This is a genomic window from Hymenobacter rubripertinctus, from assembly GCF_003583925.1.
GTDB classification, from domain to species: Bacteria; Bacteroidota; Bacteroidia; order Cytophagales; family Hymenobacteraceae; genus Hymenobacter; species Hymenobacter rubripertinctus.
In genome coordinates, this window is record NZ_QYCN01000004.1 from 1 (window position 1) to 56,761 (window position 56,761).

Genomic DNA, 56,761 nt, shown 5'->3' on the forward strand with positions numbered 1-56,761 from the left:
TTGCGCCAAAAGTGCGGCGTGTTGGTGCGCAAGTCCTGCTCGTTTAGCCGGTGCGAGAAAATGCACCATACGCGCATCCAACTCGTCATCGACGAGCACAACCGTCGGTTAACGCCAACCTGAATCACCTCGCATTATACCACCGCCAACGTTCCTTTGTTTCTTTCCCGCTTTCCCATTTCCGCTTCCACTCTTATCCTACACCATGCCCCACGCCTACCGCTTCCTGCTGCTGTTCATCATGCTGCTGCCTTTGGTAGCGCCGGCCCAGCAGCTACCGAAAGTGCTGTTTGATGCCGCCCACGCCCAGATGGCGGGCAATGCGGATTGGGTAATTGATGCCGACGTGTACGATTTGCGCGTGGGTACGGGTGGTGCAATGGTGCCGGGCGGCTCGGAGTCGAACCCGCAGCGGTTCCCCACGCCCGACCAAAGCGGTATCACGGCCACTACGCCCGAAACGTACTGGAGCGGGGGCATCTCGGCCTGGGGCGTGGAGCTGGTGAAGCGCGGCTTTCAGGTGGAAACCCTGCCCAACAACGGCCGCCTCACCTACGGCGACGCCACCAACGACCAGGATTTGCGCAACTACGCGGTGTATGTTGTGAATGAGCCCAACATCCGCTTTACTGCGGCCGAGAAAACGGCTTTGCTGACTTTTGTGCGCGATGGAGGCGGCCTGTTTATGGTATCCGACCACGTGGTATCGGACCGCAACAACAGCGGCTGGGATTCGCCCCGAATCTGGAACGACCTGCTCACAACTGCCCCCGGTGGCAACCCGTTCGGCTTTACCTTCAACCTCGATAACCTGGTAGTGAAAACCGCCAACGTGCCGGTGCTGCCCACCGATTCGTTGCTGCACGGCCCTGCGGGCGACGTGCGGAAGATGGAGTTCTACAACGGGGCCAGCCTCACGCTGCTGCCAACAGCCAACCCCACGGTGCGCGGCGTCATCTACCACCCCACTGCCGACGCTACCGGCACCCAGCAGGCCCTCATGGCCTATGCCCGCTACGGCCGCGGCAAAGTAGTGGCCCTGGGCGACTCCTCCCCGCCCGACGACGGAACCGGCGACCCGGGCGACAAACTTTACAATGGCTGGAGTGCCGAAGCCGACGGCGACCATGCCCGCGTCATCACCAACGCCACCATCTGGCTGGCCGCCCGGCCCGGCACTCCGCTGGCCGCTACGGCCGCTGCCGGGTTGGCCTTGCGCCTCTTCCCCAACCCCACCACCGGCACGGTCCGGCTTGTTTCCGAAGCCCGGCCTACCCGCGTGATCTGGTACACCCTGCTGGGTGAGGAGCTTGCGGTTCCCCCGGCGGGGCTGGCCACGGACGCGTATGACTTACGCCTGCTGCCTGCCGGGCTGTATCTGGTGCGCGTGCAGCTGCCCGATGGCCGGGTGCTCACGCGCCGGGTGGTGCGGCAGTAGTTCGCCTGCTACTCCAATCGGCGGCGCTGGTAGAAGGTGGTGCCATCGTAGCCAGGCTGGTTGTAAAAATCCGGTTCGGCGGCGGCGGGCAGCGGCAGCTTCAACGCCCGCAGCATGGCCTGCTCGTACTCGCGGGTTATCTGAATTTCGGCGTAGGATGGATACTCTGTTACCGACTGGTACGTGAGCGAAGGCACGAACACGTTATCCGCGTCTTCATCCAGGGCTGCCACCCCGATGGGCAGCAGGATGTGCCGGTCCCGCTCGCTGAGGCCCAGAGACGCGTCCAGCTCCACATCCAGGTAGCGAACCTTGAGGGCGTCCACGTCCACGATCAGCTCAACTACCTGCCCGAACTGGCGGCCGTCGGCCCCGCGCACGGCCCAGCCGCGGATGTCGGGGTTGTCGTCGGCCACTTCGAACTCGGTGAGGTCGCGCAGGCGGCGCAGGTGCAGGCCCTGGCCGGTAGGAAGGGGGTCGGGAGTAGGTTGCATAGGGAAACGGAGCGTTCCGGAGGAGGACTCCGGCTAAGTAAAAAACAAGTAATAAAACCAGGCTTACTGGGCCACGGAGGGCGACTCGAAGGCGCGCAACAGCTCGGCAGCCTGCTGAAAATAGGTACGTAGCGCCTGCTGCTCCGTTGCCGTAGTGGCCCGTCCGCTCAGGCCGGCGGCCTGGGCGCTCAGCTGGCGGGCCGCCGTTTGCAGCTCCGGATAGCCTTGCTGCTGAATGGCCTGAACTAGGGCCGCCGCTGCCACACACCCGGGCCGCAGGCTGGCGGCCGGCTCCTCCAGGCGGCTGGTAGCGCTGGTCAGGTCGTCGCGGCGGGTGCCGATGAAGGGCGTACGCAGGTCGTCCCGGTCCGTCAGGCTGACCAATGCCGAGGTCAGCAGGCGCAGGCCTTCCCGACCATAATCAGGCCGGGTGGCCTCGGTAGCGGCAAAAGCGGCCAGCACGCCGGCCGTTACGGGGGCCGTTTCGGCGGCCATATCGTTTAGTGCGTCTTCGGCGGGGCGGGGGCCGGTTTCAGCCCCGCTAAGGCTATCAACGGCCCTCCTGGCCGGCGGCGGCGGGGTTGGGGGCAGGGTCGGCGGCGCATTGACTTCGGCCCGGAACAGGAAATAGGCTCCCAGGCCCACCACGGCCAGCACCACCAGCAGAAACAGCCAGGGGCTGGGCGTATTTTTTTTGCGCTGAATGTTAATATCGGCCATATGGAAGCAGAAGGTAGGACAAAGAAGCAGTACGCGCTAGCCTTACGCGGCCCGGCCAGATTATGATTCGATTCTGCCATATTCCTCGCGCCGGATAGTGCAGCCCGACAGTGCCCGAGAGTTGGTATGTTTAGCTCCTGAACCTATTGTCTGCTGCTCCGGTCTATGCGCGTATCCTCCTTTATTGCCGAGCTCCGGTTCTGCGGCCTGCTCCTGCCCGAACAGGCCGCTGCCATCGAAGCGCATGAACGCACCCGCCCGTTCTCGCTGCACTACGAAATCCGTACCCTGCTCTACCTGGGCATCACCCTGCTCAGCGGCGGACTGGGCGTGTTGCTCTATGAGCACCTCGACCACCTCGGGCACGGCGTGGTAGTGGCCCTTATGGCCCTGCTGACGGCCGCCTGCTTCGCCTACGCGGCCCGCCACCGCCGCCCCTTCAGCTGGGCACAGGTGCCCAGCGCCGGCCTGCTCCCCGACTATCTGCTGCTGCTCGGCTGCCTGCTGTTTCTGGCCCTCGAAGGCTACCTGCAAGCCCAGTACACGCTTTTCGGCACCCGCTACGGCCTGGCCCTGGTGGTGCCGGCGGTTCTGTTCTTCTACCTGGCTTACCGCCTCGACCACCGGGGCGTACTGTCGATGGGCATTACGGCCCTGGCCGCCTGGGCCGGCTTAAGCGTGCAGCCGCTGTCAGTGTTCGAGAATCAGTTGCTGACCGGAGCCGTGAGTCGGGCGGCCATCGGGCTGGGGGCGGCCTTGCTGGTGTTGGGCTGGCTGAGCGAAACCCGCCGCCGCAAGGCCCACTTCGCCTATACCTACCTGCTGCTGGGCGGCAACCTGCTGCTGGCCGCCGCCACGGCGGCCATGTTCGGGGAAGTGCTCCGGCCCGCCGGCCTGCTGATCCTACTGATTCTGGCCGTCAGCGCCGGCCTGTTTTGGTACGGGCAGAAAACGCACTCCCACTTATTTCTGCTATTGGGGACGGCCTACGGCTACGTGGCCTTCACCTTCGGACTGTTTTTGGGTCTTCGTTTTCTGGGGGGCGAAGACGTAGTTTTTGGCCTTGCGCTCTACTACTTCGTGGCCTCCACGGCCGCTGCCATCTGGTTTCTCACCCACCTCAAACGGTTAGCCGGCACTGCTGCTCATGTTTAAAGCCTATAACTCAGCCTGGCCCCGCCACGAGGCACTTCGCGAGGCTGCCCGGGGCTGGTACCGCGCCGGTCTGTTGCCCTTGCCACAGTTGGAAGCCATCCGCGCAGCTTATCCGCCCGACTTCTACCGGCCCAACATCTACCTGCGCATCCTGCTGTTTTTGCTGATGACGCTGGGCTACTTCGCGGCGGCCGGTATGCTGGCCCTGCTGCTATATTCCGTCGCCAACGACCTGAGCGGGGGGCAGATTCGGGAGCAGGCGACTATTGGCGTTGTCTGCCTGCTGAGCGCCTTGGGCGGGCAGCTACTGTTGAGGCAGCTCATTCGGACCGGCCGCACCTACCGCGCCGGCTCCGACCAGGCCCTGCTCTACATCAGCCTCGGCTTTGCCGCCGCCGCCATGTATTGCTTCGCTGATCTGCTGACGCCCAACAGCCTGGACCTGCTGGCGCTCAACGGAATCGTGCTGGTTCTGCTGCCGGTACTGCTGCTGCTGGTACTGGCCCTGATTGCCTACGCAGATGCGCTGGTGGCCATTGCTGCCTATGCAGTGGCCCTGGCCCTGGTAACCGACCTGTTGCTGCGCACTACTTTCGGCATTTTGTTCGTGCCCTTTGCCGTGATTGGGCTGGCCGTAGGGCTGTACACTCTGGTGCGCTACCTCGTACCGCATACCGACTTCTGGTATTACCAGACCTGTTTCATAGCCCTCAAAGTAGTCGCCCTGCTTACTTTCTACCTCGGTGGCAACTACTTGGTCGTGCGCGAGGCCAGTGCTGCCATCCGCAACGAAAGCACTTCCCACCAGATTTCTTTTGCCCTCTTTTTTTACCTGTTCACGGCCCTCATTCCACTGCTCTACATCTACCAAGGCCTGCGCCGCCCCGACCGGGTCTGGCTCCTGACGGGCCTTGTAACCCTGGCCTTCTCGGGCTACACGGTGCGGTTTTACCACTCAGTGCTGCCCCCCACCGTGGCTAGTGCCCTGCTCGGCGCCTTGCTGATCGTGCTCATGGCCCTGGCCCTGCGCTACCTGCGCACCCCCCGTCACGGCCTCACCGCCGCCCCCAACGATGCGTCCACTGCCGAACGCCCGGGCCTCAACCTGGAAGCCCTCATCGTCGCCCAGACGGCCCACGCCCCCCAGGTCCCGGAGCCCGGCTTCCAGTTCGGCGGCGGCCAGTCGGGCGGCGGCGGCGCGGAGGGGCAGTGGTGAAGGAGGAACAGGTATTCCGCGCATTCGAGGGCGTTCATCCAGCCTTTTAAGGCGGACCATCATTTTTCCGGCAAAAAGCCCCTGACGTCTGCTGACGTTAGGGGCTTGCTATTTACCCGGGTTTCTTGGCTGCATGAAAACCGGATTAACTACGCTGTCCTACGGGTACTTTGGCTCTGCCTCACATAACCAAACGGCACCTGCCCCCGCATTCATCACTTCTCTTATTCCCTACTTACGCGGGCACCTTGCGGTACATTTTGGCCAGCTGCTCCACGGCGTAGTCCACTTCTTCTGCCGTGTTGTACTTGCTCATCGAGAAGCGGATGGTACCCCGGGTAGGGTCGCAGCCCAGGGCTGTAAGCACGTGGGAGCCGGCGTTGGCCCCGCTGGTACAAGCCGAGCCGCCCGACACGGATATGTGGTTGATGTCGAGGTTGAAGAGCAGCATTTCGTTCATATCGGAGGAGGGCAGGCTTACGCTCAGCACCGTGTAGAGGCTCTGGTCGGCCTCGGCGGAAGTGCCATTGAAGTCCACCCCGTCGATTTCGGCGCGCAGCTTCTCCATAAACCGGTTTTTGAGGGCCTGGATGTGGTGCTGATGATCAGCCATGTCGCGGTAAGCAATTTCGAGGGCCTTCGCCAGGCCCACGATGCCGTACACGTTTTCGGTGCCGGCTCGCTGGTTGCGCTCCTGGGAGCCGCCGTGGAGCAGCGCGTCCACCATCTGGCCCGAGCGACGGTACAGGAACCCGATTCCTTTCGGACCGTGGAATTTATGCGCCGAACCCACCAGAAAATCAACCGGCACCTGCTGCACGTCATGGCGGTAGTGGCCCATGGTCTGCACCGTATCGGTATGGAACACGGCTTTGTGACGGGCGCATATTTGCCCGATGGCGGCAATGTCGTTGAGGTTGCCAATCTCGTTGTTGGCGTGCATCAGGCTCACAAAAGTGCGCGGGTGCGTAGCCAGCAGCTCGTCGAGGTGAGCCAGATCCAGGCGGCCGCGCGCATCATGACGCAGGTAGCTGAGCTGCATGCCCTGCTTTTCTAGCGCCTGCATGGTGTGCAGCACGGCATGGTGCTCAAGTGGCGAAGTGATGCCGTGTTGCAGCCCCAGGGGGCGCACGCTTCCAAAGGCAGCATAGTTATCGGCCTCCGTCCCGCAGGAGGTAAACACGATTTCGGCGGGGGCCGCATTGATGAGGTGGGCAATGGTTTTACGGGCATTCTCGAGGGCGGCGCGCACCTGCCGGCCGTGGCCATGAATGCTACTGGGGTTGCCGAAGTGATTTTGCAGGAACGGCAGCATGGCGTCCAGCACTTCAGGGTCCAGGGGCGTGGTGGCGGCGTTATCGAAATACACGTTCATAAGTTGCGCGGAAAGGCAGTAACAACCGGCTCGCAAACCGGCCCGAATGATTTCGCCACAAAAATAGCGGTTTCCCGGTGGCGTAACGGCAGGATAATGAAATGGTGAGTTGCCATTCAGCTGGCCCTCCCAGTGCTACGTGCACCAACAGGGCTGTCCGAACGGCAACTCACCATTTCACTAACGCACCATTTCGCCGCTACTGGCTGATGATTTCCTTGATGTCACCAATGATTTTGTTGGCCAGGTGGTCGGCCGTGGCGTTGGAATCCGACTCGGCGTAAATGCGGATAATGGGCTCGGTATTCGATTTGCGCAGGTGCACCCACTCCTTGTCGAAGTCGATTTTCACGCCGTCAATGGTATTCACCTGCTGCTTGGCGTAGCGCTTCTCCATTTCCACCAGCACCAGGTCGGTGTCGATTTCGGGCGTCAATTCAATCTTATTCTTCGAGATGAAGTAACTTGGGTACGAGGCCCGCAGGCGCGTCATGGTGAGGCCCGTTTTGGCCAGATGGCTCAGAAACAAGGCAATGCCCACCAGCGAGTCGCGGCCATAATGCAGCTCGGGATAAATGATACCGCCGTTGCCTTCGCCGCCAATTACGGCGTTGGTTTCCTTCATCTTGTTCACCACATTCACCTCGCCCACGGCGGAAGCGGCGTACTGACCACCGTGCTTTTCGGTCACGTCGCGCAAAGCCCGCGTGCTGCTCAGGTTGCTCACGGTGTTGCCGCCGCCCAGTTGCTGAAGCACATAATCGGCCACGGCTACCAGGGTGTACTCCTCCCCGAACATGCTGCCGTCTTCGTTCACCAGGGCCAGGCGGTCCACGTCAGGATCCACTACAATGCCCAGGTCGAAGGAGCCTTTCTCGAGTACCCGGGCAATTTCGCGCAGGTTTTCGGGTAGCGGCTCGGGGTTGTGGGCGAAGTCCCCGGTTGGGTCGCAGAACAGTTTTTCAATCACCTCCACGCCCAACTGCTCCAGTAGCATCGGCACGGCAAAACCGCCGCAGGAGTTCACTGCATCTACCACTACCCGGAAGTTTTTGGCCTGAATAGCAGCTTTGTCGACCAGCGGCAGGGCCAGAATAGCATCGATGTGCTCTTGCAGGAAGGTGTCGTCGGTGGTGTAGCTGCCCAGCTTGGTCACGGGCGCAAAGTCAAACGACTCGGAGTCGCCCAAAGCCAGCACCTGCTTGCCATCCTCATCCGAGATGAACTCGCCCTGGTGGTTGAGCAGTTTCAGCGCGTTCCACTGCTTGGGGTTGTGCGAGGCCGTGAGAATAATGCCGCCGCCGGCTTTTTTGGCCGGCACCGCCATTTCCACGGTCGGCGTGGTGCTCAGGCCCAGATCAATCACATCAATGCCCAGCCCTTGCAAGGTGGCCGTTACCAGCCGGTTCACCATGTCGCCCGAAAGGCGGGCATCGCGGCCAATGATGATGGTTTTATTCTGCGTTTTTTCCAGTACCCAGGTACCAAAGGCAGCGGCGTATTTCACTATGTCAATGGGCGTTAAACCGTCGCCGGCCGCGCCGCCGATAGTGCCTCGGATTCCCGAAATGGATTTAATCAGTGCCACGTGTGTGCTGCTAAATGGTAGGTGGGCGAATATCGCCCGTGAGAGGCCGCAAAAGTAGCCAACTGGCTTAGCTTTCCCTACGAAAGAACCTGCGGCTCCGGATGAGGCAGCCCATAATCCTACTCATGTAGGCACAAGGAATGCCGTAAGCCCTTGTATATTTGGCCTGATGGAAAACATTGCTACCACCCGCCGGCAAGAGCAGCTCGGGGCCTTTGGCCGGCTGCTGGACGTGCTCGACCGCCTGCGGGCCGAGTGCCCCTGGGACCGGAAACAGACCCTGGAAAGCCTGCGTCACCTCACTATCGAGGAAACCTACGAGCTCAGTGACGCCATCATTCGCCACGACCTGCCGGACCTCCAGAAAGAGCTGGGCGACGTGCTGTTACACCTGGTTTTCTATGCCAAAATTGCCAGTGAGCAAGGAGCCTTCGACATTGCCGATGTGCTCAATACCCAGTGCGAAAAGCTGATTTTCCGCCACCCCCACATCTACGGCGACGTGAAAGCAGAAACCGAGGAGGAGGTCAAGAAGAACTGGGAACAGCTGAAATTGCGGGAGAAAGGCAACACCTCCGTGCTAGGCGGCGTACCTACCTCACTGCCAGCGCTGGTAAAAGCGATGCGCATTCAGGAAAAGGCGCGGGGCGCGGGCTTCGATTGGGAAAAGCCCACGCAGGTATGGGAAAAGGTGCAGGAAGAGCTGGCGGAGTTTGAAGCAGAATTTGCCGACGTTGCTTCTCCCACTTTCAGCCCCGAGCGTATTGCGGCCGAATTCGGAGACGTTTTATTCTCCCTGATCAACTTTGCCCGGCACGCGGGCATCAACCCGGAAGAAGCCTTGGAGCGGACCAACCGTAAATTCATCCATCGTTTTCAGTACCTTGAAACCCAGGCCGCCCACGATGGCCACCAACTGCACGACCTGAGCCTGGCCCAAATGGACGCCTATTGGGAACGAGCTAAACAGATTCCGCTGACCGCCGCGAAATAAAGTTGATGGAGAAATAGCCTTTTTTTAAGGCGCGCATAGTTTTAAAGCGTTTAAACGCATTTTTCATTTGGCGGCACTCATGTTTTTTAAGTAGGTTTGCCAAGGATAGGCTGGTCTGCACGACAAGTCCTGTACACGAGCAGACCCATGCTTTGCTGACGGACACTCCGGAAGTGTGCGGGTGAACAGGAAACATCGTGCCGGAAAGATTAGCCAGCCCATTTTTCATTTTTTTTTTTACAACACGCTCAACCTTTCACCAACAACCCACTAATTCTCCGGAACAATGGAACAAAAGAATGCCATGAATAAGCCCGCGGCCCGGCCTGCCGCTGCTGCAGCGCCGAAAGGCGACTCTAGAGGCAGCGGTTCGTCCGCATTTGCCATTATCGCCATTATCGCGGCGTTCATTGTAAGCGTACTGATTTTCATCTTCGTACTGGGCGACGGTAGTCACTTCCAGGGCGGTAACAACGAAAACAACCCGCTTTCGGGCGACTATTTCGGGGTGGTGTACAAAGGGGGTCCGGTAGTACCGGTGCTGATGACCATGTTCCTGCTCGTAGTTATCTTCTCGATTGAGCGTGCACTGACCCTGAGCCGCGCAAAAGGCTCCAAGAGCATCGAATCCTTCGTGCGTAACATCCGTCAGAAGCTGAACGTGAACGACATCACGGGTGCCATTGCCGCCTGCGACCAGCAGAAAGGCTCGGTAGCCAACGTAGTACGCGCCGGCCTGATGAAGTACCAGGAAATGGCACGTGAGCGCCACATGGAGAAAGAGCAGAAAGTACTGGCTATCCAGAAGGAAATCGAGGAATCGACGGCATTGGAGCTGCCCATGCTGGAGAAAAACCTCGTGATTATTTCCACGCTGGCTTCCATCGCTACGCTGGTCGGTCTGATCGGTACGGTACTGGGTATGATCAAGGCCTTCTCGGCACTGGCCCAGGGTGGTGCTCCCGACGCAGTTGGTCTGGCCAACGGTATTTCGGAAGCCCTCATCAACACGGCCCTCGGTATCACGGGCTCGGCCCTGGCCATCGTGTCGTACAACTTCTTCACCAGCAAGATCGACGAACTGACTTACAGCATTGACGAAGCCGGTTTCAGCATCATTCAGACCTTCTCGGCCCAGCACGGTGCCACGGACCACTCCAATACTACCGTATAATTTTAGTGCTTACACGCACTAAAGTGTGGAGTTGTTCGTTTCTGAATCACGCGTTTAATTACACCAGCAATGCCTAAAGTAAAGCCTCACAGAACATCCCCGTCGTTGGATATGACTCCGATGGTGGATCTGGCCTTTCTGCTGGTGACTTTCTTCATGCTCACCACCAAATTCGCCCCGGAAGAGGCGGTGGTAGTGGACACGCCTTCTTCTACCTCCGAAATTCGTTTGCCTGAATCGCACGTGCTCACCGTAGCCATTGACAAGGACAAGCGTATTTTCTTCGGAGTTGGCGACGACGAGATCAAATCTGAGTTGTTACGCACGGTGGGAGCCAAGTACGGTGTTAGCTTTACGGCCGCGCAGGTACAGGCATTCCGGGGCGTAGGGGCCAGCTTTGGTACTCCCATCGAAAAACTGCCCGCTCTCCTGAATTTGGACAGCGAGCAGCGGAAGTTGGTTAAGCAGGACGGCATTCCCGCCGACTCGCTCAACAACCAGTTCATCGAATGGGTAGTAGCGGCGCAGTCGCTCAGCCGGAAGCAGTTCAGCACTCCCGCCTACATTGCCATCAAAGGCGATGGGCAGGCGGATGTACCGACTGTAAAGAAAGTCATCAAACTGATGCAGGAGAAGAACATTAACCGGTTCAACCTGATTACCGACCTCGAAACTAAACCGGTGGCCGGTAACTAATCTCGCACAGACGACATGGCAGAAATACAACAAAATAGCGGCGGCGGCGGGAAAGGCGGAAAAAAACGGGCGAAGAAAATGTCGACCAAAATCGACATGACCCCGATGGTAGACTTGGCCTTCCTGCTGCTGACCTTCTTCATGCTCACGACCACCTTCAGCAAACCTACCGTGATGCAGGTCACGATGCCGGTGAAGCCGAAGGACGAAACCGAAAAGTCGGAAATTAAGGCGTCCAACGCTTTTACCGTCCTACTCGGGGAGAACAACAAGATCTATTACTACGATGGTCTGTTGTCGACGGACACCAAGCCGGAATTGAAGTTGTCGGGCTACGATGCCAACGGTATCCGCAAGGAGTTGCTGGCGCGCAAGAGCAACCCCAATCTGGTGGTCCTGATCAAGCCGGACGATAAGTCCAACTACAAAAACATGGTCGACATCCTCGACGAAATGAACATCACCGACCAGAAGAAATACGCGCTGGTGGACATTTCGAATGCGGATGTGGAACTCATTAAATCTTCTGGATTATGATGGACAACGCACAGTTGGCCAGCGCATCTCTCGATGACATAGTCTTCGAGGGGCGCAATAAGGCCTACGGGGCTTACATAATCCGGCGAGTGTACGGCAAGCACGTTACCCGCGCAGTTCTTATTTCCATCGCCCTGTTTGCTCTCCTGATTGCCTTCCCTTTGGTGGCACGCATGATGAAGAAAGACGACGTGGTGGTGGAGGATAAGATGCTCAAGGTGAACGAGCTGATGGAAGCCCCGCCGCTGGACAAGGTAGCTCCCCCACCCCCGCCGCCCCCGCCGCCGGAGGCCCCACCACCGCCCCCACCAAAGCTCACGACCATCAAGTTCACTCCCCCCGTCGTTAAGAAAGACGAAGAGGTGAAGAAGGAAGAAATTCCGGACGTGAAAGAATTGGAGAAGGCAACCGTGGCAGCCGTCAGCGTTAAGGGCAACACTGACAATCCGGCTGACCTTGCTGGTCTGGAGCCCGGTGAGGGCACTAAGGCAGTAGAAGAAGTCGTCACGAACAAGCCATACACCTACGTGGAGCAGATGCCGGTATTCCCCGGCGGACAGGAAGCGTTGCTCCAGTACATTGCCAAGAACATCAAGTACCCGGCAATGGCACTGCGTAACCAGGTGGAAGGCCGTGTCTTCATCAAGTTCGTAGTTGGTCCTGATGGAACCGTTACGAACGTGGAGGTGCAGAAAGGTATTGGTGCCGGTTGCGACGAAGAGTCGATGCGGGTTATCAAAAGCCTGCCGCGCTTCACGCCTGGTAAGCAGAACGGCCGCGCCGTTTCCGTGTACTACACGGTACCCGTAACCTTTGCTATCAAGTAAGCTTCCCGGTTACCAACTCATTGGTGCCAGATAAAACCCCGAATCGGACAGCTGTCCGGTTCGGGGTTTTGCGTTTTGAGAATTTTCTAAAAAAAAAACTCATCTACATACTACCCGGGTTATGTTGAGCGTTGAGTAGTTAAGAGCCAGGGGAAGCATTCGTGGGGTTGGCAGTTTGAAAGGCTTGAGTAGCTGAATTCTTTCATTTTTCACTTAACGCTCTATTCGCCATGGCCACAGCCGCGCACATCTCCGCCCCCTCCCTCGATGACATGGTTTTCGAGGGCCGCAACAAAGCTTACGGTGCCTACGTCCTGCGCCAGGTTTACGGCCGTCACGTAACCAAAGCAGTAGCCTTGGGCATCACACTCTCCGCCTTGCTAATTGCTTTGCCGGTTATCGTGCAGCAGGTATGGCCGGCGGCGGCAGTAGTTGTGCCGGCCGTCGTGGATGACACGCTAACGCTCACCCATTTCACGGAGGTGGAGCCGCAGCCCAAGCAACCCAGCATGAGCAGTGCCACGGCCACGATACGGACCCACACGGCCGAGACGCCGACCAAAGTGGTGCGCGACGAGGACGTGAAAAAGCCCGACCAACCCGAGATTGAAGCACCAGTAGCAAATGGCCCTTTAGTGCTTGGCGACATCAACCAGGATGGCAACAACGGCAACAGCATGGTGCCGGCGGCGGGTGGCGGCAATGATACGGCCGCTAATCCGGCCGCTCCGGCCGTTATAAAGCCGTTCGTGCATGTGGAGCAAATGCCCGAGTTTGTGGGTGGCAACGGGGCACTGATGAGCTATCTGCAACGCCAGATGAAGTACCCGCCACAGGCCTTGCGGGCGGGTGTGGAGGGAAAGGTGTTCATTTCCTTTACCGTCAATACCGACGGCACGATTGACGACGTGGAAGTTCTGAAGGGCCTGGGCTACGGGACCGACGAAGAAGCCAGCCGCGTTATCAGCAAAATGCCCGCCTGGAAGCCGGGTTACCAGAATCATCATGCAGTGCCCGTGCGCTATACTTTGCCCATCACCTTTAAGTATGAGTAACCGAATCCGTCGGCTACCTTGCTGACTGCTTGAGGCTTATGATGACAAAAAACGGCTGGTAGCACAAACCAGCCGTTTTTTGCCGTTTTTTACGGTTGCATCCCCCCGTTACTTGTGCTGACGCATCGGGCTGGCGAACAAAAAGCCGGCAATCTGGCATTCAAAAGAACATCCTGCCTCTTCATTTTTCTACTCATGTCTGACCGCCCTACTACCGACGACCAGCTGGGCCACCACAGCCAGCCCGGCCTGGTGCGCTACTTCACCCTCATTATGTCGGTGCTGTATATGGTGCTGGGAATTTATTTGTGGTTCGTACCGGCCGGCACTATCCGCCTCGCCGAAACGCCCCGCCAACTGCTGGCCGCCATCTTCGTATTTTACGGAATCATTAGATTTGTCAGGACGTACCAGTTACACTTCAGAAAAAACCGGGATGATGCACGCTAATTTCAAGGTGATGGCCAGCCTGCTGCTGATGGCCTTGGGGCTTCTGGGCTGCAACAGCGGCGACAATAACGGACGCGGGCAGGCCATTGATACCCCCACCAGCGGGACCGTACGCATTGGCGTGGATGAAACGTTCGAGCCCATCCTCAAATCGCAGGTGGATACGTTTCAGAAGCTGTACCCGGCCGCTCACCTGCAAACGGTTTTCCAGCCGGAGCGCGACATTATTCAGGCCCTGCTAACCGACAGCATCCGGTTAGCGGTAGTTTCCCGCCCGCTAACAACGCAGGAGCAAAATCATTTCAAGCGGCTGAAGATTGAGCCCAAAGCCATTCGCATCGGCGTCGATGGCGTGGCCATTATCCTGCACCCCAGCAACCCTGACTCATTGCTGACTACCGCGCAACTGCGCGCTATTTTCACGGGGCAGCTCACTCAATGGGGCCAACTTAGCCCGAAGAATACGCTGGGCGAGATTACTGCCGTATTCGACAACAATAATTCCAGCACGGCCCGCTTCGTGCAGGACTCCATCACCCGCGGCACAGCCCTGGCCAAGGGTATCTTCGCCTCCAAGTCGAACCCTGCCCTGCTGGATTACGTTGCTACCCATCCGAATGCTATTGGGGTAATCGGCGTCAACTGGATCAGTGACCGGGACGACGCGGCGGTGCAGAAGTTCCTCAAGCGGGTCCGGATAGCTGGCATCAGCAGCAAAACCAGCGGCGCTACGGCCGACGACTACTTCCAGCCGTATCAGGCCTATCTCGCGCAGAAAACGTACCCGCTCCGTCGGGAGCTCTATGTTGTCAGTCGGGAGGCCCGGGCCGGTCTTGGCACCGGTTTTGCATCCTTCGTAGCAGGCAACAAGGGCCAGCTGATTATGCTCAAGTCCGGTTTGATGCCTGCCACCGGCCAAGTTCGCCTTATTGAGGTGAAGCCTGACTAAGTGTACTGCCTTTCCCTTTCCACGTACTTTCACTAACCTTTTTGCACATGAACCTTAAGCCCTGGAAGCTCACGCTCCTCGCTGCTTTGTCTGTTTCCGGCTCGGCCGCCCTGGCCCAGACTACGGGGGTCCAGAAAGCCCTCGAACTGGAACGCTATAATGAAGCCCGCGCCACTCTGCTCAGTCAGGGTCAGTCCAACGAAACCTCGTTTCAGCTCGGACGCCTTTACCAGATGCGCGAAATGCCGGATTCGGCCGCGTATTATTTCAACCGGATTGCCTTCGATAAGAAGGAGCCTATGACCATGATTGCCGCCGGCCGCGCTGCGCTGGCGCAAGGCAAGAATGCCGACGCCCAGATTCAGTTTGACAATGCCGTGAAAACGTCGAAGGGCAAAGACCTCGACGTGTATACCATGATTGCCCAGGCTTACGCCGAATCCAATATCAAGGACATTGCGAAAGCTCTGGAATATGTGAAGGAAGGGGAAGCCCTGGCGGCCAAGAAAGGCAAAGACGATCCGGCTCTGATGATTGCCCGCGGCGACATCTATCAGAAATCCGAATCGGGAGGTGGCGAAGCCATGAACAGCTACGAGCGTGCCACGATGGCCGACCCGAACAACGTGCAGGCCTTCGTGCGCAAAGGCCAGCTGAACCTGCGGGCCAGGACCTACAACCAGGCCAAGGAGAACTTCGACAAGGCCATCAGCATCGATCCGAACTACGCTCCTGCCTACAACTCGCTGGCGGAAACCTACTACTTCGCGGGTCGTTACGACGATGCGCTGGCGCAGTTCCAGAAGTACAGCTCCCTAGCCGAAAAGTCGTCGGATACGATGGCTAAAAACGCTTCTTTCCTGTACCTGACCAAGAAGTACCCGGAGGCGATGGTGGAGATTGACAAAGTACTGGCGCAGGATGCCAGCAACCTGACCATGAATCGGCTGAAAGCCTACTCGCTCTACGAGATGGGGCAGAACGATGCCGCTATGGCCGCCATGCAAACCTACATGCAGGTGGCGAAGGCCCAGGATAAGATGATTACCGAAGACAATGTGTACTACGGTAAGATGCTCATCAAGGGCGGCAAGACGACTGAGGGGGCTACGATGATCGAAGCCGCCATCAAGGCTGATCCGAAGAAAGCCGCTGATTTGCAGAACGAGTTGGCGCAGGCTTACCTGGCAGCCAAGAACTATCCCAAAGCCATTTCCACGTATCGGTCCCGCATGAAGGCTACCGATGGCGGTGAACTGACCGACAAGATATACCTGGCCCGCGCCTACGAGTTGAACGAGCAGTATATGCCCGCCGACAGCCTCTACGGCATCATCACGAAGGAGCGCCCCGAGTATATTCCGGGCTACCAGATGCGGGCCCGGGCGAATGCCAACATGGACAAAGACTCCAAGAAAGGCCTCGCCAAGCCATACTACGAAGAGTACATCAAGGTGGCCAACGCTTCTGAGTCGCCCGACAAGTACAAGTCGGGGCTGGTGGAAGCCAACAAGTACCTGGGTTACTACTACTACCAGCTGGGCGATAAAGCAGCGTCTTTGCCTTACTGGCAGCAGGCGCTGGCCCTGAAGCCCGATGATGAGCAGGCGAAGACGGCAGTTGATGCCATTACGCAGCCCGTTAAGAAGGCCCCGGCGGCGCGCCGTAAGTAACCACTTGCCGCACGTCAGTCAGTTAACAGAGAAGCCCGCTACCAAGGTAGCGGGCTTCTCTGTTTTCTAACGGTCTGGTGCAAGCCTAAAGCAGGTTGGCGGCATACTGCTCCCACAAAGCCAGTACGGCCTCAAAATCGGCCGGTAATTCGACTTCGAACTGCATGTGCTCCCGGGTAACAGGGTGCTCGAAGCCAAGAGACTTGGCGTGCAGCGCCTGCCGGGGCAGCTGAAGCAGTGCTTTTTCGGCGAAAGTCTTGTAGGCACCCGTGCGCTGACCGTACACGATTCGGTCGCCGCCGTAAGTAGTATCTCCGAACAGGGGGTGACCGATGTGCTTCATGTGTACCCGAATCTGGTGGGTGCGGCCGGTTTCCAGATTGCACTGCACCAGCGTAACCTTGCCGAAGGAACGCAGCACTTTATAGTGCGTTACGGCGTGCTTGCCCTGCTCCTCGCCTTCGGGATATACCGTCTGAATCTTACGGTCCTTGATGCTGCGGCCGATGTTGGTGCTGATGGTACCTTGCATTTCCTTCGGTACACCCCACACCAAGGCCAGGTAGGTGCGCTCAATGGTATGATGAAAGAACTGATTCGAGAGGTGGGTCATGGCATATTCCGTTTTGCCAATTACCAACAAGCCTGAGGTATCCTTATCGATGCGGTGCACGAGGCCGGGGCGCACCTCGCCATTGCGGCCCGTCGGCATGTCTTTCAGATGATGAGTGAGGCCATTGACCAGCGTGCCTTCCCAATGGCCGAATGCCGGGTGCACTACTAGGCCAGCCGGCTTGTTCACCAGCAGCAGCTCCGGGTCTTCGTAGCGGATATCCAGATCCATCGGCTCGGGCATCACCTTGAACTCGCGGGGTGGCTCGGGCAGCGTGACGGTAATCACGTCGAGGGGTTTAACGCGGTAGTTGGACTTCACCGGCCGGTTGTTCACCTGCACGGCTTCGGCCTTGATGGCGTTCTGAATGCGCGTCCGGGATGTGTGTTGCAGGCGGTTGAGCAGAAACTTATCCAGCCGCAACAACTCTTGCTTGCGGTTGGCCTGAATGCGGTGGTGCTCGTACAATTCGTCGCCCCCGTCCTCGTCGTCCAGATCCGCCTGCTCGGGGTCGGGCGCGAGGTTCGCAGACGGCAGGGATTGAGGAGAATGGGTGCGGGATTCTTCCAGCTCGGCCATATAGATCAGAAGTTCACAACGCCGGTAGCCCGGAACCGGCAGAAAAGGGCAAATAGCAACAGCCGGGGCAAAAGCCCCGGCTGCGCAGGTAATTCACAAAGGGAAAAACCGGGAAGGTTATTTCTTCGACTTGGTTTTCGTTTTGGTAGCCGTTGGCACGGCCGAAGGAGCCGGCGTAGCTGGGGTGGTTACTTTCGGAGCGGTAGCGGCGCCGGGCGTAATGCCCATCTTCTTCAAAATCAGGTCCGACACGTCCCCTTCCTTCGGGCCGTGCAGCAGCACCGGGCTGGCTCCGTCCGAATTCAAAATATAGGTGTAGCCGTTCTCTTCAGCTACGGCATCGATGTTCTGCTGAAGTTTATCGAGGGCGGGCTTGAGCAAGGTCTGCTGCTTCTGCTGCAACGACGTTTCGGCGTTCTGCTGGAACTCCTGGATGGACTGTTGCAGGTTCTGCAACTCCTTTTGCTTATCGGCCCGTACCGGGTCGGGCATGGTAGCGGCTCCTTTCTGGAACGCTTCGCCTTTTGCCTGATACTCGTTGTATTTGGTATCGAGCTGATTTTTGAGCTGAGTGCTGTAATCTTTCAGCTGCGACTCAATCTGCTTGCTCTCGGGCATCTGGCTCAGCACGTATTCCACGCTGGTGTAGCCGATTTTCAGCGGTGCGGTTTGGGCCAGCGAGGCAGTAGCCGTAGTGAAAGTAAGAGCGGCAGCAGCCAGGGCAACGCGGAATTTGTTCATGGTGGTCATCAAAAAGGGAAATGTCAGAGAGTTAGATACACAAAGTTACTTTTTTCGGCTTGCCGGGCGCGCAGCCGGCTTCGCAGGCTGGCGGCCGGGCACCGGCTCATCATCGGCCGTAACATCACCAGCGGGAGTTGCCGGCGTAGCTACGGTCTTCACCGCCCCCTTCTGGCCCGGCTGATTGCGCTCCTCCGAGGCCAGGCCCAGCTCTTCCAGCACGAATTCCGTGTAGTCGTGTACGGGGTTGGTGTAGAGCATTGTCAGGTCGCCGGCCTTGTCGAATACGATGGCCAGCTGCTTCTTCTTGGCAACCTTCTCAATGGCCTCAAATACAAGGTCCTGCACCGGCTTGGTGAGTTCTTGGCGTTTTTTGAACAGTTGGCCTTCGTAACCGAAGATTTTGTTGGAGTAGGCCTTGATTTCCTGCTCCTTAGTCAGGATTTCGTCCTGCCGCTTTTTCTTCATGGTTTCGGTCAGAACGACTTCCTCGGCCTGATAATTCCGATAAAGCTTATCGAGGTCCTTCTTCTGGCCCTCAATGTCCTGTTGCCAGTTCGTGGAGAGGGTGTTGAGTTCCTGCTGGGCCTGGGTATAGGCCGGCATCTTGCCCATGATAAACTCTGAGTCAACGTAGCCGAACTTTTGGGCGGCCGCACTCCGTACGCCCATCACGCCCACAAAAAGCACCAGGGCCGCAGCTATTCGCAAAAAAACGTGGTTCATACCGTAGAAGGAAGTGGCGTGGCGACCTGCTGCGCCGCCGGGCTTAGCGGAGCTGCTGACCAATGATAAAGTGGAACATACTCTTCTCCTGCTTCTGCCCGGGCGACACAATCGGAATCTGGTCGAAACCCCAGCCGTAATCGAAGCCTAGCAAACCGAATGCCGACATGAAAATCCGGGCGCCGATGCCCGCCGAGCGGTAGAGCTTGTAGGGGTTGTAATTAGTGTATTGCTCGAAGGCATTGCCGGCCTCCGCGAAGCCCAGCACGTACACCGTCGCCGCCGGGTTCAGGCTGACCGGATAACGCATTTCCATCACAAATTTATTGTACACGACTCCGCCCGCCGAAGCTGTCCGCGAAGCAGGCAGTGATTTCGGGTCGTTCGGGTCGGCGTAACCGCGCAGGCCCACGAACTCAGTGCCCGCGAGAAAGTTTGAGGAACCGCCGTAGCCCAGTCCCGAGCCGCCCAGCTTAAACCGCTCAAACGGACCGATGGGCCGACTGCTGTTGTAGCTGCCAATGAAACCAAAGTGAGCCCGTGTATTAAGCACCAGCTTGCCCACAAGGGGCGAGAACCAAGAGGCGTCAAACATCCACTTGTGGAACTCTACCCATTCTGTCACGTTCGGGTGAGCGCCTGGGAAAACCGAGTACGGCGGCGTCAGGTTCACGCTCAGCGCCAGTGAAGAGCCCCGCCGCGTGAAGGTGGGGTTATCGATGCTGTTGCGCGAGAGGGTGGTGTTGAACGTGATGTTGGTGGCGTTACCCGTACCGTTTTCGAAGAACGATGTTCCTAATCCGGGGTAGTTGTTCAGCTTGTACTGCGTTACCGACAAGGCATTGCTCAGCGTGAAGTAGTCATCGGGCCAGCGCAAGCGGCGGCCCAGGCTCACGCTGGCCCCGTTGGTTTTGAGGTAGCTGCCGGTACTAGCATCGAAGTTAGTACCGACCCGGTAAATAGTTTTGGTCAGGCTCACCGACAGCGAGTTGGGCTTGCGCCCGCCCAGCCAGGGCTCCGTGAAAGAGAAGGAGTAAGCCTGATACTGCAAGCCGTTGGCCTGCACGTTCAGGGCCAGGCGCTGACCGTCGCCGGCCGGCACGGGCGTCCAGTTACTCAGCTTACCGGCTTTGCGCAGGGAGAAGTTGTTAAACACCAGCCCTACCGTACCGATGAAGCGGGCGTAGCCGCCCCAGCCGCCCGAGAGCGTAATCTGGTCGGAAGGCTTTTCTTCCACGGTATAGTTGATGTCCACCGTACCATCGGCCTGGTTGGGCACCGGGTTGAGGCCGATTTTCTCCGGGTCGAAGTAGCCCAGCGTGGCCAGTTCGCGCTGGCTGCGAATCAGGTTTTCGCGGCTGAACTTGTCACCGGGCAGGGTGTACAGGGCGCGCCGCACCACGTGGTCGGAGGTTTTGGTATTGCCGGCAATGTTCACATCCTTCACCCGGGCCTGCACGCCCTCAGTCACCCGCATCTCAATATCGATGGAGTCGCCCTCCACCCGGGTTTCCACGGGCTCAATCTGGAAGAAGAGGTAGCCGTCGTTCATGTAGAGCGAGGTGACATCCTGGCCCGTGGGGTTGTAGTTGAGGCGCTTGTCCAGCGTTTCCTTGCTGTACACGCTGCCTTCCTTAATGCCCAGCACCGAGGCCAGCGTTTTATCGTCGTAGAGGTAATTACCCTTCCAGCTGATGTTGCGGAAGTAGTATTTCGGCCCCTCATCCACCCGCACCGTTAGTTTCAGCCCGTCACCCACCCGCGTGAGCGAATCGGACAGAATGGTGGCGTCGCGGTAGCCTTGGGCGTTATAGAAATCAAGCAATTTCTGCTTGTCATCGACAAATTCCTTGGCCTGGTATTTACCCGAATTGAAGAACTTCGGAAATTTCTTCTCCTTGGTCTTTTTGAACTTACCCTTCAGCTTTCCATCGGAGAAAGCGGTGTTGCCCTCGAACACAATGTCGTTGATCTTGACCTTGGAGCCCTTGTCCACACTAATGGCCAGAATGACGCTGTTCGAGAGCGAGGAGTCAGGCCGCTGGCTGATGTTGACCTTGGTATCGAGGAAGCCTTTGTTGGTGTAGAACTTCCGTACCTGCGTCCGGGTATTGCTCAGCAGGGCATCGGTCACCACTTTGCCCCGGATGAGTTTGATCTTGTTCTTCAGCTCATCGGCCTGGCCCTTGCTGATGCCCTCAAACACGAATTTGGAAAGGCGGGGCCGCTCCTTGAGATTAAAATCCAGAAAAATCCGGGTGCCTTCCGTCCGGGCAATGCTCACGCTCACGTCGCCCAGAATACCCTGATCCCAGAGCTTGCGGATAGCTTTCCCGATTTCTTCCCCCGGAATGGTGATAGGGTCGCCTACCTTCAGGCCGGTCAGGCCAATGAGGGTGTTGGGGTCGAGGTAGCGGGCACCGCTGATGGTAATGCCTCCCAGCGTGTAGCGCTGGGACTCCTCACCGGCTACGGCAGGGGCTTGGATCTGTCCCACGGCTGTGGTGAGCGGGGCTACTCCCAGCGTGAGGGCCAGCGCGGCAACCGGAATAATCTTATGGTAGGAAGAACTCATGTTCGGCGATTACGAAACGGTTAGCTGCTCACTGGTTTTCCCGAACCGACGCTCGCGCTGCTGATAAGCCCGCAGGGCGTCGTAGAGATGCTCCCGCCGAAAGTCCGGCCACAGCAAATCGGTAATAAACAGTTCCGTGTAGGCGAGCTGCCACAATAAAAAGTTACTAATGCGCTGTTCGCCACTGGTCCGAATCAGCAATTCCGGGTCCGGTATCCCAACCGTCGACAGAAACCCGGCCAGGGTCTGCTCCGTAATCTGCTCGGGCTGCAAACGACCGGCCGCTACTTCAGCCGCCATTCGTTTTGCCGCCTGAGTCAGGTCCCAGCGGCCGCTGTAACTCAGGGCCAGCACCAGCGTCATCTTAGTGCCGGCCTTAGTCAGTTCCATGGCTTCGGCCAGTTCCTTCTGGCAGGAAGCCGGCAGGTTTTCAATCTGGCCAATGGCCTGCAAACGAATACTGTTCTTGAGCAGTGTCGGCGTTTCCTTGCGGATGGTATGCACCAGCAGTTGCATCAGGGCCATTACTTCGTGCGCGGGGCGGGCCCAGTTCTCAGTAGAAAACGCGTAAAGCGTCAAATACTGAATCCCTGCTTCAGCGGCTGCTTCCACGGTTTCCCGCACGGCCGTAATGGCGCTCTGGTGGCCGAAAATACGTAAGCCGCCTTTTTGCTTAGCCCACCGGCCATTGCCATCCATGATGATGGCAACGTGGGCGGGAATCTTCTGGGAATCAATTTCGGACCGAACGGCCATGGGTACTTTTTGCGTAAAGAGGCCGCAAGTTACGTAAATGGTTGCATTCGCTACCGCCTAATCCCTGCTCCAATGGCCCGGCAACACCAACGGCCCCCATTATCCTGGATAACGGGGGCCGTTGGTTGGGCGAATCTACCGGCAGACATCTTTCAGTCTTTCTTCTTGCCTTTTTCCTGACTCTTATCCGGGCACCGGATTTTATAGAAAGTATACGAAATACTCAGCCCGTTATAAAAGTACCAATCCTGGTCGTGCGGGTTACCGAGCAAGTCATTCTGGCCAGTGGCTTTGCCGTCAACATGGTCCAGATTATCCGTAATGGTTTTGCGGGCTCCTGCTTCCAGGCCCAGGTTCCAGTGCTCCGATAAGGCATACTTGAAGCCTGCCCCCAGCGGAATTGCCAAGCTAATGACACCGGCCTTTTTATCCAGCGCAGGGTGCGCACTACTGGTAATCCGCGTGTTGGCATAGAAGCCGGCCAGTCCCACGAAAACGTAAGGGGTGAAATGCACCTTGTCCTTTCGGTTGTGGTAGTCGAAGAAGTTGTATTCCAGCGCTCCGGAAAGCTCCAATAGGTTACCTTTCAGACTGGCATCCCGATAAGCCGACGAAGGCGGCACGTTACCATTGAGGCCCTTCACATTCCGGTCATCGGCTCGTAGCATGCCTCCCATTGCCCCTGCCCGCAGTGTGATGGGTGCAGAAAGGTCTTTGCGGTAGAAGGCCGTGAGGGCCGGACGGTTGTTGCGGAACTGATACTTGGGCGAGAGTTCCCCTTTGTAGACAAGCCCCCCGATGCCCAGACCCACTTCGCTCGTGTTCTGAGCGGTGGCGGCGGTGGCGATAAAAAAAACGCTCCCCACCGGTAGTAAACCGATAAGGAGCATTTTTGGAAAGCGAGAATTTATCATTCGGCTGACTAGCTGTTGAAAAGTAGTACGACAGCCAGACTTGCTGACTACCGGAATTTAGGGTTGCGCACCCGTGGAGCAAGGATGTAGTTCACCGAGATGCCCAACGTGGTGTACCAGTCTTTTTCGTTGCTCTTGCCACGCTGACCACCCGCCTGATTGTTCTCAGTATACGTACCGGGGTATCCGATATTACCGGCACCTGCACCACCTGTGATGGTGTAGCCAAAGTACTTGGCAGCATCAGAAGCCAAAACGTTCGGATCAGACACGTAGTTTGTGCTCACATCGTCCAGGTAGTCGGTGAAGGTTTTGCGGAAGCCTAGCTCCAGGCCTACGTCGAAGCTCTTGTTGAGTTTGTAGCGGGCACCGGCACCAAAGGGAATCACGAATTGGGTCAGCGCATAGCCGGTTGCTTGCCCTTCCGTCTTCAACGGCTGCAAAGCAACAATATTGCCTTGTTCATCAACTCCCTTCGGGTTGTGATGCATAACGGCGACCCCACCGAACAGGTAAGGCACGAAATCAGGACGCTTAATGTAGTTGTTACGGTTTTCTACCAGATCAAACATACCGACTGCCGCGAACTCCAGAATATCGTTCCGGAAATTCATGTTGCGGTTGAAGCGGTATTTCGCTTCCGGATCACTCTGGTCGGCGGCTTTGGCGTCGTCACCGGTAATACGGCCGTAAGAAAGGGAGGCGCGGCCGGAAAGGCGGGGAGCAAAACGACGGGTAAAGGTCAGGCCTACGTTGGGGCGGGTAGCGCCGGCGCGGAAGCTGGGAATGCTCGGCTTGGGGGTGATGTCGCCAAAGTAGTTCATGGCGTTCAGCGTTACTCCAACCGAGTTATACTGCTTGCGCTTGCTGAACTGCTGGGCATTTGCCTCCGACGCTACCAGCGCGAGAACCAGCAGCAGGGTCAACGTGTGGGTGAAGAATTGCTTCATATTAAGCGGAAAATTAGGGATATCAGGCTGAAAAACTCACTGAGAGACGAACACATACGTTCTCAGTCAGGGACAAAAGTAGGCGATGCCGAGAACTTAAAAAATAAATCGTTGAAAAACACTCGGTTTAAACCGGGATTCCGGCCGGGTTCCGCCGGTCGAGTCCCCAATTTAACTTGCTACGCAAGGTACTCAAGAAGTTAACATGATTTAGTTTCACCAGACGGGCATTGAAGTTTTCTCGGCGAACAGCAATCTGAATTCCGGCTTCTACGGTCCGGGAGCGGGAATCGAGGGAGAGCAAAAAATTATTGCTCCGGCCTTCAATTTCAAAAGAAATTACGCTCCGGTCGGACACAATGAGGGGCCGGACATTCAGATTGTGAGGGCATACGGGGGCAATGATAAAATTGTTCGTTTGCGGCAGCATCACAGGGCCACCGCAACTGAGCGAGTAGCCCGTCGAGCCGGTGGGCGTGGAAACAATCAGGCCATCGGCCCAATAGGAGTTCAGGTACTCGCCATCAATGTAGGTGTGCACCACAATCATGGAGGAGGTGTCGCGCTTGAGGATACTGAACTCGTTGAGGCCGAAGTTGACGTCGCCAAACGTGTCCGGGTCAGTATCTACCCGAATCAGGCTGCGGTCTTCCAGCACAAAGTGGCCCTTGAACAAGGCATCAATGGCCTGGGCTATTTTGTCGGGGGAAATGGTGGCCAGGAAGCCGAGGCGGCCGGTATTGATGCCCAGAATAGGGATTTGCAGTTCGCCGACATAGGTAACCGTGTCGAGCAGGGTGCCGTCGCCGCCGATACTGAGCACGAAGCGGTTACCCTCCAGCGAGTCCTGACGGGTGAACGTGGTAATGCCCTCGGGCAGCGTTATATGCTGACTCAGGTACTCGTGAAACGAATCGACGATGGTGACTTCTGCCTGACGGCGTACCAGATCATCCATCATTTCCTGGATGAAAGCTGCCTGATTTTCGTCGAAGGGCTTACCCAGAATGGCTATTTTCATAACAAAAGCTTAACTCAGCATCCCTGGGCCAGGGCCTCAGATGGGAAACTGGGTACGGAAGAAGAAGCCGCCCTGCTGCTCCCGGTTGCGGGCGTACTCCAGGGTAAACACCCAATCGTAGTACGTGACCAGGTGCAGGGCGACCCCGGCGGAGGCAAGCAACCGGTTGGGCAGTTGGTTGGCAACCGGCACCGACCGTTGGCGCACGTAGCCTACGTCGGCAAAGGTATTTAAATAAAAGACCAGCGGGATGGTGTTGAAACGAGTACTGGGCACGCCGTTGAGGCGCAGCTTGCCCAGATCGAGGAGCCGGTAAGTGAGGCCCTGTTGCAGCAGGCCCAGGTGGCGGCCGTCCACTACGTAAGCATCATACCCGCGCACCAGCACCTCGTAGCCCAATGCCCGGCGGTCGGGATAGGCCAGGGCGCGGGCCACGCGAAACTGGCCGGTGGCCCCCACGGCATAGTAGAACGGGCCACCCAGCGCCACGTAGCGGCTGTAGCGGGCACGGACCGTAAGATTATCAGGGGTGCGGTTACCCAGGAAGGCACGGTAGCTGACGGCCAGTTGGGCATACTGGCCGGTGAGCGGGTAGGCGAAGGTGTTGCGCTGGTTGAGCGTATTCACGAAGCTGAACTCCAGGTATTCGCGCCGGGAACCGTTGAGGAAGTAGTTCGGATTGTAGTACAGGACTGAATCGGACACCCGCTCGTAGTGGTAGGCGGCATCTAAGGAGGCCAGAAACTGCACCGTGCGCCGCCATCGAAGCCCAACGGTAGCGTACTGGCGCTCAATCGGGAAGGCATCCTCCTGACGCAGGTTGCGCAGCCGGTCGTTTACAGTAGCATAGTCGAGGGCGTGGCTGCGGTAGTATGAATAGCCGGCCCCAAAGCCTACGCGGCGGCGGCGGCCGTAGCCGGGGGCCTCATAGAAAAGCTCATACTTGCGGTTGAAACCCAGCTGGAGGTTGCCCAGCAGCTGCTCGTTGCGGCCCCGGAAGTTGCGCCGGACCACGTGCAGCCCATAATCCACGCGCTGCCACCGGTCGGGGCGGTCGAGCCAGGAGCGGAAGTTGCGGTCGGCGAGGGAGAAGATGGGAATGGGAAAGGTGTACCAGCGCTCCTGAACACTATAGAGCAACGTGAGCTCCCCTTCGCGGCACACGGCCTGCACCAGCACCTGATGAAAGAGCTGGAGGTTGAAGAGGCGGCGGCGGTTGGCTTCGAGCCGACGGCCGAGGGTGGCAGCCGTCAGGGAGTCGCCTTCCCGAAAATCGAGTTCGGCGCGCAGCACCACTTCCCTGCTTACGCTGTTGCCCACGAACAGCAGCCGTCCGACCCGCAGCGTGGCATACCCGGGGCATTGGGCCTGCACGAGGCTATCGGGGCCGGTGGCGCGGAGCGTATCGGGCAGCGGGGTGGGCGGCGTTTCCAGCCGGAGCGCGCGCGTGGGCGAAGCAGCCGGGGCAGGCAGGCAACTCAGCAGGAACGCGAGAATAGTTAGCAGCACTCCCCTCGGGGCTCAGACGTTGAGGTAGCGCAGCAAGGCATCGTAGCGCTGCTGCTCGTCCTCGCTGGGCTCCCCGGCCCCGCTGAACTGGGCCGTGATGGAGTAGCCGAAGCGTTCCAGCGTGGCAATAATGCGGGCAATATTGGGCGTATTGAGCTTCAGGGTGAGCCGGATACGGTAGGGGTCGTGCTCATCCTGGGCCACGTGGGCGCTCATGATCTTGGCATTGTTCTCCTCCACGTAACGACTGATCTGGGTCAGGGAGTAGTCGCGCTCCTCCATGGCCAGCACAAGGATACCCTGCTGCCCCGAGGCAACGGGCACCCGCCCGAAGGCAGCCAGCGTATCGCTCACCGTTACCACCCCCAGGTACTCATGCTGGTCGTCGAGGACCGGCACGAGCTGGATTTTGTTCTGCACGGCCAGCTCGATGATGTTGTAGAAATGCTGGTCGTGCTGCACGTGCACGTCGGCGAAGCCCAGTTGCAGGCTGCCCAGCAGACCGTCGGTACCCTCCTGATCAATCAGATCCGATTCTGTTATCAGGCCGCGGTAGAGGCGGTTTTCGAGCACGGGCAGCTGGCCCACGTGGAATTCTTCCAGCCAGCGGGCAGCCTTCTCCATGGAGTCCGTGACCTTCAGCGGGGGGACCAGCTGATTCAGTAAATCTTCGGCGAGGATAGAATTCATCGGAGAACGGGCAGAAAGCGGAACGGGAAGCGAATGGCGGAGCCGTATAAGTCGTGGTTCCACCGAAAGTTTTACGCAGACAGGTAGTAGAGTAGCCGAACCGGGCGAATAGTTGCACCCGCTCCCGAGGGGCGTCGTCGCTAGGAAGCCACGAGTTCAGGGGTTTGAGCCAGAAACTGGCTCAGCAAGGCGTTGAACTCCCGGGGGCGCTCCATCATGGGAGCGTGCCCGCAATGGTCGAGGAAGCGGAGCTCGGAGTGGGGCAGCAGCCGGTGAAACTCGTGGGCCACCACCGGCGGGGTAATGGTATCGTTGAGGCCCCAGACCAGCAGCGTTGGCACCCGGATTTTGCCGAGTTCCTTGGCCAGGTTGTGGCGCTGGGCCGAACGGGCAATGCTGATAATGCGCAGGCATTTGGCATTGGAGTTCGTGACGCTGAAGACCTCATCGACCAGTTCCTTGGTAGCCATGGCCGGGTTGTAGAAGGTGTAGGCCACGCGCTCCTGCACAAAGCCGTAGTTACCCCGCTTGGGAAACGAGCCGCCCATGCCGTCCTCGAACAGGCCGCTGCTACCGGTGAGCACCAGCCGCGACACGCGGGTGGGATTCTGGAGCGTGTACACCAGCGCAATGTGGCCGCCCAGGGAGTTGCCCAGCACCGCACAGGGCTCCGACAAACCGATTTCAGCCATAAACTCCTCCACAAAGCTCACCAGCCCGGGCACTCCGGCCTTGAGCAGGGGCATCTCATAAATCGGGAGCAGCGGGATAATAACGCGGTAGCGGGGACTGAATTCGGCCACCACATCTTCCCAGTTGCTGAGGGCCCCGAACAGGCCATGCAACAGCAGGAGCACCTCACCGGTGCCTTCCTCTACGTATTGAAAATCGTTCTTCTCCTTGATCTGCAACGCCATCTTCGCTAAAACTAAACCGACCCCGAGGGAGCTACCGGGGCGGTGTATGCAATGATACAACTCTTGACCCAATTGCCGAGCAGCGCCAATCCGTGGGGCGTGAGCAGGGCTTCGGGGTGAAACTGGACCCCGTGCAGGGGCAGCGTCCGGTGGCGCAGGGCCATCAGCTCCGGGGCACGGCCATCGGTGGTAAAGGCCAGCGCCGCCAGCGCCGGCGGCAGCGGCCCCAGCACCAACGAATGGTAGCGCGTAACCGGCATACGGGCCGGCAAATTCTGCCACAGCACGTCTGGCACGGCCCAGGCTATTTCCGACACTTTGCCGTGCATGGGCCGCTGCCCGCGCCCGACTTCGGCCCCGAAAAACTGGCCCAGCGCCTGGTGCCCCAGGCATACGCCCAGCATGGGCACCCGGGCGTGAAACTCCCGGATAACGGCCAGCAGGTTGCCCGCCGCCGCCGGCGTGCCCGGCCCCGGTGAGAGCACCACGGCCTGGGGAGCCAGAGCCCGCAGCTCGGCCAGGGAGGCATTGTTGCGGCGCACCACTACCTCGCACCCCAGCTGCCGGAAGTAATCCTGCAGGTTGTAAGTGAACGAATCGAAGTTGTCGAGCAGCAGCAGACGCATGGGTTTCGTGCTTTGTGCCTAGTGGTTGGTGCTGGGGCAGGAAGGGGCAGGAATTTGATTGAACGACCTACGCACTATCCACAAAGCACGAAGCGCTACACTTAGAAAACCTCCCGTACCCGGGCCAGCAGGGTGCTGGCGAAGGGCAGCACGATACCCACGACACTGAGGGCCAGCGGCGTGGCCTGGCGCACGTAGGGCAACACCTGCGAATCGGCCACGAGGCGGGGCGAAATCAGCGGGAAGTCTGCCGATTCGAGGCCGTAGAGCAGCAGGCTCAGGCCCAGCACCCATTTAAGCAGCCCGCTGATGGCCCCGCCCAGATTGTCGAGAAAGCCCAGCGGCGTGAGGTGCACCGCCTTGCGGATGACACCGCTGAGCAGGTGCACGCCCCAGGCAATAACCGCGAAAACCAGCACAAACGACACCAGCGGCAGCATCCCGAAGGCCTGGCCCACGTAGTGGCGCACCAGCGGAACGGCATCATGGAACAGGGCCAGCCCACCCACCACGCCCAGCACGAAGGCCAGCAGCGTAGCCACCTCCACCACCAGCCCGCGCCGGTATCCCTGCACCGCCCCGACTCCCAGCAGAAACAGCAGGAAAATATCGAAAGTGGTCATGAGAAACTGGGTTGAGTGAAGCCCGGGGAAGTGGAAAACTTAGATATTGGTATTGTTGAGCAGGTTATTAACGGTCTGGGAAATCAGGCGGCCGTCGGCCAGGCCGGCCAGTTCGCGGGCCGCAACGCCCATCACCTTGCCCAGGTCCGACGGGCCGGTAGCGCCCACGCGCTGGATGATGTGGACCAGTTTTTCCACCAGATCGGCTTCCGTGAGTTGCTGAGGCAAATACTCCTCAATAATGGCCAGCTCGTTGAGCTCCACTTCTTCGAGGTCGGAGCGAAACTGTTTGTTGTAGGTTTCGGCGGCCTCCCGGCGCTGCTTGGCCTGCTTGGTCAGCAGCTTCATTTCGGCATCCGGAGCCAGGGCTGCGCCGTGCTGACCTTCGGCCGTTTCGGCCAGCAAAATCTGGGACTTAATGCTGCGCAGGGTGGTCAGGCGCAGCTTGTCCTTGGCCAGCATGGCTTTCTTGATATCGGCGTCGATGGTTTCTTTGAGAGACATAGGGCAGGGGGGAAAGGAGTTATTGGGCTGTTAGCTGTTAGCTGTTAGCTGTTAGCTGTTAGCTGTTAGCTGTTAGCTGTTAGCTGTTAGCTGTTAGCTGAAGGAACGAAAGCTAACAGCTCATGGGCAAAATCGAACGGCTGAAATTTATGCCGCAGGGGCAAAATTACGCCTTATTCCCGGATGCCGGGCCGCTGGCTACCGGGGCGTACTGCGCCAGCGACGCCTGGAAGACCTGCGGGTTATCAAGGTAGAGGGCCAGCCGCCGTACCTGCTGGGGGAACCCGTAGGGGCCGCGGGCCATGTGCGGCTCGTGCAGCGTGAGCAGCAGGTTGGGCGGAGTGAGCAGCAGCCGGGCCGCATTCACGAGGCCCGGCGCGGCGGGCGGCACGTCGGGAATGAGGACGCTGGCGGCCACGGCGGCGGCAGGCAGGCGCAGTTCCCACAAAAAACCCACCCGCACCACCAGCTCCCCGGCCTCGGTGAGGCGCACCGGCCGCAGCCGCACGGCCCGCAGGTGGGCCAGCAGCAGCAGCAGCCCGTAGGCGTGCAGGCCCGCCCCCACCAGCGCCGCGATGGGGCTCCAGCGCACCAGCAGCACATGCGCCACGCCCATTTCCACCACCGACAGCAACCCCACCGTGCCCAGGTAGGCCGTGAAGGCCGAGTCGCGGTAGGCGGTAAAGACCTGGTCGGCGGGGCGGATTTCGGGCCGGGCACGCCAGCTGAGCAGGGCGTAGTAGAACAGGCTGATTTCGCTCACCAACGGCGTGAGGGGCCGGCCGAAAACAGACTGAAAGGCAGTTTGCAGGTTGGCTACCACATCGGGGGTTTCCTCGGCCGCCACCCGGTAGGCCCGGCGCAGGCGGCGCAGATTCAGCAAAGCCAGCGTGAGCATGAGGGCCTCCACGGCCACCAGGCTGTGTTTGGCCCAGTGCACGTAGGTTTGCTGGGGCGGCGGCAGCAGCCAGAACGCCAGGGCCACGGCCGCCGTGAAGGCTGCCGCCACCGTGCTCACGGGCAGGCGGCAGGGCCGCACCACCAGCCAGTAGAACAGCCCCGGCAGTAGCACCAGCAGATCGAAGCTGACGGCGGCGGGCAGGGCGGGCCGGAAGGTAAAATCGGACCGCTGAATCACGAGGAATTCAGCCCCGACAAAGGCCACTAGCAGCAGGGCAAACCCGAGCAGCGGGCGGTAACGAACGAGCGGTGCGGCAGTCATCGGCTTCAACTTAAACGGCCCCGGGCTGTTCGGGCTGCGTATCTTTACGACACGTCCTTTCCCTTCAGCCCGCCCCCAGGTATGACGAAGCTTAGCGTAAACATAAATAAAATAGCCACCCTGCGGAACGCCCGCGGCCACAACCGCCCCAATTTGCTGCAAGCGGCCCGCGACATTGAGCGGTTCGGAGCCCAGGGCATTACGGTGCACCCCCGCCCCGATGAGCGCCACATCCGCTACCAGGACGTGCGCGACCTGAAAGCGGTGGTGAGCACGGAGCTCAACGTGGAGGGCAACCCGACGCCCGATTTCCTGGACCTCGTGCGCGAAGTGCGGCCCGAGCAGGTGACGCTGGTGCCCGACGCGCCCGACGCCATTACCTCCAACGCCGGCTGGAACACCGTGCAGCACCAGGACTACCTGCGCAGCATTGTGGCCGACCTGAAAAGCCTCGGCTGCCGCGTGAGCATTTTCCTCGACCCCGTGCCCGAGCTGGTACAGGCCGCCGCCACTACCGGCACCGACCGCATCGAGCTCTACACCGAAGACTACGCCCGCCACTACCACGCCGGCCCCGAAGCGGCCCTGCGCCCCTACCGCGAGGCGGCCGCAGTGGCCCGGCAGCTGGGCCTGGGCCTGAACGCCGGCCACGACCTCGACCTCGATAACCTGGCCTATATGCACCACAACTTACCCGGCTTGCAGGAAGTCAGCATCGGCCACGCCCTGGTCTGCGACGCGCTGTACCTGGGCCTGGAAAACACCGTGCAGCTGTACCGGCGCTGCCTTTCAGGACTTAAAAGTGAAAAGTGAAAAATGGACGTTCTACCAGCTTATTTTACTCTTCACCAATCATCCTGAAAAATCATTTTTCAGGATGAGCTTCTAATCTTTAATTCCTCAAAATGCCCCGTCTTTCCCTGCCTGATTTCCTGCAACACCCCGCCGACGTACCGATTCTGGATGTGCGCGCGCCGGTGGAATACGCGCAGGGGCACTTGCCGGGGGCGGTCAGCTTTCCGCTGTTTACGGATGAGGAGCGGGCGCGCATCGGCACCACCTACAAGCAGCAAAGCCCGGACAAAGCCGTGCTGCTGGGCCTCGATTTTTTCGGCCCGCGCATGAGCACCATGGTGAAAGCGGCCCGCAAGCTGGCCCCGCATAAGCGCGTGCGGGTGCACTGCTGGCGGGGCGGCATGCGCTCCGGGGCGGTATTGTGGCTGCTGGAGCTGGCGGGCTTCGAGGTGCAGCTGCTCGACCACGGCTACAAGGACTACCGCCGCTGGGCGCTGGCCGAATTCGACCAGCCCCGCCCGCTGTGGGTGCTGGGCGGCCTTACCGGCTCGGGCAAAACCGACGTACTGCACGCGCTGGCCGCCCAACAGCAGCCCATGCTGGATCTGGAAGGACTGGCCGCCCACAAGGGTTCGGCTTTCGGCAGCATCGGCCAGCCCGAGCAGCCTACTCAAGAGCAGTTCGAGAACGAGCTGGCCCTGCTGATGGCCGCTTCGCCCACCGAAACGCCCGTTTGGATCGAGGACGAAAGCCGGAGCATCGGGCGCATCTCGGTGCCGGGCGGACTGTTCGAGCAGATGCGGACGGCCCCGTTGGTGGTGCTGGAGATTCCGCGCCAGGTGCGGGTGCGCAAGCTGGCCGACGAGTACGGCCGCGAAGACCCGGCCGCGCTGGCCGCTTCCATTCTGCGCATCCGCAAGCGCCTGGGCGGCTTGGCTACCACCGAAGCGCTAACCGCCATCGGCAACGCCGACATGGAAAAAATGGTGAGCCTCGTGCTCGATTACTACGATAAAACCTATTCCCACGGCCTCGAAGACCGGCCGTTCGTATCCGTTCCTTCCGACACCTGCGACCCGGCCGTGAATGCCGAGCTGGTGCTGCGGGCGGCGCGCAAAGCATTTTCCGCCGCCGTACGTTGAACCGCTCCGCGAACCTCCGCGCCTACCTCCGCGCTCCTCTGCGGGAACCCTCACTCCGAACAAGATGAACGAAACCGACCAAATCCGCCTCACCCAATACAGCCACGGCGCGGGCTGCGGCTGCAAAATCGCGCCCAAGGTGCTCGACCAGATTCTGCACACCAGCCTGCCCCAGCCCACTCACGACAAGCTGCTGGTGGGCAACGCCTCCCGCGACGATGCGGCCGTGTACGACATTGGCGGCGGACAGGCCATCATCAGCACCACCGACTTTTTCATGCCCATCGTGGACGACGCCTACGATTTCGGGCGTATTGCCTCAGCCAACGCCATTTCCGACGTGTACGCCATGGGCGGGCGGCCCGTGATGGCCATTGCCGTGCTGGGCTGGCCCATTGATAAACTCTCGCCCGAAGTGGCCCGCCGCGTGATTGAGGGCAGCCGCAGCATCTGCGCCGAGGCGGGCATTCCGCTGGCCGGCGGCCACAGCATCGACTCGCCGGAGCCCATTTTCGGGCTGGCCGTTACGGGGCTGCTCGACATCAAGAACCTCAAGCAGAACGACACCGCCACCGCCGGCTGCGAGCTGTACCTGACCAAACCCCTGGGCGTGGGTATGCTGACGACGGCCCAGAAAAAGGGTATTCTGCGCCCCGAAGACGAGCAGCTGGCCCCCCGGAGCATGATGATGCTGAATAAAATCGGGACGGAACTCGGTCCCTTGGCCGCCGTGCGGGCCATGACCGACGTAACGGGTTTCGGGCTGCTGGGTCACCTCTCAGAAGTGTGTGAGGGCAGCAACCTGACCGCCGAAATCGAATTCGGCAGAGTGCCGCTTATTCCGGAAGCCGCGCCTTACTACGCCCAGAAGTCGATTCCCGGCGGCACGGTGCGCAACTGGGACTCCTACGGCCACAAAATAGGGCCGGTAACCGACGAGCAGCGCGCCTGGCTCTGCGACCCGCAGACCTCCGGCGGTTTGCTCGTGTGCGTAGACCCCGCCGGCCGTGCGGCCGTGCGGGCCGTGTTCGAGCAGCACGGCCTGGCCCTGGAGCCCTTCGGCACGCTGCGGGCGCACGCGGCCGACGAGCCCTGGATTCTGGTTCGCTAACGCATTTTCTTAACCGACCCCGTGACAGGCGGCGGACCCGGCAGCACAGCCAGGCCCGCCGCCTTCTTTTGTGCCCATGAAGCTTCTCTCCTTTCTGCGCCCCTTGCTGGAGGCCGCCGCCCTGGTGGCCGCCGTCGTGCTGGGCCTACGGCTGCTTACCGGCCTGTTTAGCCGCAAAACCTACGTGTACCGGCTGGCCTTCGGGCGGCAACTGCGGCTGCTGTTCTGGCCGCTGCTGTGCCTGGGCGTGGGCCTGCCGTTTCTGGGCGCGTTCTTCTACGCCGGCACGCTGGCGGTGCACGAGCAGCTGCTGCTCACGGCGCTGGCGGCCGTGATACTGGGGTTTTCGGCCCCCGCTTTTTTCCTGCATCTGCGCTACTACGCCCGCAACCTGCACACCACATTGGTTTTCGACCCGAAACAGAACCGGCTGGAAGTGTATGAGCAGGGCCACCACTTTCCGTTCGGCAAGCGCGACCTGGCCCGGGTTGAGCGCGTAACCTGCGCCTCAGACCGCTTATTCTGGAGCTCCTACAGTTATCTGCGCCTGCATCTGCGCAGTGGCGAAGTCCTGCTGCTGACTTCGTTGCTGACTGATCTGGAACCGGTGGCGGAATTTCTGCGCAATACGCCCCTGGAGCAGCGCCGTGAATGGTTCTGCTGGGCATGAGCCTCATCCATCAATGAAGCATCCAGATCAACCAACTATTTCACTCGTTTAACCGCCCGAACAACCCGATTAATACCAGTTGGCAAATCCTATATTTACTGGTTACACTTTCGTCCGACTGTGTCCCGTTACGGCGCGACATTTGGCAGGCCTCATATCCACTTATTGCCGATGCGGGGCTTCGTTTTCTTTCTGGTGTTGCTGGGCAGTTTGCTGGGCATTGAGGCGGCCGGGGCCGTTTCGGTGCCGGAACTGCTTCGGCAGCTCCAGACCCAGCCCCGCGACACTGGCCGCGTCCGGCGGCTGAATGCCCTCTGCTACGAGCTGCACGATAATGCCCCGGCCCAGGCGCTGCCCTACGGGGAGCAAAGCGTGGATCTGGCCCGCCAGCTACAGGACCGCACCGGTCTGCTCCAGGCCCTGCTGACGCTGGCCAGCTGTTACGCCAACCTGGCCGATAGCCCTTACGCGCTGCGCCTGCAACAGGAAGCCCTGCTCCTGGCCCGACAGCTGCGCTCCAATGATGGCCTGGTGCGCAGCTACGCGGGCATGGGCGGCGTGTACCACGAACGCAACGATACGGTGGCCGCCCTGCGCCACTACCGCCAGGCCCTGGCCTTGGCGTATCAGCCCGGAGTGCAAACCCGCACCCAGCTCCTGCTGTTCGGCAACCTGGGCAATCTGTATTTCTACATAGGCAACCAAAGCCAGGGCCTGCTCTTCACCCGGCGCGCCTTGCAGCTGGCCCGCCGCAACGGGGATGTGGTCGGCGAATCGCTGTACCTGGCCGACCTGGGCTCTTTCTATATGCGCATGAACCAGCTCAGTACGGCGGAAGGGTTGCTGCGTAAAGCCGTGAGCCTGGTAAAGCCGCTGCAAAATCAGCGCTTTGAGGCGGGCCACCTCGAGTTGCTGGCCACCACCCTGCTGCTGCGCAATGAGCTGGATGAGGCAGAAGAACTGACCCGGCGGGCCCTGTGGCTGTCGCGCCGCATTGGCTACAAGGAGCGGGTGCTGGATGCGTACAATCTGCTGGCCGAAATCAGCGCCAGCCGCCAGCAGTTTGAGCAGGCGTACTCCTGGCAAAGCATGTTCCGGGAGCTGAACGACAGCCTCAACAACCGCGCCCGCCTGCAAACCCTCATGGCCCTGCAAACCCGCTACGAAACGGCCGACAAGGAGCAGCAGATTCGCCGGCTTACCGACCGGGAGGGTGTGATGCAGGAACACAATCGGACCCTGCTGGGCGGTATTGCGGCGCTGCTGCTGGGCCTGGGCGGCATGGCGTTCCTCTACACCAAGCTGCGCCGCAGCCGGCAGGCGCTGGCCAGCAACCACGAGGCCCTGGGCGAGGCCACCCAGAAGCTGCGGCAGCTGGCCGCTTCTAAAGACCGGCTCTATGCCATCGTAGCCCACGATTTACGAGGACCCGTCACCTCGTTTGCCAGCGTGACGGAGTTGATTGGGTTTTACCTTAAACAAGGCGACGAAGCCGGACTGCGCCGCCTGCCGGAGCTGGTCCGGCAGGCGGCGCAGCAACTCAACCACCTGCTCGACAACCTGCTGAACTGGGCCGTGAGCCAGACCGGGGAGCTGGCCTTTATCCCCCAGAACCTGCGGCTAGCAGACCTCTGCGACGAAATCGTTCACCTCCACGCCAACGCCGCCGAGGCCAAGCAGATTACGCTCGACCTCATTTGCCCCCCTACCCTGACTGCCTGGGCCGATGAACACATGACCTTGACGGTACTGCGCAACTTGCTGGGCAACGCGCTCAAGTTCACGCCCGTTGGGGGCACCATCCGGCTGCTGGCGGAGCCGACGGCGGGCAATATGATTGCCCTCAGCGTAGAAGACAACGGCCAGGGTATGGCACCCGCCCAGATTGCGGCCCTGCTTTCTTCGGAAGCACCGCCGTTGCGGGGGCCTCGCTCTGGCACCGGCCTGGGCCTGCTCCTGTGCCGGGCCTTTGTCAGCCGCCAATCCGGTACTATCAGCATCGAGAGCACGCCTGCGCACGGTACCACCGTGCGCGTGTGCCTGCCCGCCGCTACAGTGAGTAGTGAGTAGTGAGTAGTGAGGCAATACGGAAGCCAGCGGCTCCGGCGGCCTTTCGTTACTTTTGCCCTACTATGCTGCAATTACACTTCCGCGAACTGGGGCAGGGTGCTCCGCTGGTTATTCTGCACGGCCTGTTTGGTACCCTTGATAACTGGCAGACGCTGGCCCGGCGCTGGGCCGAGGCCGGCCACCGCGTTATTTCGGCCGATCTGCGCAACCACGGCCGCTCGCCCCACTCGCCCGAGCACACCTACGCGGCCATGGCCGAAGACGTACTGGGCCTGTTCAACCAGCTTGGTCTGGGGCCTGATACCACGCTACTCGGCCACAGCATGGGCGGCAAAGCCGCCATGCGCTTCGCCCTCGACTACCCTGGGCGCCTGGGCAAGCTCATCGTGGTTGATATTGCACCCCGGGCCTCCGATATGCGCCATCAGGATGCGATTCTGGATGGCCTGAACGCCGTGGATTTCACGCGCTGCGACGGCCGGCAGGCCGCCGACGAGGCGCTGGCCCGCCATATTTCCAGCTTCGGGGTGCGGCAGTTCCTGCTCAAAAACCTGTACCGCCAAGACGATAACTCGTTTGCCTGGCGCATCAACCTGCCGGTGCTCACGGCCGAAATGCCGGCCATCGGCGTCGAAATCATAGGCACCCAACCCTTCCTCAAGCCCGCCCTGTTCATCAACGGCGGCCTGTCCGACTACATCGATGCGGAAGACAAGCTGCACGGCATCCCGGCCCTGTTCCCCAACTCGCAGGTAGCCACCATCCTCGATGCCGGCCACTGGGTACACTCCGAAAAGCCCGACGAGGTTTTCGGGCTGGTGCAGGCCTTCGTGGGGCAGTAAGGGGCGGTAAATTCTGTCATTCTGAACGAAGCAAAGGACCTTGCAACACCGGTCAGCCAAGTGGTTCAAGGTCCTTCGCTTCGCTCAGCAGGACAGGGCCACACTAGTTTCCCCGCCCACTCCCTCATGCACCGAGTCACTCATTCCCTCATTCGTACCCCATGTCCGGCACGCTTTACCTGATTCCTACCATTCTGGCCGACGATACGGAGGCGCAGACGCTGCCGCCCCAGGTGGCGGCGCGGGTGGCGGTCCTCTCGTACTTTCTGGTCGAAAACGCCCGTACGGCCCGGCGCTTCATCAAGCGGGTGGCCCCGGAGCACGTCATCGAGCAGCTGAAAATCAGCGTGATTGACAAGGACAGCACCGAGGCCCAGGTGCAGGCGGCCCTGCAACCCGTGCTGAGTGGCCAGGATGCGGGCGTGATTTCGGAGGCCGGCTGCCCCGGCATTGCCGATCCGGGAGCCGAATTAGCCCGTCGCGCCCACCAGCTGGGCATCCGGGTGGTGCCGCTGGTGGGGCCGTCGTCGCTGCTGCTGGCCCTGATGGCCTCGGGCATGAACGGGCAGAGCTTCGCGTTTCACGGCTATTTGCCCATTGAGCGCGGCCCCCGGCTGGCGGCCCTCAAGAAGCTGGAGCAGCAGGCGTTGCAACTGCACCAGACCCAGCTGTTCATCGAAACGCCCTACCGCAACCTGCCGTTGCTGGAAGATTTGCTCGCCGGCCTGCACCCCGGCACCCGCCTGTGCGTGGCGGCCAGCCTCACGGCCGAAAACGAGTTCATCGTCACCGACACCGTGGCCGGCTGGAAAAAGCGCCCCCGCCCCGACATCCACAAGCAGCCCGCCGTCTTCCTGATCGGGCAGTAGGGGCGGGGCTTGTCCCCGCCCGCCACTCAACGATTTACACGTCGTCCGTTCAACGGCGGGCGGGAGCAAGCCCCGCCCCTATTTCATGAACTGGTACACGGCCAGCGAGGCGAAATAGGCCAGGCCGGTCATGTAAACGAGCTGGAGGATGGGCCATTTCCAGCCCTTGGTTTCGCGGTAGGTGGCGGCCAGCGTGCTCATGCACTGCATGGCGAATACGTAGAACACGAGCAGCGAGAAGGCCCGCGCCGGCGTGAAGAAGGGCTGGCCATAAATGTCCTTCTCGGCGGCCAGCTTCTGCTGCACCGTCAGCTCGTCGGCGCCCTGGCCCACACTGTAAATCGTGCTCATCGTGCCCACGAACACCTCCCGGGCGGCGAAGGAAGTTATCAGCGAGATGCCGATTTTCCAGTCGAAGCCCAACGGACGGATGGCCGGCTCCAGCACGTGGCCGAACACGCCGGCGTAGGAGTTTTCGAGGCGTTCGGAAGCCACCCGGGCCTCGGTTTGTTCGGGGCTCAGGTTCTGGGCGGCGGCGGCAGTGCGGGCCTGGGTTTCCACGCGCTCCAGGCGGCCGGGCGGGCCGTAGGTGGCCAGCACCCACAGGATGATGGAGATGGCCAGAATCACCTTACCGGCCTGAAAAACGAAGGCTTTCACTTTCTCCAGAATAGTCAGGCCCACGTTTTTCCAGCGCGGCCAGCGGTACACCGGAAACTCCATGATGAAGTAGCTCCGCTCCCGGGTCTTGAGCAGCAGTTTCATGGCCCAGGCCGAGAGAATGGCCGCAAAAAAGCCCAGCAGATACAGCCCCATCAGGGCAAAGCCGCGCAGGTTGAACAAACCCAGCACCGGCTCGTCGGGCACTACCAAGCCAATGAGCACGGTATACACCGGAATCCGGGCCGAGCACGACATGAGCGGGGTCACGAAGATGGTGATGAGCCGGTCTTTGCGATTTTCGATGGTGCGGGCGCTCATGATGGCCGGCACGGCGCAGGCCACGCCCGAAATCAGGGGCACAATGCTCTTGCCATTGAGCCCGAAGCGCCGCATAATGCGGTCCATCATGAACGTGACGCGGGCCATGTAGCCGGTTTCCTCGAGCACCGCAATAAAGGCAAAGAGCAAGGCAATCTGGGGAATGAAAATCAGCACCCCGCCCAAACCCGCCAGCACGCCCTCGGTGAGCAGATTAATCAGCGGGCCGTCGAAATTGGTCTGGATCAGACTATTGATCCAGGCCACGCCCTGGTCGATGAGCTCCATGGGGTAGCTGGCCCAGGCAAAAACGGCCTGGAACATCATGAACAGCACCCCAAAGAAAATAGCGTAGCCCCAGATGCGGTGGGTGAGCACCTTGTCGAGGCGGTTGCTGTAGGGCTCGTTTTTTTCGGTGCGCGTTACGGTCACGCAGTTCAGCAGCACCTCGTTGATGCGGCCGTAGCGGGCAATGGTTTCCTGGGCCTGGCGGGCGGTGGGCCGGAAATCGTACTGCTCGGTCAGTTCCTGCACGTAGGCCCGCTCGTCGGGCGTCAGGAAGCTGATGTGGCGGTACTGGTGGGCGTAGTGCAGCGCCAGGTAGTCGTTGTGCAGGTTGAAGTAGTAGCGGATCTGCCGGATCATGGGCAGCAGCTCTTCCTCGGGCTCGTAAAAACCCACCGTGGGCGCGCCGAGCGTCTGGGCCATCAGGATTTTGAGGGCCGCGATGCCCACGCCCTTGCGGGCGTTCATGGGCACCACGGGCACGCCCAGCTCCTGCTGCAGCGCGGCCACATCAATGTGCACGCCGTGCTGGTCGGCCGTGTCCATCATGTTGAGGGCCAAGATGGTGGGCAGGCCCATGTCGGCCAGCTGGCTGAACAGCAGCAGGTTGCGGCGCAGGTTGCTGGCGTCCACCGTTACCACCACAAAATCGGGGTATTGGGCGCTGGTCTGGTCGTAGAACAGGTCGGTAATCACCTTCTCGTCGAGGCTCTTGGGGTAGAGCGAGTAGGTGCCGGGCAGGTCGATGATTTCGGCCCGCAGCTGGGGCGTGAGCTGACTAATACCCGATTTGCGGTCCACCGTCACGCCCGGAAAATTGCCCACTTTCTGGTTGAGGCCCGTGAGCTGGTTGAACAGCGACGACTTGCCCGAGTTGGGGTTGCCCACCAGCGCAATGCGCGTAAGCGGGCCGGGGTGGCGCAGGGCGGCCGCTTCCAGCCGGCTGGCCGATCTGGCTGCCCCGGCCCGGCCCGTTATTGCTGGCTCACCGTTCATCGACGCGGAAATTACTTCAGAAGAATCGTGGCCGCCTCGCTTACCCGCAGCGAAAGGGTGTAGTCGGCCATATCGCCCACCACCAGCGTGATGGGGCAGCCCAGCGGGGCGCGGCTGTTAAGGCGGACCTGGGTGCCGGGGATGCAGCCCATCTCCAGCAGCTTCAGCGCCATCTCGGGGTCTTCGAGGCAACAAATCGTGCCCGACTCGCCCAGATGGAGGTCTTTTACGCTGCGGCGGTCGGCTGGCGAAGAGGCTAGAGAGAGACGGTCAGACACAGGCGGGAGGGCTATTTAGATTCACTACAAACAAAGGTACCACCCTTTTATGTTTCGGCCAAAACCGGCCTGTTCTTACCCGGCTCCTCTGGCTGGGTTCTAAGTAGCTGAGCTATAATTATTCCGAAGACGAATTGCACTACTATAAATATTCTGAGCAACCTTGCGTTTGATGCTCCTTTTCCTCGTAATTTTGACTGATAACACTAGTCTGACTACCTATGGTCCAACGCGTACTTTCCTTCCTTTTTCTGGCCCTGGCTTTGCCACTGCTGAGCGTTGCTCAGGACGCCAAAATGACCGGCCGCATCGTCGATGATAAGACGAAGGAACCTATTCCGTTCGCTTCTATCGGCCTCAAGGGCGAACAGACCGGTGCCCTTACCAACGAGTATGGGTTCTTCCAGATGGCTATGCCCCAGAAGAACCCCGAGGATTCGCTCATCATCATGGCCCTGGGCTACTTCCGCAAGGCAGTACTGGTCAAGCCCGGGCTCAAGGTGCAGGACATGATTATTGAGGTGCCCAAGCGCGCCATTGCTCTGGGGGAGGTAAAAGTTCAGGGGGGCAAGGTGAAGGATCTGGCGTTGGGCTCCAAGTCGAATACCCCCGGTGAAGGCATGATTCAGGGCATGCCCGGCAGTCAGTACGCCTTCTTCGTGAAAAACGATAAGGGCAAGAACCTGGGCAATGTGCGCTCCGTGTCGTTCTACATCGGCGAAAACGGTTTCCCCCGGGAGCCGTTCCGCGTCCGCCTCTACAAGGCCGACGGCAACTACAACTCACCCAACACCGACCTGCTGACCGAGAACATCGTGGTATCGGCCCCGAAGGGCGGCGAGTGGTACACCATCGACCTGACGGAATACAACATCGAAGCGCCCAAAGAAGGCTTCTTCGTGGCCATGGAGTGGATTGTGAGCGGCGACAACTTCTACACCACCAACTTCATGGACAACTACACGCCCTACGGCCAGATCCTGCGTCCGACCTTCGAATTCAAGGAAGCCCGGACCTGGAACTACACCATGGGCCGGGGCTGGAGCCTGATCACGCTCGCCAACAACGGCATGCGCTACAACGCCATGATCCGGGCCGAGGTCGACCAGATCAAATAAATCACAGATGGTGCAGATGCTACAGATGAAAAGGATTCGTTTCTAAGCAGATTCGTTTTTTTAAGTGAAGCAATACATCAGCCCATAAAAAAGCAGCCTGTTTCTGTTTCCGAACAGGCTGCTTTTTTATGGGCTGATGCGCTATGAAGTAGCTGTATGAAATTTAGTTAAGCCTTACGTCTGCACCCTTTTCATCTGCAGCATCTGCACCATCTGTGATTTATTTGAGCACGGCGATTTCGACGCGGCGGTTTTGCTGGCGGCCGGCGGGCGTGGCGTTGGTGGCCACGGGGTTCTTCTCACCCATCGACTCAATGCTGATCATATCAGCCTGCATCATGCCGTTGCTAATCATCCAGTCTTTCACAGCGGTTGCCCGCTCACGGGCCAGGTCCATATTATAGTCCTTCGAGCCACGCGCGTCGGCGAAGCCCAGCACGCGCACCTGCTTGCCGCGGTAGCGCCGGGCAATGGAGGCACTGATTTCCGACAGCGCCCGGGTAGCCGAGGGCTTGATAACGGCTTTATCGGTATCGAACAAGACTTCCTCATCAATGCCGTAGATATTCAGCCGCTCACCTTCCCGCACCGTAATTTCGGGCAGGTCGATTTCTTCCAGCTTGGTATCGGCAAAATTGTCTTTGGTTACGTCGAAGGCGTCCTCGGTGGCGTTGGCGGCCGAGTTAACCAGGCCCTCGGCCGAGCGGCCGTTGTCGAATACCACGGCCGTGTCGGCAGTGGCTTCCCCGGCTTCATTCTTTTCAGAAGGATTTTTGAGGTCGGAGCACGAGGCCAGCAGTGCAACAGCCGCCAGGGCAGGAAGGAATATCTTTTTCATAAGGAAGGGAGAGTTGGGTGAGGTTTCGCTTACGGTGGCAGCGACCAGATGTTTTGCGAAGCTCCTGGCAGTCGGCTACTCGGCCACGAATACCCGCTTCACCCGCTCACTCACATTGGTCAGCAACTCGTAGGAAATAGTACCGATGCGGGCGGCCAGGTCCGTGAGGGTCAGCCCGGCTCCGAATACAACAGCTCCGTCGCCCGCCTGGGCACCGGCAATGTGCGTGACGTCAACCATGCACATATCCATGCACACGCTGCCCACCACCGGGGCGCGCTGCCCCCGGATGAGCACCTCCCCCACCCCGTTGCCGAAGCGCCGGTCGTAGCCGTCGGCGTACCCGATGGCCAGCGTGGCGATGCGCCGGTCGTGGGCGGTGGCTTCGCCCCGGCGGCCGTAGCCCACGGTGTGGCCGGCGGGCAGGGTTTTCACCTGGGAAATGGTGGTGCGCAGGGTGCTCACGGGCCGCAGGGCATCGGGCTCCTGCCCGCTGGCGTCTACCCCGTAGAGGCCGATGCCGAGGCGCACCATGTCAGGCTGAGCCTGTGGGAAGCGCACAATGCCGGCCGTATTGAGGGCGTGCTTGAGGATGGGGTAGCCCAGGGCCCATTCCAGCAGGGGCGTCATGCGGGCGAAGGCGGCCAGCTGGCCCCGCGAAAAGGCGTCGTGGCCGGCTTCGTCGGCGCTGGCCAGGTGGGTAAGGGCGCTGGCCACGCGCAGGTGGGCGGCGTTGGCGTGCAGCAACGCCCCCAACTCGGGCACGTCTTCCTCCCCGAAGCCCAGGCGGCGCATGCCGGTATCGAGCTTGAGGTGAACGGGCGGCATGGCGGCGCGGCGGGCGGCGGCCAGGTAGTCGTGGAGGCGCTCGAAGGAGTAGATTTCCGGCTCCAGGTGGTACTGGCGCAGCACCTCGAAGGAGTCGGGGGCCGGGTTCATCACCATAATGGGCAGGCTGATGCCGTGCTGGCGCAGGTCCACGCCCTCGTCGGCGTAGGCCACGGCCAGGTAATCGACGCGGTGAAACTGGAGCAGGTTGGCTACTTCGGCCGAGCCGCTGCCGTAGGCGAAGGCCTTCACCATCACCATCAGCTTCACGCCGGGCAGCAGGCGGCGGCGGTAAAAGTTGAGGTTGTGCACCAGCGCATCCAGGTTCACTTCCAGCACCGTGCCGTGAATTTTCTGCTGAAATGCCGCCACAATCCGCTCGAAGCCGTAGCGGCGGGCTCCCTTCACCAGCAGCAGCTCCTGGCGGAACTGCTCGGGCCGGAAAGCTGCCAGGAAAGCTTCCGTATCGGGATAGAACGCCGTTTCCAGCCCCGCGAATACGTCCTGGTGGCCGCTGATTTCGGGGCCGATGCCGATCAGGCGGACCACGCCGGCGGCGGGCAGCAGGGCCGCCACCCGGGCGTAGAGCTCGGCCCCGCCCAGGCCCGATTCGAGCACGTCGGAGAGGATGAGGGTGCGGCGCAGGCGGCGGGTCTGACGGGCCAGGGCATCGAGGGCGAGGCGCAGACCGGCCAGGTCGTTGTTGTAGGTGTCGTCGAGGACGTAGCAGTCGTGTAGGGCCTGTTTCATTTCCAGGCGCATGGCCACGGGCTGGAGCCGGTCGAGGCGGCGCTGGATTTCGGCGGGCTCCACCTGCCGCCAGAGTAGCACCACGAGACCGTGGAGGGCGTTTTCCACCGAGGGCGCATCGGCAAACGGCAGGGTGAAGGTGTATTCCTCGGGTTGCGGATGGGCCTGCTCCACGCGCACCACGGTGCGGTCGGCGGAGGCTTCTTCGCCCCGCACGAGCCAGTGGGCCTCGCCGGCGGCGTAGCGGCGGGTTTCGCGGGTCCAGGCTGCCAGGCGGGTCCGCGCGGGGCGGAGCTGACGGCAGGCGGCGGCGTGAATCAGGGCGTGGTCGGCGCAGTAGAACAGGGTGTCCACTTCCTCGAAGAGCCGCATTTTCTCCGCCACCTTTTCTTCGGGGGAGGCAAACCCGGCGTCGTGGGCGGTGCCCAGGTTGGTAAACAGGCCCAGCGTGGGCTGAATGACGCGGGCCAGACGGGCCATTTCGCCGGGCTCCGAAATGCCAGCCTCAAAAATGCCGAGCGTGTGCTGAGCGGTGAGCTCCCACACGCTCAGGGGCACGCCCACCTGGGAATTATAGGAGCGTGGGCTCTTGCAAATCAGCTCATCGGGGCTCAACAGTTGGGCCAGCCACTCCTTCACGATGGTTTTGCCATTCGAGCCCGTGATGCCGAACACGGGCAGCTTGAACCGCTGCCGGTGGTGGGCCGCCAGCGTTTGCAGGGCCGCCAGCGCCTCGGGCACCACCACGAACCCCGCCGCCGGGTAAGCCGCGAGGCCGCCGGGCAGCTCCGCCCCGGCTTCCACCACAAACTGCCGCACCCCGGCCCGGTACAGCTCGGGCAGATAGCGGTGACCGTCGTGCTGAGGGCCGCGCAACGCAAAAAACAGGCTGTCGGCCGGCGTTTCGATGCGGCGGCTGTCCAGCAGCAGGCGCTGGATGGGCGGGGCGGCGGCCGGGAGTTGCAGCAGGGAGCCCCCGGTGAGGGCGGGCAGGTCGGGGAACTGAAGCATGGGCAAAGGTAGCGCGGGTTGGTGGTTGGTGGTTGGTGGTTGTTAGGAGAAGAACTGTCATCCTGAGCGAAGCGAAGGACCTTATTACGCTGGAATGGCCGTACCAACGACTCGTGCTCACGTGACAAGGTCCTTCGCTTCGCTCAGGATGACAGTTCTTCTCCCAACCAAGCAACCAACCAACCAACCCACCACCAACCCACCACCAACCCGCCCCGCGCTACCTTTGCGGCCCATGAAACTTTCGCGTCATCATCTGGCGGCCCTGGCAGCCTTCGTCATCTGGGGGTTCTTCCCGATTCCGCTGCGCTGGCTGGCCGGGTACGCCAGCGGCCAGATTCTGCTGTTCCGGGTGCTGATTTCCCTGCTGCTGCTGCTGCTGCTGCTCCTGCACGCGGTAGCCCGGCGGGCTACCGTGCGGGCAGCCTGGGCTAAATGGCGCGCCGCCCCCCGCCCCGAACGGCGGCAGGTGGTGCTCTGGACGCTGCTGGGCGGGGTGCTGCTGACCGCCAACTGGCTGCTGTTCATCTACGTGGTGAACCAGGTGAGCGTGCAGGCGGGCTCGTTCGCCTACCTCATCTGCCCCATCCTCACGGCCCTGCTGGGCTTCGTGGTGCTAGGCGAAAAGCTGCGGCCCAACCAGTGGCTGGCCATCGGGCTGAGCGCGCTGAGCTGCACGCTGCTGGGTTCCGGCGGCGGCCGGGCGCTGGTGCTGAGCCTGGTAGTAGCCTTCACCTACGCCGCCTACCTCATCAGCCAGCGCCGCCTCCAGGGCTACGACCGGCTGGTGCTCCTGACCGTGCAACTCACCCTGGCGGCCCTGCTGATTGTGCCGCTGGCCGGCCGCCTGGGCGCCCAGCCCCTGGCCGGGCTGCACGATGCCCGCCTGCTGGCCGTAGCGGCCCTGCTGAGCGTGGCTTTTACGGTGGTACCGCTGTTTCTGAACCTGTACGCCCTCAACGCCCTGCCCTCGGGCACGGTGGGCATCTTCATGTACATCAACCCGCTGCTGAGCTTTTTGCTGGCCTTTCTGTACTTCGGGGAACGCGCTACCGGGATGCAGCTCACGGCCTACGGACTGATTTTCCTCTCGATTGGCCTCTATAATTTCCGGCCGGCGCGGCCGCAACTGCCGGGGCCGGTGGGCGGCGTGGGCGAGCCGCCCACCGCGCTTAGTTGATTCGGGCGACGCAACAGGCAACATTATCTTACCTTCGGGGCTCCCCGGCGGCGGTTTTCCGGCCTCCGGAACCCAATCCGACTTTCAATAAGCCGAATGACCACTTCTCCCCGTCAGGCCGCTGCGCCGCTGTGGCGGCGGGTGCTGCCGCACCTGCTGGCCGTGTTGTTTTTCCTGGTGCTGGCCGCCGTGTACTTCTCGCCCATCCTGTTCGATGGCAAAACCCTGGCCCAGCACGACATCGTGCAGTTCAACGGCGGAGCCCACGAGGCCGCCCAGCTGCGCGAAGCCACCGGCGAGGAGGCGCTCTGGACCAACTCCATGTTCTCGGGCATGCCCACCTACCTGATCAGTACCCGCTTCCCCGGCGACCTGAGCCAGTACCTGCACAAGCTGTTCACCATCGGGCTGCCGGCGGTGGTGGCCAATCTGTTTCTGGCCCTGGTCTGCGGCTACGCCCTGTGCGTGGCCCTGGGCCTTTCGCCGCTGGTGAGCGTGGTAGGGGCGGTGGCCCTGGGCTTCACGAGCTATAACCTGATTATTCTGGCGGCCGGCCACAACACCAAAAGCCTGGCCCTGGCCTACGCGCCGCTGGTGCTGGCGGGTTTGCTGGTGGCGTTCCGGCGCAACAAATGGCTGGGGGCCGCCCTGTTTGCCCTGGGCCTGACGATGAACGTGCGCTCCAACCACCTCCAGATAACCTATTACCTGCTGCTGCTGGTGCTGGTGTTTGGGGTGGTGGAGCTGGTGTTTGCGGTCCGCGAGAAGCGTTTGCCCGACTTTTTCACCCGCACGGCCCTGCTGGGCGTGGCCGCGTTGCTGGCGGTGGGCGTGAGCTTCGGCCGCCTTTACACTACCCTCGAATACAGCAAGTACAGTATCCGGGGCAAGTCGGAGCTGAAAACGCCGGCCCCGGCGGCTCCCGGCCAGGTCCAGGACCCGGTGGAGGAAGGCTCCGGCCTCAACCGCGAGTACGCCTTCAGCTACAGCTACGGCATCGGCGAAACGGCCACCCTGCTCGTACCCAACTTCTACGGCGGTGCTTCGCAGATGAAGCTGAGCGACAACTCGGAAACGGCCAAGGCCCTCACGGCCGCCGGCGTGCCCCCCGCCCAGCTCTCCGATTACCTGGCCCAGATGCCCACGTATTGGGGCGACCAGCCCATTACCAGCGGGCCGGTGTACGTGGGCGCGGTGGTGTTCCTGCTCTTCGTGCTGGGCCTGCTGGTGGCCGACCGCCGCACCCGCATCTGGCTGCTGACGGGCACGCTGCTCTCCATCGTGCTGGCCTGGGGCAAGAACTTCGACACATTTAACTACCTGGTGTTCGACTATTTCCCGGGCTACAACAAGTTCCGGGCGGTGAGCATGGCCCTCGTCATTGCCCAGCTGGCTATGCCGGTGCTGGCGGTACTGGCCCTGGCCCGCGTGCTGCGCGGCCGCCCCGGCCAGCCTGGCGAGCCGGCCACCGCCGTCAGCACCCACCCGAGCCTGGCCGCCCTGACCGGCCGGCCCGCCGATACCGTGGACACGGCTTACCTCAAAAAGCAGTTGCTCCGGGCTCTGGCGGCTACGGCCGGATTGTGCGCGCTGGCTTTCCTGGCGGGTTTGGTAGCCGATTTCGCCGCGCCCATTGATGCCCAGCTGCAACAGCAGGGCTTCCCGCTGGATGCACTGCGGGCCGACCGTGCCTCGATGCTCCGCTCCGACGTGTTCCGGTCGTTGCTGTTCGTGGCCCTGGCGGCCGGGGTGCTGTGGTTCTTCTTGCAGCGCAAGCTCTCGGCCGGCATGGCCGCCGCGCTGGTGGGCCTGCTCACGCTCGTGGATTTGTGGGGCGTGGATAAGCGCTACCTCAACGATGGCAACTTCCAGCAGGAAACCGTGGCCGAGCAGTTCGTAGCCTCCCCCGCCGACCAGCAGATTTTGCAGGACAAGGACCTGAGCTACCGGGTGCTGAACCTGCAAAACCCCTTCAACGAAGCCCAGACCTCTTATTTCCACAAGAGCATTGGCGGCTACCACGGCGCCAAGCTGCGCCGCTACCAGGATCTGATTGAGCGGCAGATGTCGCCCCAGCTCCAGCGCATCTACTCCGAGAGCCGGCCCGATGCGGCCCCGGTGCTCAACATGCTCAATACCCGCTACCTCATCACGCCGGCCTCGGAAAAGCAGCCCCAGCAGGCCGTGCGCAACCCCGGTGCCCTGGGCAACGCCTGGTACGTGGCCCGGGTGCAGCCCGTGCAGAACCCCGACGAGGAAATCAAGGCTGTCGGCACCCTCGACCCCGCCACGACGGCCGTGGTGGACGTGGCCAAGTTCCCGCTGCCCCAGACCGAGTACGGCACTGAGGGCTCCACCATCGCCCTCACCAAGTACTCGCCCAACGCCCTCACCTACCGCACCACGGCGGCTCAGGCAGGCCTGGTGGTGTTCTCGGAAATCTATTACGCCGACGGCTGGCAGGCATTTATCGACGGGAAAGAGGCACCCCATCTGCGGGCCGACTACGTGCTGCGGGCCTTGCAGGTGCCGGCCGGCAGCCACACCATCGAGTTCAAGTTTGAGCCCGCCCAGTATGCCCTCGGCAACACGGTTTCGCTGGTGTCGTCCGTCCTGCTGGTGGTGGCTTTGCTGGCGGGCCTTTACTACGCCTACCGCCACCGCCCCGAGCCCCACACCATTTCCGATACCCTGCTGGCCTGAGACTGTCATTCCGACGAAGGAGGAATCTGGGGCAGACTGTGAATAGCATTAGGCAGAGGACTTACACCAAAGCGGGTAGCAGTCATTTCACACCCTATTTCAGAGTGGGAATAGAATGGTGTAAGTCATTGAGCAATAAATTAGGCCGGATTCCTCCTTCGTCGGAATGACAGCTTCTACCCTCACCATTTCACTGCTCGAAGAGCGCAACGGCGTGCGGTTGCTACTGGCCCGCGACGACCTGACCCACCCCGAGCTGCCGGGCAACAAATGGCGCAAGCTCCGGTACAATTTGCTGGAGGCCGACCGCCTGGGCCACGATACGCTGCTCACGTTTAGCGGGGCCTACTCCAACCACCTGGCGGCCGTGGCGGCGGCCGGCCGACTCACCGGCCGCCGCACGGTGGGCGTAGTGCGCGGCGAGGAGCTGGCTCACCGCCCCCTCAACCCCMCCCTGGCCCGCGCCGCCGCTGATGGTATGGAGCTGCGGTTCGTGGACCGGGCCACCTACCGCTGCAAACAGGAGCCGGAATTTCTGGTGGAGCTGCTCCGCGAAACCGGGCCGGCCTACGTGCTGCCCGAGGGCGGCTCCAACGCCCTGGCCCTGCCCGGTTGCGCCGAACTGGTGCAGGAGTTGCAAATTCTCACTGATTTCGATACCCTCTGCGTGGCCTGCGGTACCGGCGGCACCCTGGCCGGCCTGCTCACCGGCCTCCAGGGGCAGCAGGAAGCGTTGGGCTTTGCCGCTCTCAAAGGGGCCGACTTCCTGCGCCAGGACATCGACCAGCTCACCCAGGCCGGCACCGACCGTACGTACAGCAACTGGCAGCTACGCACCGAGTACCACGGCGGCGGCTACGCCCGGCTTAGCCCGGAGTTGCGGCAGTTTATCCGGGAGTTCCGGCAGCGCCACGGCGTGTTGCTCGACCCCATCTACACCAGCAAGATGCTGGTTGGCGTGCTCGATTTACTGGATAAGGGCTACTTCCCCCGGGGCAGCACCGTGGTGGCTATTCACACCGGCGGCCTGCAAGCCTGGGACGGTTTCGGCGGCCTGTAAGCAGGAGGGTGGTTTTTTACCGCCGTCAGCGGATGTGACAGAAAGGGGTGTGACAATTTAAATTGTCACACCCCTTTCTGTCACATCCGCTGACCTTGCGGCGGCGCAACGGCCATGCAGCCCCGCGCCGGCCCACAACCTGTCGGCCACAGCTATTCTATTGGTGGAGAAGACGCCCTCTTGCTCCGCGCTGCCAGCCATTCGGCCACGGCCAGGCCGGCCAGGGCGAACACGCAGGGCAGCACCGGCAGCAGGAACCGCACGTCCCAGTCTTCCACGGTCATCATCACAATCAGGCCCTGCAACAGCACCACCCCGGCCAGAAACACCCGCGCCGGCAGCCAGGCCCGACCCCGCAGCCCCCGGAAAGCCAGCCAGTAGCAGGGATAGATGAAGCCGACAATCAGCAGAATGTGCGACCAGGAATAATAGCTCTTGATGTAGCTGAAGAACAAGCCGCCCTTCAGCAGGGCCAGTTTGAGAAAGTAGCTCGGGTTGGCGGCCATAAAGTATCCCAGCCGCAGCACCGGAGCGAGGTTGGTGGGGGGCAGTTGCAGGGGCTCGGTCGGTTCCACAACCCAGGGCGTGTAGCCGTAGATGATTTCGCCCCGCAAATAGGTTTCCACGAGCGTGAAGGTGAGCAGCAGCTTGTTGAGCACCCACCACCCGAGCGGGGCCAGCAGCGCCAGGGCCAGCAGCGCCCGCCGGAAAGCCCCCCGCCCGGGCAGCTGCCACAGCCCTGCCAAACCAGCCAGCCCCGCCGCGCCGGCCACCACAAACCCATTGGGCCGCACGATGCCCGTTAGTAGCACCAACAACCCGAACACCACCCAGCGCCCTGGTCGCCCGCGCCGGGCGCGCACCAGGGCCCAGAAGGCCAGGATGGTCAGGCTGGCAAACAGGGATTCGGTGAGCAGGTAGGCGTTGAATTGCTGCACATCGCGCCAGCCAACCAGCGCGGCGGTGGCCAGCGCGGCGGGCCGCCAGTCGAGGGGGTGGGGCGTGAGGCGGCGCAGGGTGCGGTAGAAAGCCCGGGCGGCCAGCCCGCTGACGGCCACCTGGCCCAGCACGATGCCCCACCAGCCGGCTCCCAGCTTCAGCCAGAACGCAATGAACAACGGGTAGCCCACGTAGCGCAGGTTATGGTCGTGCTCGAAGTACCATTCCTGGGCAATGCGGGTGCCGTAGGCCAGGTACCGGCCGCTGTCGTTCACGTATTTGGGGCCGTGGTGCTGGGCCAGCACCAGCAGCTGCACCAGCACCCACAGGCCCGCCAGCAGCCAGCCGTGCCAGCGGCGCAACCCCGCCGGACCGGGCGGGGCGTCAGCAGGAGCAGTAACGGGAGTAAACGGTAGCGGCAACATTGGGCGTAAAGGTAGCCGATGTGCTCCGGCTCCGGGCAGCCCCGCAGCGGGCGAACTTGGGGCGGCGGAAACCGGGAATTTCCCGTATCCGTTACCAGACCCTCTACCGTCGCGCTTGCTCTCCCATCTATGCCTTACCTCATCCGCCGCCTGCTACCCCTGTTGTTTCTGCTGGGCCTGGGCTGGTTTCTCTGGACCAAAGTGCGCCCCGCACTAACCGATTTCGATAACCCGCTCAACCCCGCGCCGCGCATCACCGTGACCCACAACACGGTGCTGGAGAAGGTGGAAGCCCTGGGCCGGATGGAGCTGGTGCGCTACGAATTCCGCGACGTGGTGGAGTACAAGAAAAGCACCTACCGCTTCCTGCCCGACGCCAAAGTGGCCCTCATCGTGGCCGGCAACGCCATCGGCTGCCTCGACTTGCGCAAGCTGCGCCCCCAGGACGTGGTGCTCGAAGGCGACTCCATCCTGCGGGTGGCCCTGCCGGCTCCCGAGCTATGCGTCTGGCAGGTCGACCACAGCAAAAGCAAAGTGTACAGCATCGAAAACGGCTTCTTTCAGGATGCTGAACTGGTGGACGCGGGCTACAAATACGCCGAGGCCAACGTGCGCCGCGCCGCCCTCAACTCCGGCATCCTGGCCCAAACCGAACAGAATGCCCAGCGCATCCTGCGCCCCATGCTCCAAACCATGACCGGCCGCCGCGTTATTCTGAGCCGCCAAATGGCCAACCCGCAGTTGCCGGCGCGGCGGTAATTCCTGTCATTCCGACGCAGGAGGAATCTGGGTGAAGCCGTTGAACGGTATCGAGTGATACCGTTCAACGGCTTCACCCAGATTCCTCCTGCGTCGGAATGACAGGAGTTAAGGTGTTACTTCACTGGTTAAATCCCTCCAATCCGGATTGAGAGTAGCAATCAACGCATCCTTTTTCTCTCGCCGCCAGCCCTTTATCTCCTTCTCGCGGGCAATGGCCTGATTGATATTGCCAAACAATTCCCAATACATCAACTGACTGCAAAAGTACCGACCGGCAAACGTATGCGGTTTGCCCTCATTGGCAACGTGTTCTTCTAAGCGGCGCACCAAGTCGTTGGTTACGCCAATGTATAGGGTAGTGCGTTTGGGGTTGGTTACCAGATAAACGTAATACTGGTGGTAGCGCATAGCAGACTTATAAAACTACTGGCAGGCAGCAATATAGAAGAACTGTCGTTCCGACGCAGGAGGAATCTGGGTCAAGTTATTGAACGATGCAGTTCAGTGCCATTGACCCAGATTCCTCCTGCGTCGGAATGACAATGATTACTCCTCCTCCGCCTCTTTCCCCAAATCATCCATTGCCATTTTGATGAGGTCCTGCTCGTAGCCTTTGGTCATGAGGAAAACCTGGATTTTCTGGCGGCGCTTGCCGGGGTGGCGCTCCTTTTCCTGGCGGTCCTTCTTTTCGAGCAGGTCCACCAGGTTCTGGTAGTACACGTCGCCGTCGATTTCCTTCATCCCGGATTTGATGCAGTAATCGGACAGACCCTTTTGTTTGAGCTCCTGCATGATGCGGCGGCGGCCCCACTTTTTGTTGCTGTAATGACCGCGCACGTAGGCCTGGGCGTAGCGCTCCTCGTCGAGCAGCTTTTCGCGGCTCAAACGGATGATAATTTCGCCGGCCTCGTCCTCATCCAGCCCGTAGCTGCGCAACTTGGCCTCTACTTCCTTCTGGTTGCGCTCCTGGTAGGCGCAGAAGGCAGCAATCTTCTGCATTGCTTCGGTGGGGGTATAGAATTTGGGGGCAGCGGGCTTGAACATAGCAACTGAAGCGAAGTGGTGAAAGGAAGGAACCGGCAACGATGGTGGCCCCGGAGCGCCGGGCGGTTTTCGGGGCTGGTTCTAACGCTGATTCAGCCAAAATAGCTCCAAATCAGGCCCTGACTGCAAGCCGGCGCTGCCCCATTTCCGGCCCGGCAAGGATTCGTAACGGCAAAACAGCTGGTCAGGCAACCTTTGCCCATCGGATTTCCTCTTACTTTCACTGCCTGCTATTCCCGTTCTATGCTGTTACGATTTCTGCGCGCCGGATTCCTTGTTGCCGTGCTCCTGACCGGCCTGACCAGTGCCGGCCGGGCCGGGGTGGTGAAGGGCCGCATCACCGATCCTAAAAATGAGGCCCTGGCCTTCGCCAACATTGCCGTGCGCGGCACCACCAACAGCACGGCCTCCAACGAGCAGGGCAACTACCAGCTCACGCTCCCGGCCGGCACCTACGTACTGGTGTTCCAGTACGTGGGCTACAAGCCCAGCCAGCATACCGTGCGCGTGGCCGGCGGCGACACGGCCACGGTGCTCAACGTAACGCTGGCCCCCGAAAACTACCAGCTGCGCGAAGTGGTGGTCCGCGCCACCGACAAGGACCCCGCCTACACCATCGTGCAACAGGCCATGCAGTGGCGGCGCTACCACGAGCGCGAAGTGGCCGCCTTCAAGGCCCGGACTTACGTGAAAGTGCTGGCCCGGTTCAGCGACGTGCCGGGCAAGATTCTGGGTCTGGTGAAAATCGGACCTGACTTCAAGCCGGGCATTTTCTACCTCTCCGAATCGGTATCGGACCTGAGCTTTCGCCAGCCCAACGTGGTGCAGGAGCGCATGATTTCCTCCCGCGTGAGTGGCGATGCCAAGGGGTTGAGCTTCAACCGGGCCAGTGCGGGCCGGGGCCTTAACTTCTACCAGAACCTGCTGAAAAGCGGGTTTTCGGAGCGCGGCTTCGTGTCGCCGATTGCCAGCAACGCTCCCCTGTTTTACCGCTACGAGCTGGCCGGCAGCAGCCGGCAGGGGGAGCTGCTGATTCACAAAATCAAGGTGACGCCCCGCCGCCCCACCGACCCCGTGTTCACGGGCTACATCTACATCGTGGACGGCACCTGGCGGCTGCACTCCGTGTCGCTGGACCTGACCAAGAACGCCCAGATTGATTACGTGGACCGCCTGCACATCGAGCAGCTGTTCGCCCCGGCGCCCGGCCCCTCCGACGTGTGGGTGATGCAGTCGCAGAAGCTCACCGTCAACTTCACGGCTTTTGGCTTCAAGGGCAGCGGCTACACCACGGCCGTGCTCTCCAACTACCGCGTGGTGCCCACTTACCCCAACCGCCCCGCCCCCMCCGTAGCGCCCCCTAGGCCCGCCGGCCCCGAGGAGGCGCCCGTAACCCGCGAAACGGTGGCCCAGGTGAAGCAGCAGAAACCCGACCTGAGCGGCCTGAGCCGGGCCGTGCGCCGGCAGGTGAAGAAGGCGGAGCAGGCCACTGCCCGCGACACCAGCGGCCTGGGCCTGGCCCAACTGAAAAAAGGCGAAGTGATGCTAGTGGAAAAAGGCGTGAACGAGCGCGACACCACCTACTGGGCCGACATCCGCCCGATTCCGCTCACCGACGAGGAGCAGCAGGACTACCACGTGAAGGACAGCACCGAGGTCATCCGTAAGTCGCGCCCCTACCAGGATTCCCTGGACCGCAAGCGCAACGAAATCAGCTTCAGCAAGGTGTTGCTCACGGGCTACACCTACAGCCGCACGTTTGCTAAGCAGCAGTGGTACGTGGCCCCGGTGTTTAACATTCTCAATTACAACACAGTGGAAGGCGTGGTGCTCAACCCCGAAGCCACGTTCACCCAGCGCACCGACGACCGGCGCACCTGGTCCGTGACGCCCAGCCTGCGCTACGGCTTCAGCAACGAGCTGCTGAGCCCGAGCGTGGCCGTCAGCTGGCAGGTGCACCCCGTGAAACTGGCCCGCCTGAGTTTGCAGGTGGGGCGCACTGTGGAAAATTTCGACCCCGCCAGCCAGCTCACGCCTTTCATCAACTCCTACTACACGCTGCTCAACAACCGCAACTACGCTAAGCTCTACCGCCGCGACGGGCTGGGGCTGGGCTACCAGTGGGAGCCGCTCAACGGCCTCACGGTGCAGGCCGAAGCCAGCTACTACGTCCGTAGCCAGCTCGAAAACACCACCTCCAAGCTCATTACCGACGTAGCCGGGCGGGCCTTCACGCCCAACGCCCCGGTCGCCCAGGAGCGCCCCGCCGGCACCGGTTTCGGCCGCTCCGAAGCCCTGACCACCGAGCTGACGGCCGCTTTCCGGCCCGGCCAGCGCTACATCACCCGCCCCGACGGCAAGTTCAACCTGGGCTCCAAGTACCCCACCTTCCTGCTCACGTGGCGGCAGGGCGTGGGCGGCGTGCTGGGCTCCGATGTGCGCTACACGCTGCTCGAAGCCGGCCTGCGCCACTCCGTAGCCCTGGGCCTGCTGGGCACCAGCAGCTACCGGGTATCCGCCGGTTTCTTCCCCGGCTCGCCCCGGCTGGCCTTCATGGACTTCCGCCACTTCAGCGGCAACCGCACCTACCTGACCGAGGATTTCGCCAAGTTTCAGCTCTTGGACTACTACCGCTTCAGCACCGCCGACCAATTCCTGGAGGCCCACTACAACCACCATTTCAACGGCTTTCTGCTGAATAAAATCCCGCTGCTGCGCCGCCTCAAATGGCAGGAAGTAGCCTCACTCAACTACCTC

At 60.9% G+C, this 56,761-nt stretch carries 51 protein-coding genes (1 of these 51 cut by a window edge); 25 read left to right on the forward strand and 26 right to left on the reverse strand.

From position 1 onward, the window contains the following. Positions 1-205 precede the first annotated feature (205 nt). Positions 206-1,438, forward strand: a complete 1,233-nt coding sequence (locus tag D0T11_RS03300; protein ID WP_119654363.1) for a T9SS type A sorting domain-containing protein — start codon at positions 206-208, stop codon at positions 1,436-1,438. A gap of 8 nt (positions 1,439-1,446) precedes the next feature. Here the strand turns inward: D0T11_RS03300 and D0T11_RS03305 are convergent, their stop codons facing one another. Further along, on the reverse strand, positions 1,447-1,932 hold the full coding sequence (locus tag D0T11_RS03305; protein WP_119654364.1) for a PRC-barrel domain-containing protein: 486 nt from the start codon (positions 1,930-1,932) through the stop codon (positions 1,447-1,449). 63 nt (positions 1,933-1,995) lie between these two features. After that, positions 1,996-2,652, reverse strand: coding sequence for a hypothetical protein (locus D0T11_RS03310; protein WP_119654365.1), 657 nt, complete (start codon positions 2,650-2,652; stop codon positions 1,996-1,998). A 165-nt stretch (positions 2,653-2,817) separates the two neighbouring features. Between D0T11_RS03310 and D0T11_RS03315 the strand changes: the two genes are divergently transcribed. Beyond that, entirely contained in the window at positions 2,818-3,807 is a 990-nt protein-coding gene (locus tag D0T11_RS03315; RefSeq protein WP_119654366.1) for a DUF2157 domain-containing protein, read from the forward strand. After that, positions 3,800-5,023, forward strand: coding sequence for a hypothetical protein (locus D0T11_RS03320; protein WP_119654367.1), 1,224 nt, complete (start codon positions 3,800-3,802; stop codon positions 5,021-5,023). The genes D0T11_RS03315 and D0T11_RS03320 overlap by 8 nt, the downstream gene beginning before the upstream one ends. A 235-nt stretch (positions 5,024-5,258) precedes the next feature. Here D0T11_RS03320 and D0T11_RS03325 read toward each other — a convergent pair whose 3' ends face one another. Next, positions 5,259-6,398: a cysteine desulfurase family protein gene (locus D0T11_RS03325; protein WP_119654368.1), complete on the reverse strand. Its 1,140-nt coding sequence runs from the start codon at positions 6,396-6,398 to the stop codon at positions 5,259-5,261. Positions 6,399-6,597: 199 nt separating this feature from the next. Then, complete coding sequence (gene glmM / locus D0T11_RS03330; RefSeq protein WP_119654369.1) at positions 6,598-7,986, reverse strand: phosphoglucosamine mutase; 1,389 nt, start codon at positions 7,984-7,986, stop codon at positions 6,598-6,600. A gap of 169 nt (positions 7,987-8,155) precedes the next feature. Here glmM and mazG point away from each other — a divergent pair, with 169 nt between their 5' ends. From mazG to D0T11_RS03375, 9 genes are all read left to right on the forward strand, one after another. Further along, entirely contained in the window at positions 8,156-8,980 is an 825-nt protein-coding gene (gene mazG / locus D0T11_RS03335) for a nucleoside triphosphate pyrophosphohydrolase (protein WP_119654370.1), read from the forward strand. Positions 8,981-9,266: 286 nt separating this feature from the next. Further along, positions 9,267-10,154 carry a MotA/TolQ/ExbB proton channel family protein gene (locus D0T11_RS03340; protein WP_245990591.1) on the forward strand — a complete coding sequence of 296 codons (888 nt, stop codon included), beginning with the start codon at positions 9,267-9,269 and terminating at the stop codon, positions 10,152-10,154. Between the two features lie 69 nt (positions 10,155-10,223). Next, a complete protein-coding gene (locus D0T11_RS03345) occupies positions 10,224-10,850 on the forward strand; it encodes an ExbD/TolR family protein (RefSeq protein WP_119654371.1) in 627 nt (208 codons plus the stop codon). Between the two features lie 15 nt (positions 10,851-10,865). Beyond that, on the forward strand, positions 10,866-11,387 hold the full coding sequence (locus D0T11_RS03350; RefSeq protein WP_119654372.1) for an ExbD/TolR family protein: 522 nt from the start codon (positions 10,866-10,868) through the stop codon (positions 11,385-11,387). Then, positions 11,384-12,214 carry an energy transducer TonB gene (locus tag D0T11_RS03355; RefSeq protein ID WP_245990593.1) on the forward strand — a complete coding sequence of 277 codons (831 nt, stop codon included), beginning with the start codon at positions 11,384-11,386 and terminating at the stop codon, positions 12,212-12,214. Before D0T11_RS03350 ends, D0T11_RS03355 begins: the two co-directional genes overlap by 4 nt. Before the next feature lie 230 nt (positions 12,215-12,444). Further along, complete coding sequence (locus D0T11_RS03360; RefSeq protein WP_119654373.1) at positions 12,445-13,269, forward strand: energy transducer TonB; 825 nt, start codon at positions 12,445-12,447, stop codon at positions 13,267-13,269. Between the two features lie 195 nt (positions 13,270-13,464). After that, positions 13,465-13,719 (forward strand): DUF308 domain-containing protein, encoded by a 255-nt coding sequence (locus D0T11_RS03365; RefSeq protein ID WP_119654374.1) that lies wholly within the window; start codon positions 13,465-13,467, stop codon positions 13,717-13,719. After that, positions 13,706-14,668, forward strand: coding sequence for a PstS family phosphate ABC transporter substrate-binding protein (locus D0T11_RS03370; RefSeq protein WP_119654375.1), 963 nt, complete (start codon positions 13,706-13,708; stop codon positions 14,666-14,668). Before D0T11_RS03365 ends, D0T11_RS03370 begins: the two co-directional genes overlap by 14 nt. A 47-nt stretch (positions 14,669-14,715) precedes the next feature. Beyond that, positions 14,716-16,341: a tetratricopeptide repeat protein gene (locus tag D0T11_RS03375; protein WP_119654376.1), complete on the forward strand. Its 1,626-nt coding sequence runs from the start codon at positions 14,716-14,718 to the stop codon at positions 16,339-16,341. An 85-nt stretch (positions 16,342-16,426) separates the two neighbouring features. Here D0T11_RS03375 and D0T11_RS03380 read toward each other — a convergent pair whose 3' ends face one another. The 15 genes from D0T11_RS03380 to D0T11_RS03450 all read right to left on the reverse strand — a co-directional run bounded on the left by D0T11_RS03380 (position 16,427) and on the right by D0T11_RS03450 (position 31,307). Next, positions 16,427-17,533, reverse strand: coding sequence for an RluA family pseudouridine synthase (locus D0T11_RS03380; RefSeq protein ID WP_119654377.1), 1,107 nt, complete (start codon positions 17,531-17,533; stop codon positions 16,427-16,429). Between the two features lie 117 nt (positions 17,534-17,650). Then, positions 17,651-18,274: an OmpH family outer membrane protein gene (locus tag D0T11_RS03385; protein WP_245990594.1), complete on the reverse strand. Its 624-nt coding sequence runs from the start codon at positions 18,272-18,274 to the stop codon at positions 17,651-17,653. Positions 18,275-18,319: 45 nt separating this feature from the next. Next, positions 18,320-19,000, reverse strand: a complete 681-nt coding sequence (locus D0T11_RS03390; protein WP_119654379.1) for an OmpH family outer membrane protein — start codon at positions 18,998-19,000, stop codon at positions 18,320-18,322. A gap of 43 nt (positions 19,001-19,043) precedes the next feature. After that, positions 19,044-21,575 carry an outer membrane protein assembly factor BamA gene (gene bamA / locus D0T11_RS03395; RefSeq protein ID WP_119654380.1) on the reverse strand — a complete coding sequence of 844 codons (2,532 nt, stop codon included), beginning with the start codon at positions 21,573-21,575 and terminating at the stop codon, positions 19,044-19,046. A 9-nt stretch (positions 21,576-21,584) separates the two neighbouring features. Next, complete coding sequence (locus D0T11_RS03400) at positions 21,585-22,331, reverse strand: isoprenyl transferase (protein WP_119654381.1); 747 nt, start codon at positions 22,329-22,331, stop codon at positions 21,585-21,587. A gap of 152 nt (positions 22,332-22,483) precedes the next feature. Then, positions 22,484-23,221, reverse strand: a complete 738-nt coding sequence (gene porG, locus D0T11_RS03405; protein WP_182888220.1) for a type IX secretion system protein PorG — start codon at positions 23,219-23,221, stop codon at positions 22,484-22,486. Between the two features lie 71 nt (positions 23,222-23,292). Beyond that, positions 23,293-24,195: a DUF6089 family protein gene (locus tag D0T11_RS03410; protein WP_119654383.1), complete on the reverse strand. Its 903-nt coding sequence runs from the start codon at positions 24,193-24,195 to the stop codon at positions 23,293-23,295. A gap of 127 nt (positions 24,196-24,322) precedes the next feature. Further along, positions 24,323-25,216: an NAD kinase gene (locus D0T11_RS03415; protein WP_119654384.1), complete on the reverse strand. Its 894-nt coding sequence runs from the start codon at positions 25,214-25,216 to the stop codon at positions 24,323-24,325. 36 nt (positions 25,217-25,252) lie between these two features. After that, complete coding sequence (locus D0T11_RS03420) at positions 25,253-26,725, reverse strand: BamA/TamA family outer membrane protein (protein ID WP_119654385.1); 1,473 nt, start codon at positions 26,723-26,725, stop codon at positions 25,253-25,255. 12 nt (positions 26,726-26,737) lie between these two features. Further along, positions 26,738-27,415 (reverse strand): CBS domain-containing protein, encoded by a 678-nt coding sequence (locus D0T11_RS03425; protein WP_119654386.1) that lies wholly within the window; start codon positions 27,413-27,415, stop codon positions 26,738-26,740. 140 nt (positions 27,416-27,555) lie between these two features. Then, positions 27,556-28,332 carry an alpha/beta fold hydrolase gene (locus tag D0T11_RS03430; protein ID WP_119654387.1) on the reverse strand — a complete coding sequence of 259 codons (777 nt, stop codon included), beginning with the start codon at positions 28,330-28,332 and terminating at the stop codon, positions 27,556-27,558. 11 nt (positions 28,333-28,343) lie between these two features. After that, positions 28,344-28,958, reverse strand: a complete 615-nt coding sequence (locus D0T11_RS03435) for an anthranilate synthase component II (RefSeq protein ID WP_119654388.1) — start codon at positions 28,956-28,958, stop codon at positions 28,344-28,346. A 101-nt stretch (positions 28,959-29,059) separates the two neighbouring features. After that, complete coding sequence (locus D0T11_RS03440) at positions 29,060-29,581, reverse strand: CvpA family protein (protein ID WP_119654389.1); 522 nt, start codon at positions 29,579-29,581, stop codon at positions 29,060-29,062. Positions 29,582-29,620: 39 nt separating this feature from the next. Beyond that, positions 29,621-30,085 carry a GatB/YqeY domain-containing protein gene (locus D0T11_RS03445; protein WP_119654390.1) on the reverse strand — a complete coding sequence of 155 codons (465 nt, stop codon included), beginning with the start codon at positions 30,083-30,085 and terminating at the stop codon, positions 29,621-29,623. A gap of 166 nt (positions 30,086-30,251) precedes the next feature. Next, positions 30,252-31,307, reverse strand: coding sequence for a hypothetical protein (locus D0T11_RS03450; RefSeq protein WP_119654391.1), 1,056 nt, complete (start codon positions 31,305-31,307; stop codon positions 30,252-30,254). Between the two features lie 81 nt (positions 31,308-31,388). On the opposite strand from D0T11_RS03450, the gene D0T11_RS03455 reads away from it, so the two are divergent. From D0T11_RS03455 to D0T11_RS03485, 7 genes are all read left to right on the forward strand, one after another. Next, positions 31,389-32,120, forward strand: coding sequence for a pyridoxine 5'-phosphate synthase (locus D0T11_RS03455; RefSeq protein ID WP_119654392.1), 732 nt, complete (start codon positions 31,389-31,391; stop codon positions 32,118-32,120). A gap of 92 nt (positions 32,121-32,212) precedes the next feature. Next, entirely contained in the window at positions 32,213-33,244 is a 1,032-nt protein-coding gene (mnmH, locus tag D0T11_RS03460; RefSeq protein ID WP_119654393.1) for a tRNA 2-selenouridine(34) synthase MnmH, read from the forward strand. A 64-nt stretch (positions 33,245-33,308) separates the two neighbouring features. Beyond that, positions 33,309-34,355 carry a selenide, water dikinase SelD gene (gene selD, locus D0T11_RS03465; RefSeq protein ID WP_119654394.1) on the forward strand — a complete coding sequence of 349 codons (1,047 nt, stop codon included), beginning with the start codon at positions 33,309-33,311 and terminating at the stop codon, positions 34,353-34,355. A 76-nt stretch (positions 34,356-34,431) separates the two neighbouring features. After that, entirely contained in the window at positions 34,432-35,025 is a 594-nt protein-coding gene (locus tag D0T11_RS03470) for a hypothetical protein (RefSeq protein WP_119654395.1), read from the forward strand. Positions 35,026-35,196: 171 nt separating this feature from the next. Next, on the forward strand, positions 35,197-37,095 hold the full coding sequence (locus tag D0T11_RS03475) for an ATP-binding protein (RefSeq protein WP_119654396.1): 1,899 nt from the start codon (positions 35,197-35,199) through the stop codon (positions 37,093-37,095). A gap of 62 nt (positions 37,096-37,157) precedes the next feature. Continuing rightward, positions 37,158-37,937, forward strand: coding sequence for an alpha/beta fold hydrolase (locus D0T11_RS03480; protein ID WP_119654397.1), 780 nt, complete (start codon positions 37,158-37,160; stop codon positions 37,935-37,937). 161 nt (positions 37,938-38,098) lie between these two features. After that, on the forward strand, positions 38,099-38,806 hold the full coding sequence (locus tag D0T11_RS03485) for an SAM-dependent methyltransferase (protein ID WP_119654398.1): 708 nt from the start codon (positions 38,099-38,101) through the stop codon (positions 38,804-38,806). A 78-nt stretch (positions 38,807-38,884) separates the two neighbouring features. On the opposite strand, the gene feoB is transcribed toward D0T11_RS03485, so the two are convergent. Both feoB and D0T11_RS03495 read right to left on the reverse strand, forming a co-directional pair. Further along, the gene (gene feoB / locus D0T11_RS03490) at positions 38,885-41,068 is read right to left on the reverse strand and encodes a ferrous iron transport protein B (protein WP_119654399.1); all 2,184 of its coding nucleotides are present in this window, start codon (positions 41,066-41,068) and stop codon (positions 38,885-38,887) included. Between the two features lie 11 nt (positions 41,069-41,079). Next, a complete protein-coding gene (locus D0T11_RS03495) occupies positions 41,080-41,346 on the reverse strand; it encodes a FeoA family protein (RefSeq protein WP_119654400.1) in 267 nt (88 codons plus the stop codon). A gap of 221 nt (positions 41,347-41,567) precedes the next feature. On the opposite strand from D0T11_RS03495, the gene D0T11_RS03500 reads away from it, so the two are divergent. Beyond that, positions 41,568-42,464: a carboxypeptidase-like regulatory domain-containing protein gene (locus D0T11_RS03500; protein ID WP_119654401.1), complete on the forward strand. Its 897-nt coding sequence runs from the start codon at positions 41,568-41,570 to the stop codon at positions 42,462-42,464. 220 nt (positions 42,465-42,684) lie between these two features. Here D0T11_RS03500 and D0T11_RS03505 read toward each other — a convergent pair whose 3' ends face one another. Then, positions 42,685-43,302: an OmpA family protein gene (locus tag D0T11_RS03505; RefSeq protein WP_119654402.1), complete on the reverse strand. Its 618-nt coding sequence runs from the start codon at positions 43,300-43,302 to the stop codon at positions 42,685-42,687. A gap of 75 nt (positions 43,303-43,377) precedes the next feature. Next, on the reverse strand, positions 43,378-45,891 hold the full coding sequence (locus tag D0T11_RS03510) for a bifunctional UDP-N-acetylmuramoyl-tripeptide:D-alanyl-D-alanine ligase/alanine racemase (protein WP_119654403.1): 2,514 nt from the start codon (positions 45,889-45,891) through the stop codon (positions 43,378-43,380). 235 nt (positions 45,892-46,126) lie between these two features. Between D0T11_RS03510 and D0T11_RS03515 the strand changes: the two genes are divergently transcribed. The 3 genes from D0T11_RS03515 (at position 46,127) to D0T11_RS03525 (ending at position 50,834) form a co-directional block, all read left to right on the forward strand. Continuing rightward, complete coding sequence (locus tag D0T11_RS03515; RefSeq protein ID WP_182888221.1) at positions 46,127-47,071, forward strand: EamA family transporter; 945 nt, start codon at positions 46,127-46,129, stop codon at positions 47,069-47,071. A 96-nt stretch (positions 47,072-47,167) separates the two neighbouring features. Next, positions 47,168-49,774 (forward strand): YfhO family protein, encoded by a 2,607-nt coding sequence (locus tag D0T11_RS03520; RefSeq protein ID WP_119654405.1) that lies wholly within the window; start codon positions 47,168-47,170, stop codon positions 49,772-49,774. Between the two features lie 166 nt (positions 49,775-49,940). Beyond that, complete coding sequence (locus D0T11_RS03525; RefSeq protein WP_119654406.1) at positions 49,941-50,834, forward strand: 1-aminocyclopropane-1-carboxylate deaminase/D-cysteine desulfhydrase; 894 nt, start codon at positions 49,941-49,943, stop codon at positions 50,832-50,834. Between the two features lie 152 nt (positions 50,835-50,986). On the opposite strand, the gene D0T11_RS03530 is transcribed toward D0T11_RS03525, so the two are convergent. Then, entirely contained in the window at positions 50,987-52,198 is a 1,212-nt protein-coding gene (locus tag D0T11_RS03530; protein WP_147374503.1) for a hypothetical protein, read from the reverse strand. Positions 52,199-52,327: 129 nt separating this feature from the next. Here D0T11_RS03530 and D0T11_RS03535 point away from each other — a divergent pair, with 129 nt between their 5' ends. Beyond that, positions 52,328-52,957 (forward strand): DUF4230 domain-containing protein, encoded by a 630-nt coding sequence (locus D0T11_RS03535; RefSeq protein WP_119654408.1) that lies wholly within the window; start codon positions 52,328-52,330, stop codon positions 52,955-52,957. A 108-nt stretch (positions 52,958-53,065) separates the two neighbouring features. Here D0T11_RS03535 and D0T11_RS03540 read toward each other — a convergent pair whose 3' ends face one another. Next, positions 53,066-53,368 (reverse strand): GIY-YIG nuclease family protein, encoded by a 303-nt coding sequence (locus tag D0T11_RS03540; RefSeq protein ID WP_119654409.1) that lies wholly within the window; start codon positions 53,366-53,368, stop codon positions 53,066-53,068. 138 nt (positions 53,369-53,506) lie between these two features. Beyond that, positions 53,507-54,004 carry a regulatory protein RecX gene (locus tag D0T11_RS03545; RefSeq protein WP_119654410.1) on the reverse strand — a complete coding sequence of 166 codons (498 nt, stop codon included), beginning with the start codon at positions 54,002-54,004 and terminating at the stop codon, positions 53,507-53,509. A gap of 243 nt (positions 54,005-54,247) precedes the next feature. Between D0T11_RS03545 and D0T11_RS03550 the strand changes: the two genes are divergently transcribed. After that, on the forward strand, positions 54,248-56,761 hold the 5' portion of the coding sequence (locus D0T11_RS03550) for a DUF5686 and carboxypeptidase regulatory-like domain-containing protein (protein ID WP_119654411.1). The gene runs 141 nt beyond the window's last position; 2,514 of the gene's 2,655 nt are visible here — the first part of the coding sequence; the start codon lies at positions 54,248-54,250; its stop codon lies off the right edge, out of view.

Excerpts from the sequence above, each read along its gene's own strand:
- D0T11_RS03300 (WP_119654363.1), top strand. The coding sequence starts at position 206 with ATGCCCCACGCCTACCGCTTCCTGCTGCTGTTCATCATGCTGCTGCCT.
- D0T11_RS03305 (WP_119654364.1), bottom strand. The coding sequence starts at position 1,932 with ATGCAACCTACTCCCGACCCCCTTCCTACCGGCCAGGGCCTGCACCTG.
- D0T11_RS03310 (WP_119654365.1), bottom strand. The coding sequence starts at position 2,652 with ATGGCCGATATTAACATTCAGCGCAAAAAAAATACGCCCAGCCCCTGG.
- D0T11_RS03315 (WP_119654366.1), top strand. The coding sequence starts at position 2,818 with ATGCGCGTATCCTCCTTTATTGCCGAGCTCCGGTTCTGCGGCCTGCTC.
- D0T11_RS03320 (WP_119654367.1), top strand. The coding sequence starts at position 3,800 with ATGTTTAAAGCCTATAACTCAGCCTGGCCCCGCCACGAGGCACTTCGC.
- D0T11_RS03325 (WP_119654368.1), bottom strand. The coding sequence starts at position 6,398 with ATGAACGTGTATTTCGATAACGCCGCCACCACGCCCCTGGACCCTGAA.
- mazG (WP_119654370.1), top strand. The coding sequence starts at position 8,156 with ATGGAAAACATTGCTACCACCCGCCGGCAAGAGCAGCTCGGGGCCTTT.
- D0T11_RS03340 (WP_245990591.1), top strand. The coding sequence starts at position 9,267 with ATGGAACAAAAGAATGCCATGAATAAGCCCGCGGCCCGGCCTGCCGCT.
- D0T11_RS03345 (WP_119654371.1), top strand. The coding sequence starts at position 10,224 with ATGCCTAAAGTAAAGCCTCACAGAACATCCCCGTCGTTGGATATGACT.
- D0T11_RS03350 (WP_119654372.1), top strand. The coding sequence starts at position 10,866 with ATGGCAGAAATACAACAAAATAGCGGCGGCGGCGGGAAAGGCGGAAAA.
- D0T11_RS03355 (WP_245990593.1), top strand. The coding sequence starts at position 11,384 with ATGATGGACAACGCACAGTTGGCCAGCGCATCTCTCGATGACATAGTC.
- D0T11_RS03360 (WP_119654373.1), top strand. The coding sequence starts at position 12,445 with ATGGCCACAGCCGCGCACATCTCCGCCCCCTCCCTCGATGACATGGTT.
- D0T11_RS03365 (WP_119654374.1), top strand. The coding sequence starts at position 13,465 with ATGTCTGACCGCCCTACTACCGACGACCAGCTGGGCCACCACAGCCAG.
- D0T11_RS03370 (WP_119654375.1), top strand. The coding sequence starts at position 13,706 with ATGATGCACGCTAATTTCAAGGTGATGGCCAGCCTGCTGCTGATGGCC.
- D0T11_RS03375 (WP_119654376.1), top strand. The coding sequence starts at position 14,716 with ATGAACCTTAAGCCCTGGAAGCTCACGCTCCTCGCTGCTTTGTCTGTT.
- D0T11_RS03380 (WP_119654377.1), bottom strand. The coding sequence starts at position 17,533 with ATGGCCGAGCTGGAAGAATCCCGCACCCATTCTCCTCAATCCCTGCCG.
- D0T11_RS03385 (WP_245990594.1), bottom strand. The coding sequence starts at position 18,274 with ATGAACAAATTCCGCGTTGCCCTGGCTGCTGCCGCTCTTACTTTCACT.
- D0T11_RS03390 (WP_119654379.1), bottom strand. The coding sequence starts at position 19,000 with ATGAACCACGTTTTTTTGCGAATAGCTGCGGCCCTGGTGCTTTTTGTG.
- bamA (WP_119654380.1), bottom strand. The coding sequence starts at position 21,575 with ATGAGTTCTTCCTACCATAAGATTATTCCGGTTGCCGCGCTGGCCCTC.
- D0T11_RS03400 (WP_119654381.1), bottom strand. The coding sequence starts at position 22,331 with ATGGCCGTTCGGTCCGAAATTGATTCCCAGAAGATTCCCGCCCACGTT.
- porG (WP_182888220.1), bottom strand. The coding sequence starts at position 23,221 with ATGCTCCTTATCGGTTTACTACCGGTGGGGAGCGTTTTTTTTATCGCC.
- D0T11_RS03410 (WP_119654383.1), bottom strand. The coding sequence starts at position 24,195 with ATGAAGCAATTCTTCACCCACACGTTGACCCTGCTGCTGGTTCTCGCG.
- D0T11_RS03415 (WP_119654384.1), bottom strand. The coding sequence starts at position 25,216 with ATGAAAATAGCCATTCTGGGTAAGCCCTTCGACGAAAATCAGGCAGCT.
- D0T11_RS03425 (WP_119654386.1), bottom strand. The coding sequence starts at position 27,415 with ATGAATTCTATCCTCGCCGAAGATTTACTGAATCAGCTGGTCCCCCCG.
- D0T11_RS03430 (WP_119654387.1), bottom strand. The coding sequence starts at position 28,332 with ATGGCGTTGCAGATCAAGGAGAAGAACGATTTTCAATACGTAGAGGAA.
- D0T11_RS03435 (WP_119654388.1), bottom strand. The coding sequence starts at position 28,958 with ATGCGTCTGCTGCTGCTCGACAACTTCGATTCGTTCACTTACAACCTG.
- D0T11_RS03440 (WP_119654389.1), bottom strand. The coding sequence starts at position 29,581 with ATGACCACTTTCGATATTTTCCTGCTGTTTCTGCTGGGAGTCGGGGCG.
- D0T11_RS03445 (WP_119654390.1), bottom strand. The coding sequence starts at position 30,085 with ATGTCTCTCAAAGAAACCATCGACGCCGATATCAAGAAAGCCATGCTG.
- D0T11_RS03450 (WP_119654391.1), bottom strand. The coding sequence starts at position 31,307 with ATGACTGCCGCACCGCTCGTTCGTTACCGCCCGCTGCTCGGGTTTGCC.
- D0T11_RS03455 (WP_119654392.1), top strand. The coding sequence starts at position 31,389 with ATGACGAAGCTTAGCGTAAACATAAATAAAATAGCCACCCTGCGGAAC.
- mnmH (WP_119654393.1), top strand. The coding sequence starts at position 32,213 with ATGCCCCGTCTTTCCCTGCCTGATTTCCTGCAACACCCCGCCGACGTA.
- selD (WP_119654394.1), top strand. The coding sequence starts at position 33,309 with ATGAACGAAACCGACCAAATCCGCCTCACCCAATACAGCCACGGCGCG.
- D0T11_RS03470 (WP_119654395.1), top strand. The coding sequence starts at position 34,432 with ATGAAGCTTCTCTCCTTTCTGCGCCCCTTGCTGGAGGCCGCCGCCCTG.
- D0T11_RS03475 (WP_119654396.1), top strand. The coding sequence starts at position 35,197 with ATGCGGGGCTTCGTTTTCTTTCTGGTGTTGCTGGGCAGTTTGCTGGGC.
- D0T11_RS03480 (WP_119654397.1), top strand. The coding sequence starts at position 37,158 with ATGCTGCAATTACACTTCCGCGAACTGGGGCAGGGTGCTCCGCTGGTT.
- D0T11_RS03485 (WP_119654398.1), top strand. The coding sequence starts at position 38,099 with ATGTCCGGCACGCTTTACCTGATTCCTACCATTCTGGCCGACGATACG.
- feoB (WP_119654399.1), bottom strand. The coding sequence starts at position 41,068 with ATGAACGGTGAGCCAGCAATAACGGGCCGGGCCGGGGCAGCCAGATCG.
- D0T11_RS03500 (WP_119654401.1), top strand. The coding sequence starts at position 41,568 with ATGGTCCAACGCGTACTTTCCTTCCTTTTTCTGGCCCTGGCTTTGCCA.
- D0T11_RS03505 (WP_119654402.1), bottom strand. The coding sequence starts at position 43,302 with ATGAAAAAGATATTCCTTCCTGCCCTGGCGGCTGTTGCACTGCTGGCC.
- D0T11_RS03510 (WP_119654403.1), bottom strand. The coding sequence starts at position 45,891 with ATGCTTCAGTTCCCCGACCTGCCCGCCCTCACCGGGGGCTCCCTGCTG.
- D0T11_RS03515 (WP_182888221.1), top strand. The coding sequence starts at position 46,127 with ATGAAACTTTCGCGTCATCATCTGGCGGCCCTGGCAGCCTTCGTCATC.
- D0T11_RS03520 (WP_119654405.1), top strand. The coding sequence starts at position 47,168 with ATGACCACTTCTCCCCGTCAGGCCGCTGCGCCGCTGTGGCGGCGGGTG.
- D0T11_RS03530 (WP_147374503.1), bottom strand. The coding sequence starts at position 52,198 with ATGTTGCCGCTACCGTTTACTCCCGTTACTGCTCCTGCTGACGCCCCG.
- D0T11_RS03535 (WP_119654408.1), top strand. The coding sequence starts at position 52,328 with ATGCCTTACCTCATCCGCCGCCTGCTACCCCTGTTGTTTCTGCTGGGC.
- D0T11_RS03540 (WP_119654409.1), bottom strand. The coding sequence starts at position 53,368 with ATGCGCTACCACCAGTATTACGTTTATCTGGTAACCAACCCCAAACGC.
- D0T11_RS03545 (WP_119654410.1), bottom strand. The coding sequence starts at position 54,004 with ATGTTCAAGCCCGCTGCCCCCAAATTCTATACCCCCACCGAAGCAATG.